71 protein-coding genes (2 of these 71 only partly in view) are annotated in these 56080 nt (G+C 33.2%); 61 read left to right on the top strand and 10 right to left on the bottom strand.

Going from position 1 to position 56080, the window contains the following annotated elements; translation table 11 throughout:
• From LQ615_RS08760 to LQ615_RS13535, 4 genes are all read left to right on the top strand, one after another.
• On the top strand, positions 1-278 hold the 3' portion of the coding sequence (locus LQ615_RS08760) for a FadR/GntR family transcriptional regulator (RefSeq protein WP_017000349.1). The gene continues 370 nt to the left of window position 1, outside the view; the window shows 278 of its 648 coding nt (coding positions 371-648); its start codon lies off the left edge, out of view; the stop codon is at positions 276-278.
• Between the two features lies 1 nt (position 279).
• Positions 280-1137, top strand: a complete 858-nt coding sequence (locus LQ615_RS08755) for an ROK family protein (protein WP_103268745.1) — start codon at positions 280-282, stop codon at positions 1135-1137.
• Positions 1138-1210: 73 nt separating this feature from the next.
• Positions 1211-1762, top strand: a complete 552-nt coding sequence (locus LQ615_RS08750) for a biotin transporter BioY (protein ID WP_064204596.1) — start codon at positions 1211-1213, stop codon at positions 1760-1762.
• A 13-nt stretch (positions 1763-1775) separates the two neighbouring features.
• The gene (locus tag LQ615_RS13535; RefSeq protein ID WP_182094073.1) at positions 1776-2528 is read left to right on the top strand and encodes a GNAT family N-acetyltransferase; all 753 of its coding nucleotides are present in this window, start codon (positions 1776-1778) and stop codon (positions 2526-2528) included.
• A gap of 73 nt (positions 2529-2601) precedes the next feature.
• Here the strand turns inward: LQ615_RS13535 and fdhD are convergent, their stop codons facing one another.
• A complete protein-coding gene (gene fdhD / locus LQ615_RS08740; RefSeq protein WP_182094072.1) occupies positions 2602-3393 on the bottom strand; it encodes a formate dehydrogenase accessory sulfurtransferase FdhD in 792 nt (263 codons plus the stop codon).
• Positions 3394-3677: 284 nt separating this feature from the next.
• On the opposite strand from fdhD, the gene modA reads away from it, so the two are divergent.
• From modA to LQ615_RS08675, 13 genes are all read left to right on the top strand, one after another.
• Complete coding sequence (gene modA, locus LQ615_RS08735) at positions 3678-4445, top strand: molybdate ABC transporter substrate-binding protein (protein ID WP_026023691.1); 768 nt, start codon at positions 3678-3680, stop codon at positions 4443-4445.
• 10 nt (positions 4446-4455) lie between these two features.
• On the top strand, positions 4456-5124 hold the full coding sequence (gene modB / locus LQ615_RS08730; RefSeq protein WP_017000343.1) for a molybdate ABC transporter permease subunit: 669 nt from the start codon (positions 4456-4458) through the stop codon (positions 5122-5124).
• A gap of 6 nt (positions 5125-5130) precedes the next feature.
• A complete protein-coding gene (locus tag LQ615_RS08725; RefSeq protein ID WP_481817008.1) occupies positions 5131-5730 on the top strand; it encodes an ATP-binding cassette domain-containing protein in 600 nt (199 codons plus the stop codon).
• A 168-nt stretch (positions 5731-5898) separates the two neighbouring features.
• A complete protein-coding gene (locus LQ615_RS08720; RefSeq protein WP_218688320.1) occupies positions 5899-9570 on the top strand; it encodes a nitrate reductase subunit alpha in 3672 nt (1223 codons plus the stop codon).
• Positions 9560-11116 (top strand): nitrate reductase subunit beta, encoded by a 1557-nt coding sequence (narH, locus tag LQ615_RS08715; RefSeq protein ID WP_017000340.1) that lies wholly within the window; start codon positions 9560-9562, stop codon positions 11114-11116. Before LQ615_RS08720 ends, narH begins: the two co-directional genes overlap by 11 nt.
• Positions 11109-11684 carry a nitrate reductase molybdenum cofactor assembly chaperone gene (narJ, locus tag LQ615_RS08710; RefSeq protein WP_017000339.1) on the top strand — a complete coding sequence of 192 codons (576 nt, stop codon included), beginning with the start codon at positions 11109-11111 and terminating at the stop codon, positions 11682-11684. The genes narH and narJ overlap by 8 nt, the downstream gene beginning before the upstream one ends.
• Positions 11677-12357, top strand: a complete 681-nt coding sequence (narI, locus tag LQ615_RS08705) for a respiratory nitrate reductase subunit gamma (protein ID WP_017000338.1) — start codon at positions 11677-11679, stop codon at positions 12355-12357. Before narJ ends, narI begins: the two co-directional genes overlap by 8 nt.
• A gap of 34 nt (positions 12358-12391) precedes the next feature.
• The gene (nreA, locus tag LQ615_RS08700) at positions 12392-12835 is read left to right on the top strand and encodes a nitrate respiration regulation accessory nitrate sensor NreA (RefSeq protein ID WP_017000337.1); all 444 of its coding nucleotides are present in this window, start codon (positions 12392-12394) and stop codon (positions 12833-12835) included.
• Entirely contained in the window at positions 12832-13866 is a 1035-nt protein-coding gene (locus LQ615_RS08695; protein WP_239703982.1) for a sensor histidine kinase, read from the top strand. The genes nreA and LQ615_RS08695 overlap by 4 nt, the downstream gene beginning before the upstream one ends.
• Before the next feature lie 16 nt (positions 13867-13882).
• Positions 13883-14536, top strand: a complete 654-nt coding sequence (gene nreC, locus LQ615_RS08690; RefSeq protein ID WP_017000335.1) for a nitrate respiration regulation response regulator NreC — start codon at positions 13883-13885, stop codon at positions 14534-14536.
• A 543-nt stretch (positions 14537-15079) separates the two neighbouring features.
• Entirely contained in the window at positions 15080-16240 is a 1161-nt protein-coding gene (locus tag LQ615_RS08685; protein WP_016998773.1) for a nitrate/nitrite transporter, read from the top strand.
• Between the two features lie 192 nt (positions 16241-16432).
• Positions 16433-17434 (top strand): ThiF family adenylyltransferase, encoded by a 1002-nt coding sequence (locus LQ615_RS08680; protein WP_103268752.1) that lies wholly within the window; start codon positions 16433-16435, stop codon positions 17432-17434.
• Between the two features lie 11 nt (positions 17435-17445).
• Positions 17446-17946, top strand: a complete 501-nt coding sequence (locus LQ615_RS08675) for a MogA/MoaB family molybdenum cofactor biosynthesis protein (RefSeq protein ID WP_016998775.1) — start codon at positions 17446-17448, stop codon at positions 17944-17946.
• Position 17947: 1 nt separating this feature from the next.
• Here the strand turns inward: LQ615_RS08675 and moaC are convergent, their stop codons facing one another.
• Positions 17948-18427 carry a cyclic pyranopterin monophosphate synthase MoaC gene (moaC, locus tag LQ615_RS08670; RefSeq protein ID WP_016998776.1) on the bottom strand — a complete coding sequence of 160 codons (480 nt, stop codon included), beginning with the start codon at positions 18425-18427 and terminating at the stop codon, positions 17948-17950.
• Positions 18428-18496: 69 nt separating this feature from the next.
• Between moaC and LQ615_RS08665 the strand changes: the two genes are divergently transcribed.
• The 6 genes from LQ615_RS08665 to moaA are packed head-to-tail and all read left to right on the top strand — an operon-like array spanning position 18497 to position 22555.
• Positions 18497-19756 carry a molybdopterin molybdotransferase MoeA gene (locus LQ615_RS08665; protein ID WP_239703981.1) on the top strand — a complete coding sequence of 420 codons (1260 nt, stop codon included), beginning with the start codon at positions 18497-18499 and terminating at the stop codon, positions 19754-19756.
• Positions 19753-20217, top strand: coding sequence for a molybdopterin-guanine dinucleotide biosynthesis protein B (mobB, locus tag LQ615_RS08660; protein ID WP_239703980.1), 465 nt, complete (start codon positions 19753-19755; stop codon positions 20215-20217). The genes LQ615_RS08665 and mobB overlap by 4 nt, the downstream gene beginning before the upstream one ends.
• Before the next feature lie 8 nt (positions 20218-20225).
• Complete coding sequence (locus tag LQ615_RS08655; protein WP_016998779.1) at positions 20226-20672, top strand: molybdenum cofactor biosynthesis protein MoaE; 447 nt, start codon at positions 20226-20228, stop codon at positions 20670-20672.
• A gap of 2 nt (positions 20673-20674) precedes the next feature.
• A complete protein-coding gene (gene moaD, locus LQ615_RS08650) occupies positions 20675-20908 on the top strand; it encodes a molybdopterin converting factor subunit 1 (RefSeq protein WP_016998780.1) in 234 nt (77 codons plus the stop codon).
• 7 nt (positions 20909-20915) lie between these two features.
• Positions 20916-21506 carry a molybdenum cofactor guanylyltransferase MobA gene (gene mobA, locus LQ615_RS08645; protein WP_016998781.1) on the top strand — a complete coding sequence of 197 codons (591 nt, stop codon included), beginning with the start codon at positions 20916-20918 and terminating at the stop codon, positions 21504-21506.
• 26 nt (positions 21507-21532) lie between these two features.
• Positions 21533-22555, top strand: a complete 1023-nt coding sequence (gene moaA, locus LQ615_RS08640) for a GTP 3',8-cyclase MoaA (RefSeq protein WP_016998782.1) — start codon at positions 21533-21535, stop codon at positions 22553-22555.
• A gap of 68 nt (positions 22556-22623) precedes the next feature.
• On the opposite strand, the gene LQ615_RS08635 is transcribed toward moaA, so the two are convergent.
• On the bottom strand, positions 22624-23664 hold the full coding sequence (locus LQ615_RS08635) for an SDR family oxidoreductase (RefSeq protein WP_135031143.1): 1041 nt from the start codon (positions 23662-23664) through the stop codon (positions 22624-22626).
• A 150-nt stretch (positions 23665-23814) separates the two neighbouring features.
• On the opposite strand from LQ615_RS08635, the gene LQ615_RS08630 reads away from it, so the two are divergent.
• Positions 23815-25014, top strand: a complete 1200-nt coding sequence (locus tag LQ615_RS08630; protein ID WP_016998784.1) for a putative multidrug effflux MFS transporter TcaB — start codon at positions 23815-23817, stop codon at positions 25012-25014.
• A 91-nt stretch (positions 25015-25105) separates the two neighbouring features.
• Here the strand turns inward: LQ615_RS08630 and LQ615_RS08625 are convergent, their stop codons facing one another.
• Positions 25106-25363: a hypothetical protein gene (locus LQ615_RS08625; protein ID WP_016998785.1), complete on the bottom strand. Its 258-nt coding sequence runs from the start codon at positions 25361-25363 to the stop codon at positions 25106-25108.
• A 129-nt stretch (positions 25364-25492) separates the two neighbouring features.
• On the opposite strand from LQ615_RS08625, the gene LQ615_RS08620 reads away from it, so the two are divergent.
• From LQ615_RS08620 to LQ615_RS08610, 3 genes are all read left to right on the top strand, one after another.
• Positions 25493-26743 (top strand): lipid II:glycine glycyltransferase FemX, encoded by a 1251-nt coding sequence (locus tag LQ615_RS08620; RefSeq protein WP_026023597.1) that lies wholly within the window; start codon positions 25493-25495, stop codon positions 26741-26743.
• Between the two features lie 116 nt (positions 26744-26859).
• The gene (locus LQ615_RS08615) at positions 26860-30033 is read left to right on the top strand and encodes an efflux RND transporter permease subunit (protein ID WP_070044896.1); all 3174 of its coding nucleotides are present in this window, start codon (positions 26860-26862) and stop codon (positions 30031-30033) included.
• 195 nt (positions 30034-30228) lie between these two features.
• Positions 30229-31386: an aminotransferase class I/II-fold pyridoxal phosphate-dependent enzyme gene (locus LQ615_RS08610; protein WP_016998788.1), complete on the top strand. Its 1158-nt coding sequence runs from the start codon at positions 30229-30231 to the stop codon at positions 31384-31386.
• A gap of 51 nt (positions 31387-31437) precedes the next feature.
• Here the strand turns inward: LQ615_RS08610 and mspA are convergent, their stop codons facing one another.
• Together mspA and LQ615_RS08600 are read right to left on the bottom strand one after the other, a co-directional pair.
• Positions 31438-31758, bottom strand: coding sequence for a membrane stabilizing protein MspA (mspA, locus tag LQ615_RS08605; RefSeq protein WP_016998789.1), 321 nt, complete (start codon positions 31756-31758; stop codon positions 31438-31440).
• Between the two features lie 15 nt (positions 31759-31773).
• Positions 31774-31941, bottom strand: coding sequence for an SE1832 family protein (locus LQ615_RS08600; protein WP_016998790.1), 168 nt, complete (start codon positions 31939-31941; stop codon positions 31774-31776).
• A gap of 50 nt (positions 31942-31991) precedes the next feature.
• Between LQ615_RS08600 and ybaK the strand changes: the two genes are divergently transcribed.
• Together ybaK and LQ615_RS08590 are read left to right on the top strand one after the other, a co-directional pair.
• Entirely contained in the window at positions 31992-32474 is a 483-nt protein-coding gene (gene ybaK / locus LQ615_RS08595) for a Cys-tRNA(Pro) deacylase (protein ID WP_016998791.1), read from the top strand.
• Between the two features lie 103 nt (positions 32475-32577).
• Complete coding sequence (locus LQ615_RS08590; RefSeq protein ID WP_016998792.1) at positions 32578-33489, top strand: AEC family transporter; 912 nt, start codon at positions 32578-32580, stop codon at positions 33487-33489.
• Positions 33490-33576: 87 nt separating this feature from the next.
• Here LQ615_RS08590 and LQ615_RS08585 read toward each other — a convergent pair whose 3' ends face one another.
• The 3 genes from LQ615_RS08585 to LQ615_RS08575 form a co-directional block, all read right to left on the bottom strand.
• Positions 33577-34362 (bottom strand): glucose 1-dehydrogenase, encoded by a 786-nt coding sequence (locus LQ615_RS08585; protein WP_016998793.1) that lies wholly within the window; start codon positions 34360-34362, stop codon positions 33577-33579.
• A 27-nt stretch (positions 34363-34389) separates the two neighbouring features.
• Positions 34390-35247: a GRP family sugar transporter gene (locus LQ615_RS08580; protein ID WP_016998794.1), complete on the bottom strand. Its 858-nt coding sequence runs from the start codon at positions 35245-35247 to the stop codon at positions 34390-34392.
• Between the two features lie 220 nt (positions 35248-35467).
• On the bottom strand, positions 35468-36334 hold the full coding sequence (locus tag LQ615_RS08575) for a GNAT family N-acetyltransferase (protein ID WP_239703979.1): 867 nt from the start codon (positions 36332-36334) through the stop codon (positions 35468-35470).
• A 143-nt stretch (positions 36335-36477) separates the two neighbouring features.
• On the opposite strand from LQ615_RS08575, the gene LQ615_RS08570 reads away from it, so the two are divergent.
• Together LQ615_RS08570 and LQ615_RS08565 are read left to right on the top strand one after the other, a co-directional pair.
• Positions 36478-38613 carry a DNA topoisomerase III gene (locus tag LQ615_RS08570; protein WP_239703978.1) on the top strand — a complete coding sequence of 712 codons (2136 nt, stop codon included), beginning with the start codon at positions 36478-36480 and terminating at the stop codon, positions 38611-38613.
• Between the two features lie 206 nt (positions 38614-38819).
• Positions 38820-40154 (top strand): NCS2 family permease, encoded by a 1335-nt coding sequence (locus tag LQ615_RS08565; protein WP_218688327.1) that lies wholly within the window; start codon positions 38820-38822, stop codon positions 40152-40154.
• Positions 40155-40186: 32 nt separating this feature from the next.
• Here LQ615_RS08565 and LQ615_RS08560 read toward each other — a convergent pair whose 3' ends face one another.
• Complete coding sequence (locus LQ615_RS08560) at positions 40187-40555, bottom strand: hypothetical protein (protein ID WP_016998798.1); 369 nt, start codon at positions 40553-40555, stop codon at positions 40187-40189.
• 313 nt (positions 40556-40868) lie between these two features.
• On the opposite strand from LQ615_RS08560, the gene rpsJ reads away from it, so the two are divergent.
• From rpsJ to LQ615_RS08410, 30 genes are all read left to right on the top strand, one after another.
• Positions 40869-41177: a 30S ribosomal protein S10 gene (gene rpsJ / locus LQ615_RS08555; protein WP_016998799.1), complete on the top strand. Its 309-nt coding sequence runs from the start codon at positions 40869-40871 to the stop codon at positions 41175-41177.
• A gap of 32 nt (positions 41178-41209) precedes the next feature.
• On the top strand, positions 41210-41872 hold the full coding sequence (gene rplC, locus LQ615_RS08550; protein ID WP_016998800.1) for a 50S ribosomal protein L3: 663 nt from the start codon (positions 41210-41212) through the stop codon (positions 41870-41872).
• Positions 41873-41901: 29 nt separating this feature from the next.
• Positions 41902-42525, top strand: a complete 624-nt coding sequence (rplD, locus tag LQ615_RS08545) for a 50S ribosomal protein L4 (RefSeq protein ID WP_064204194.1) — start codon at positions 41902-41904, stop codon at positions 42523-42525.
• Entirely contained in the window at positions 42525-42803 is a 279-nt protein-coding gene (gene rplW / locus LQ615_RS08540; protein ID WP_103268767.1) for a 50S ribosomal protein L23, read from the top strand. The genes rplD and rplW overlap by 1 nt, the downstream gene beginning before the upstream one ends.
• 32 nt (positions 42804-42835) lie before the next feature.
• Positions 42836-43669 (top strand): 50S ribosomal protein L2, encoded by an 834-nt coding sequence (gene rplB, locus LQ615_RS08535; protein ID WP_016998803.1) that lies wholly within the window; start codon positions 42836-42838, stop codon positions 43667-43669.
• A gap of 63 nt (positions 43670-43732) precedes the next feature.
• On the top strand, positions 43733-44011 hold the full coding sequence (rpsS, locus tag LQ615_RS08530; protein WP_016998804.1) for a 30S ribosomal protein S19: 279 nt from the start codon (positions 43733-43735) through the stop codon (positions 44009-44011).
• Positions 44012-44036: 25 nt separating this feature from the next.
• Positions 44037-44402, top strand: a complete 366-nt coding sequence (rplV, locus tag LQ615_RS08525) for a 50S ribosomal protein L22 (RefSeq protein ID WP_016998805.1) — start codon at positions 44037-44039, stop codon at positions 44400-44402.
• A 28-nt stretch (positions 44403-44430) separates the two neighbouring features.
• Complete coding sequence (gene rpsC / locus LQ615_RS08520; RefSeq protein WP_016998806.1) at positions 44431-45084, top strand: 30S ribosomal protein S3; 654 nt, start codon at positions 44431-44433, stop codon at positions 45082-45084.
• A 2-nt stretch (positions 45085-45086) separates the two neighbouring features.
• Positions 45087-45521, top strand: coding sequence for a 50S ribosomal protein L16 (rplP, locus tag LQ615_RS08515; RefSeq protein ID WP_070044890.1), 435 nt, complete (start codon positions 45087-45089; stop codon positions 45519-45521).
• Positions 45511-45726: a 50S ribosomal protein L29 gene (gene rpmC / locus LQ615_RS08510; RefSeq protein ID WP_016998808.1), complete on the top strand. Its 216-nt coding sequence runs from the start codon at positions 45511-45513 to the stop codon at positions 45724-45726. The genes rplP and rpmC overlap by 11 nt, the downstream gene beginning before the upstream one ends.
• Before the next feature lie 23 nt (positions 45727-45749).
• The gene (gene rpsQ, locus LQ615_RS08505; RefSeq protein ID WP_103268771.1) at positions 45750-46013 is read left to right on the top strand and encodes a 30S ribosomal protein S17; all 264 of its coding nucleotides are present in this window, start codon (positions 45750-45752) and stop codon (positions 46011-46013) included.
• A 33-nt stretch (positions 46014-46046) separates the two neighbouring features.
• Complete coding sequence (rplN, locus tag LQ615_RS08500) at positions 46047-46415, top strand: 50S ribosomal protein L14 (protein WP_016998810.1); 369 nt, start codon at positions 46047-46049, stop codon at positions 46413-46415.
• 43 nt (positions 46416-46458) lie between these two features.
• The gene (gene rplX, locus LQ615_RS08495; protein ID WP_064204193.1) at positions 46459-46779 is read left to right on the top strand and encodes a 50S ribosomal protein L24; all 321 of its coding nucleotides are present in this window, start codon (positions 46459-46461) and stop codon (positions 46777-46779) included.
• 25 nt (positions 46780-46804) lie between these two features.
• Complete coding sequence (gene rplE, locus LQ615_RS08490; RefSeq protein ID WP_016998811.1) at positions 46805-47344, top strand: 50S ribosomal protein L5; 540 nt, start codon at positions 46805-46807, stop codon at positions 47342-47344.
• A gap of 27 nt (positions 47345-47371) precedes the next feature.
• The gene (locus LQ615_RS08485; RefSeq protein ID WP_016998812.1) at positions 47372-47557 is read left to right on the top strand and encodes a type Z 30S ribosomal protein S14; all 186 of its coding nucleotides are present in this window, start codon (positions 47372-47374) and stop codon (positions 47555-47557) included.
• Positions 47558-47587: 30 nt separating this feature from the next.
• Complete coding sequence (gene rpsH, locus LQ615_RS08480; protein ID WP_016998813.1) at positions 47588-47986, top strand: 30S ribosomal protein S8; 399 nt, start codon at positions 47588-47590, stop codon at positions 47984-47986.
• A gap of 29 nt (positions 47987-48015) precedes the next feature.
• Complete coding sequence (rplF, locus tag LQ615_RS08475) at positions 48016-48552, top strand: 50S ribosomal protein L6 (RefSeq protein WP_016998814.1); 537 nt, start codon at positions 48016-48018, stop codon at positions 48550-48552.
• A gap of 27 nt (positions 48553-48579) precedes the next feature.
• Complete coding sequence (rplR, locus tag LQ615_RS08470) at positions 48580-48942, top strand: 50S ribosomal protein L18 (RefSeq protein ID WP_016998815.1); 363 nt, start codon at positions 48580-48582, stop codon at positions 48940-48942.
• Positions 48943-48960: 18 nt separating this feature from the next.
• Entirely contained in the window at positions 48961-49461 is a 501-nt protein-coding gene (gene rpsE, locus LQ615_RS08465) for a 30S ribosomal protein S5 (RefSeq protein ID WP_016998816.1), read from the top strand.
• A 16-nt stretch (positions 49462-49477) separates the two neighbouring features.
• The gene (rpmD, locus tag LQ615_RS08460; protein ID WP_016998817.1) at positions 49478-49657 is read left to right on the top strand and encodes a 50S ribosomal protein L30; all 180 of its coding nucleotides are present in this window, start codon (positions 49478-49480) and stop codon (positions 49655-49657) included.
• 30 nt (positions 49658-49687) lie between these two features.
• Positions 49688-50128 (top strand): 50S ribosomal protein L15, encoded by a 441-nt coding sequence (rplO, locus tag LQ615_RS08455; protein WP_016998818.1) that lies wholly within the window; start codon positions 49688-49690, stop codon positions 50126-50128.
• Positions 50128-51429, top strand: a complete 1302-nt coding sequence (secY, locus tag LQ615_RS08450) for a preprotein translocase subunit SecY (RefSeq protein ID WP_016998819.1) — start codon at positions 50128-50130, stop codon at positions 51427-51429. The genes rplO and secY overlap by 1 nt, the downstream gene beginning before the upstream one ends.
• Before the next feature lie 18 nt (positions 51430-51447).
• Complete coding sequence (locus LQ615_RS08445) at positions 51448-52098, top strand: adenylate kinase (protein WP_016998820.1); 651 nt, start codon at positions 51448-51450, stop codon at positions 52096-52098.
• Positions 52099-52404: 306 nt separating this feature from the next.
• Complete coding sequence (gene infA / locus LQ615_RS08440) at positions 52405-52623, top strand: translation initiation factor IF-1 (RefSeq protein ID WP_001118443.1); 219 nt, start codon at positions 52405-52407, stop codon at positions 52621-52623.
• A 32-nt stretch (positions 52624-52655) separates the two neighbouring features.
• Positions 52656-52769, top strand: a complete 114-nt coding sequence (gene rpmJ, locus LQ615_RS08435; RefSeq protein ID WP_003156543.1) for a 50S ribosomal protein L36 — start codon at positions 52656-52658, stop codon at positions 52767-52769.
• Positions 52770-52789: 20 nt separating this feature from the next.
• Positions 52790-53155 carry a 30S ribosomal protein S13 gene (gene rpsM, locus LQ615_RS08430; protein WP_016998821.1) on the top strand — a complete coding sequence of 122 codons (366 nt, stop codon included), beginning with the start codon at positions 52790-52792 and terminating at the stop codon, positions 53153-53155.
• 22 nt (positions 53156-53177) lie between these two features.
• Entirely contained in the window at positions 53178-53567 is a 390-nt protein-coding gene (gene rpsK / locus LQ615_RS08425) for a 30S ribosomal protein S11 (RefSeq protein ID WP_016998822.1), read from the top strand.
• A gap of 83 nt (positions 53568-53650) precedes the next feature.
• Positions 53651-54595, top strand: coding sequence for a DNA-directed RNA polymerase subunit alpha (locus tag LQ615_RS08420; RefSeq protein ID WP_064204192.1), 945 nt, complete (start codon positions 53651-53653; stop codon positions 54593-54595).
• Between the two features lie 16 nt (positions 54596-54611).
• Complete coding sequence (gene rplQ, locus LQ615_RS08415; protein WP_016998824.1) at positions 54612-54977, top strand: 50S ribosomal protein L17; 366 nt, start codon at positions 54612-54614, stop codon at positions 54975-54977.
• Between the two features lie 366 nt (positions 54978-55343).
• Positions 55344-56080, top strand: partial view of an energy-coupling factor transporter ATPase gene (locus LQ615_RS08410; RefSeq protein WP_016998825.1) — the 5' portion only. Its footprint extends 70 nt past the window's final position; 737 of the gene's 807 nt are visible here — the first part of the coding sequence; its start codon is at positions 55344-55346; the stop codon falls past the right edge of the window.

Here is a 56080-nt window from a genome sequence, read left to right as displayed (position 1 = left end):
AATTATTGTCTCAAATAGTAAATGAGGATGTAAAGAATCATTATGAGAATGATCGTAAATTCCATCAAGCAATTTTACATTCGACTGGTAACGCACTATTTGAACAGTTGAGTACAGTCGTACAATCATACTTTTATCATATTGAAAATCAACAGCAAGAAATTGACTATAAAGAAACATCTCAAACACATAAACGTATAGTAGAAGCAATCCATAATAAAGACATCACAACTGCAAAAGAATTAATGACTAAGCATTTATCACTTAAGGAGGGCTAACATGAAAATAGCTATAGATATAGGTGGAACTTATATAAAATCTGGAGTAATAGATGAAGCACAAAAACTTCATGGTTATCAAAAAGTCAAAACACCGGAAAATATTCAAAACGAAATACTTAATGAAGTTAAAAATATTATAGAAATGTATGTGAAGGACTTCGAGTTGAATAATCCCAAAGTAGGTATTTCAACAGCAGGAGTGGTTGACTCTGAAAAAGGTGTGATTACTTATGCAGGCCCGACAATACCTGGATATAATGGAACAAACTTTAAAGAGTCATTGGCATATATCACTCATAATGTTGAGATTCACAATGATGTGTCTTGTGCGTTGTTAGGGGAATTATCTGAGCATGATGGTAATACTCAATCATTATTTTTAATGACAATTGGTACTGGAATAGGAGGCGCTTATTACGAAGATAAATTATTAGAAGGTGCGAATTATAAAGCATGTGAAATTGGTTATTTATTATATGATGAAGAGACAAATACAACGTATGAAGACCGTGCTTCAACAAATGCTTTAAAATCAATAATTAATAAGCAATATAGAGAACCTGTTTCTGTAGAACAGTTATTTGAGTTGGCATATAGCGATGATGAAAAAGCAATGACTATATTAAAGAACTGGGCTAAAAAAGTCGCAGAAGGAATTGCACAAGTTCAAATAGTATTTGATCCTGAGATTATACTTATTGGTGGAGGTATCTCTAAACAAGAGGAGAAGCTGATTGATTTAATTGAACCATATATAAATCAATATTTACCAGAAGATTATGGGCATGCACGTATTGAAACAACTTCAAAAGGTAATGACTCTGCTTTATATGGGGCTGTAGCACTTTTTAATTGATTGTTAACTTAATATTTATTTTGGTTAACAATGTGATATAATATATCTTATCTTATTAATAGGAGTGAAAATTTTGAAGACAAAAGATATCGTTATTATCGCAATGTTTACCGCATTTATAGCTATGCTAGCATTTATACCACCAATTCCGTTACCCTTTATGCCGGTTCCAATAGCTTTTCAAAATACAGGCATCATGCTGGCTGGGTGTCTATTAGGGTATAAAAGAGGTACGCTTAGTGTAGTTATATTTTTATTATTAGTGGCAGTCGGACTACCTATTTTAACTGGAGGAAGAGGCGGATTAGGTGTATTTTTCGGTCCATCAGCAGGCTACATATTAGGATACCCACTTATTACATTTCTTATTGGTTACTTTATCGATATAAAATGGAAGAAGTTAACATTTGTTTACGTACTTATCATTAATATAGTAATAGGTGTACTATTATTGAATTTAATCGGTGGATTTGTCATGGGGGAATTCATGAATATCTCTATTTCTAAGAGATATATTTTCGCAGCTACATTCTTGCCAGGAGATATCGTTAAAGCTATTTTAACAACTATGTTATTATTTAGTTTAAAACATATACCTGAAATTAAAAGGATAAGAAATAGTTAAGAGGTGAAGTAATGTGATATCGTTTAAAGATATAATTACTGACGGCGATATTTTAGAAACTACAAATCGATATATTCACTATCAAACTTTGCATAAAAGAATACAATATGATTCAAATAAAATAGTTTATAAAATTATGCCTGATTTACATACCTTTAAAAAAGATGAACAAATGTTAAAAGCATTACATGATCAACATAAGCAACCATTTTTAAAATTTGTATTCCCAGAAAATGAGCGACTTGAGGAACCATTAAGTTCATATTTAACTTATAGAGGTTATGAGTATAGTTGGATAGAATTATATGTAGTTACACCTCAAAAATTATTAAAAGAACCACATGATGATATAGAAGTAATGCATACAGATGAAGATAATATTGTAGATTTTTTAAATATTTCTTATGAATTTGATAAAAAGTTTGGAACAGACTATGCAGAATTGAAAGTAGAAGATAATAAAAAGCAATTTAATTCGGACAATCCTATACAAGTTATTTCTTATTATAAAGGGAAACCAGCTGGGATTTTACTAATATGGGATAATGAAGCATATGTCGAACTAGATAGCTTTACTGTTAGAGAACCAATGAGAAGACTAGGTATAGGATCACAAATGCAATCGTTTGTAGCGAATTATGCGAAAGGGAAATCCGTAATACTCGTTGCAGATGGTGAAGATACTGCAAAAGATATGTATAAAGCACAAGGTTATCAATATGGTGGATTCCAATATGAAGCTTTAAAAGAATTTACAGTAGAATAAAAAGTACAAAATGCTCTTTCTTTAAAATGCAGTTATGCATTTTTGAAAGAGCATTATTCATGTAAACTAGTAGTTAATCTATTTCTAGTCGTTCTGGGTGAGAATATACGTTAAAGCTACCATCTCTTATAAAACCTATAGCTGTTATGTTAAGATCATTAGCTATTTCAATAGCTAAATTAGTTGGTGCTGATTTGGAAAGTATAACACCAACGCCAATCTTTGCTGCTTTTATTAATATTTCCGAGGAAATACGACCGCTAAAAATAAGCACTTTATTTCTTACAGGTATATCTTCTTGGATGCAGTATCCATATAATTTATCTAGCGCATTGTGTCGACCAATGTCAGCTCGATGTTCATAAAACATGTCGCCATCACTAATAGCAGCGTTATGCAATCCACCTGTTTGTTGGAAAATTTTACTTTCTGTTTGAAGTTGGTCCATCATACTAAGAATTTGATTCGGCTTTATTTTTATTTTTGAATTCGATATTTTAGCAGTTAAAGCATCATTGTTAAAATAAAAAGAGCGACTTTTACCACAACAAGATGAAATCATACGTTGTGTGAATTTATTATCTTTAAGATTTATTTTTTTATTTAGTTCTACATGAGCAAAACCTTTCGAATCATCTATTGAAATTTGCATTAAATCACTTTTTTTGAATATAACGCCTTCTGAAGCTAAAAATCCTAGAACAAGTTCTTTGAGGTTTTTCGGTGAGCAAATTATTGTAGCAAATTCTTCACCATTAACCATAATGGTAATTGGGAATTCAGTGACATAATCATCTGTAGTTTCTTTTAATTCTTGATGTTCATATCTTAAAATGGGTTGGTTAAAAGTCATATTCTGCTCCATATATATTCCTCACTTTAATTATCGATTTATTTATGATTACTATTTTACTGTGAAGAATGAACTTTTAAAAGAAGAAAGCTTTTACATAACTTACGTTATATTCTAAAAATTAAATTAATTTAGGTAAGGTAAAGCCCTAAATTGTCAATCATATTACCCTGAAAATTAATTTGATTATTCTATTTAATACATATTTGTGAAAAAATATATAAGGAACTTTCATTAATCGATTGAAAGGTGTAAATTAAGTTTATACATATTTTGAAACGGAGATGAATGAGAAAATGAAGAAGGCCTTACTATTGATTCTGACATTACTACTTGTCTTAGCTGGATGTAGTTCAGAATCAAATCAGGACAAAGCTAGAAAAGAAAATGCTGACAAAACATTTACTGTTGCAGCAGCAGCGAGTTTAACAGATGTTACAAAAGCATTAGAAAAAGAATTTAAGAAAGAACATCCTAAAACAAAAATTAAATTTAACTATGGTGGGTCAGGTAGTCTTCGTAAACAAGTTGAAGCTGGCGCAGATGTCGATGTCATGATGTCAGCTAATACTTCTGATATCGATAAATTAAAAGATGAAGATAAAGTTTCTGAAGTTTATGATTATGCTGAAAATAAATTAATCATTATAAAATATAAAAACTCTCCAATTAAAAATTTAAAAGATATCAGTTCACCCAAAAAAATATCTCTTGGTGAAGAAAAAAGTGTACCAGCAGGTCAGTATGCAATTGAATATATGAAAAAAGAAGATATATATAATGGCATGACGAGTACTTTTGTATTTGCAAAAGATGTTAAACAAGTACTAAATTATGTACAAAATGAAAATGCAGAAGCAGGCTTTGTTTATGCTACAGATATTTATAAAGGTAAAAATGAAAAAGTGAAAAATATTGAAAAATTATCTGATGCACCTTTAGACAGACCTATTGTTTATAGAGCAGGTCTTGTAACGGATAATAAAGAAGCAAAAGAATGGTTTGAATTCTTAAAAACAAAAGAAGCCAAACAAATATTTAAAGATTATCACTTTGAAGAATAGGAGATAAATTATGCCAGATTTAACACCACTTTGGATATCAATTAAAGTATCGTTAATCAGTACTATTATTGTATGCATATTAGGGATTTTTCTGGCGAAATTAATGCATAGATATAAAGGTAAAATGCGTCCTATTATTGAAAGTATTATTATGTTACCAATCGTTTTGCCACCTACTGTGATGGGGTTTATATTATTGATTATATTTTCTAAAAACAAATTGTTTGGTGGCATTTTAGATGAAGTCTTTCATGTTCAAATTATATTTACATGGGTTGGAGCTGTCATAGCAGCTGTTATCGTAAGTTTGCCTTTAATGTATCAACACGTAATAAATGGATTTCAATCTATCAATCCTAAAATGTTAAACTCTGCGAGAACAATGGGAGCTAGCGAAAGTAAGATTTTTAGACAGATTATTTTACCATTATCAAAGCGAGCAATATTTTCAGGTATTGTAATGAGCTTTGCAAGAGCATTAGGTGAATTTGGTGCAACTTTAATGATCGCTGGCTATATACCTGGATTAACGAATACATTACCTTTAGAAATATATTTCTTAGTTCAAGCAGGAGAAGAACATAAAGCCTGGATATGGGTGCTTGTATTGATTGCATTTGCTATTTGCGTTATTAGCACTATTAACATATTGAACCAAAAGAATCATAAATGGGAGTAGATATTAGTGATTGATATTCAAATTAAAAAGCATTTTAAAACGCGAACGATTGAAATGAACGTTCAATCTAATGAACCTAAAATATACGCAATAGTAGGTAAGTCGGGAATAGGTAAAACGACGATGTTAAATATAATAGCAGGTTTGAATGAAGCGGATGACTGTAAGATTAAAGTTAACCACAATTTATTAAGTGATCATCACCATTTAGTAAAAGTACAAGATAGAAATATAGGTTATTTATTCCAAGATTATCAACTTTTTCCCCATATGACGGTAAATGAAAACATTCATTTTATGACAAGTCAAAATGAAAATACAAAACAATTAATTAAACATTTGCGAATTGAACATTGCTTAAAGCAATATCCTTCAACATTATCGGGTGGAGAATCACAACGCGTTGCACTTTGTAGAGTTTTAAGTGTGAAGCCTAATTTATTATTGCTAGATGAACCATTTTCTAGTCTTGATGATGAAACTAAAGAAGAAGGGATGAGCCTTATTAAATATATATTTAATACATGGCATATTCCTATCATTCTCGTAACACATTCTAAAAAAGAAGTTCAACGATTAGCACATGAAATAATAGAGATTAAATGAATATTTAACTTAATAATATTTGTAAGCTGAGGCATTTATCGATGTCTCAGCTTTTTTATCTTTAGTTAGGGATTTCGAGAAGCGGTATAGGTAATCCCCTAATACATATACTTTGTGAAAAAATGTACAATTTTATTAATAAAGGGCAAATATTAGGAGGTTCTATATATGGCTAAACTCGGTTTGAAATTCTTTAAACCAACAGAAAAATTTAATGGAAATTGGTCAATTTTAGAAGAGAAGAGTAGAGAATGGGAAAAAATGTACAGAGAAAGATGGAGCCATGACAAAGTTGTTAGAACAACACACGGTGTAAACTGTACAGGTTCTTGTTCATGGAAAGTCTTTGTAAAAAACGGTGTTATTACATGGGAAAATCAACAAATTGATTATCCTTCATGTGGTCCCGATATGCCTGAATTTGAACCAAGAGGCTGTCCAAGAGGAGCTTCTTTCTCTTGGTATGAATATAGTCCGTTACGTATTAAATTTCCATATGTAAGAGGGAAGCTATGGAAATTATGGAAAGCAGCATTGAATGAATTTGGAGATCCAGTAGTAGCTTGGGCATCAATTGTAGAAGATGATGTAAAAGCTGAATCATATAAAAGTGCTCGTGGTAAAGGCGGGCACGTACGTGTTAATTGGCGAGATGTTACTCAATTAATAGCAGCTCAAATTATTTATACTGTTAAGAAATATGGACCAGATAGAATAGCTGGCTTTACACCAATACCAGCAATGTCGATGATTAGTTATGCTTCTGGTGCACGTTTTATATCTCTATTAGGTGGAGAAATGTTAAGTTTTTATGATTGGTATGCAGACTTACCACCAGCATCACCACAAATTTGGGGAGAACAAACCGACGTTCCAGAATCGAGTGATTGGTATAACGCAGGATACATTATTATGTGGGGGTCGAATGTACCTTTAACGAGAACACCGGACGCTCATTTTATGACAGAAGTACGATATAAAGGAACTAAAGTCGTTTCGGTAGCTCCAGACTATGCAGAAAATGTGAAATTTGCGGACAATTGGCTTGCACCTAATCCAGGTACAGATGCGGCTTTAGCTCAAGCTATGACACATGTTATTTTGCAAGAATATTATGAAGATAAAAAAGAAGAAATGTTTATTAATTATGCTAAACAATATACTGATATGCCATTTATTATTCAATTAGAACCCCATGGAGAAGGCTATAAAGCAGGAAGATTTTTACGTTCAAGTGATTTAGGTATAAAGACTGAACATGCTGAATGGAAACCTGTTGTATATGATCAAAATTCTAAACAACTCGTAGTTCCGAATGGCACAATGGGTCAACGTTATGAAAAAGATGTGAAATGGAATTTAAAATTAGAAAATGAAGATGGCACTGTCATTGATCCAGCTTTAACTTTTAAAGACGCCGATGCATCAATTATGACCATTCAATTTCCTTATTTTGATAACGAAGGAAATGGTATTTTTGAAAGACCTATATTAGTAAAAGAAATTGAAAATCAAAATGGAGAAAAAATTTACGTATCAACTATTTATGATTTAATGGCTAGTCAATACGGAATAAGACGCTTTAATCATCCATTAGAAGCTACAGGGTATGATGATGAAAACTCTCTATATTCACCAAAATGGCAAGAAAAAATAACAGGTGTAAAATCATCAGTTGTTGTTCAAATCGCAAGGGAGTTTGCTCAAAATGCAATCGATACAGAAGGACGCTCGATGATTATTATGGGGGCAGGTATCAATCATTGGTTTAACTCAGATACGATTTATCGAGCTATTTTAAACTTAGTTATTTTATGTGGATGTCAAGGCGTAAACGGTGGTGGTTGGGCTCACTATGTTGGTCAAGAAAAATGTAGACCGATAGAAGGATGGTCAACAATCGCTTTTGCAAAAGACTGGCAAGGACCACCAAGATTACAAAATGCTACAAGTTGGTTCTATTTTGCTACAGATCAATGGAAATACGAAGAATCAGGTGTAGATAAATTACAGTCACCATTATCTAATGAGCTTAAACACCAACACCCGGCAGATTATAACGTTTTAGCTGCACGATTAGGCTGGCTACCTTCATATCCGCAATTTGATTGCAATAGTTTATTGTTTGGAGAAGAAGCTAAAGAATCAGGAGATGATTCCAATGAAGCAATTGTTAAAAGAGCAGTTGATGCAGTTAAATCTAAAAAAACAAAATTTGCAATTGAAGATCCTGATGCTAAAAAGAATCATCCTAAAACATTATTTGTATGGCGCTCTAATTTAATTTCGAGTTCTGCTAAAGGTCAAGAATACTTTATGAAACACTTATTAGGTACTAAAGATGGATTATTAGCAAATCCAAATGAAACGGAAAAACCAGAAGAAATTGTATGGCGTGAAGAAACTAACGGTAAATTAGATTTGTTAGTAGCTTTAGATTTTAGAATGACGACCACACCTTTATATGCTGATGTCGTTTTACCAGCAGCAACATGGTATGAAAAACACGATATATCATCAACAGACATGCATCCATTTATACATCCATTTAACCCAGCAGTCGATCCATTATGGGAATCAAAATCAGACTGGGATATTTATAAAACCATAGCAAAATCAGTATCAGAATTAGCTAAAACACATATGAAAGGCGTGTTTAAAGATGTTGTAACAACACCGTTAGCACATGATACACAACAAGAAATAGCCACACCATTGGGCTTAGTAAAAGATTGGTCTAAAGGTGAAATTGAAGCAATACCTGGTAAAACAATGCCTGGATTTGCAGTTGTAGAAAGAGATTATACTCAAATTTATGACAAATATATATCAGTCGGACCTTTATTAGAAAAAGGTAAAATAGGTGCTCATGGTGTTAGCTTTTCTGTGAAAGAACAATATGACGAATTGAAGTTAATGCTTGATACGTGGGAAGATGGCACGGTTAAAAATGGCTTGCCTAGGATGGATACTGCTAGAAAAGTTGCAGATGTCATATTAAATGTATCATCTGCATCAAACGGTAAAGTATCACAAAAATCATACGAAGATTTAGAGCAACAAACAGGAATGGAACTTAAAGATATTTCTGCAGAAAGAGCATCTGAAAAAATTACATTCCCTAATATTACTGCTCAACCTCGAGAAGTTATACCGACAGCAGTGTTCCCAGGCTCTAACAAGTTAGGAAGAAGATATTCACCATTTACAACTAACATTGAACGTCTTGTACCATTTAGAACATTAACAGGTAGACAAAGTTACTATATTGACCATGAGGTGTTTCTACAATTTGGGGAGAACTTACCAATTTATAAACCGACATTACCACCTATGGTATTTGGTACGAAGGATAAACAGATTAAAGGTGGCGTTGATACACTTGTATTACGTTATTTAACACCACATGGTAAATGGAATATCCACTCAACTTATCAAGATAATCTACACATGCTAACTCTCTTCAGAGGAGGGCCGACAGTTTGGATTTCTAAAGAAGATGCACAATCTAATGATATTAATGATAATGATTGGTTAGAAGTTTACAACAGAAATGGGCTAGTAACAGCAAGAGCAGTAGTGTCTCATAGAATGCCTAGAGGCACGATGTTTATGTATCATGCTCAAGATAAACATATTGAAACACCAGGGTCAGAAATTACAGATACTCGTGGAGGTTCACATAATGCTCCAACACGTATTCATTTAAAACCAACGCAATTAGTCGGTGGATACGCACAAATTAGCTATGGATTTAATTATTACGGTCCAATCGGTAACCAAAGAGATGTATATGTAGCCATTAGAAAAATGAAGGAGGTAGATTGGCTTGAAGATTAAAGCGCAAGTAGCTATGGTTATGAACTTAGATAAATGTATAGGATGTCATACTTGTAGTGTTACGTGTAAGAGTACATGGACAAATAGAGAAGGTGCTGAATATATATGGTTCAATAACGTTGAAACTAAACCAGGGATAGGATATCCAAAAAGATGGGAAGACCAAGAAACTTATAAAGGTGGATGGGTGCTAAATAAAAAAGGTAAATTAGAATTAAAATCAGGTAGTAAACTATCAAAAATTGCACTAGGTAAAATATTCTTCAACCCTGATATGCCAGAAATGAAAGATTACTATGAACCATGGACGTATAATTACAAGCATTTAACGACAGCTAAAGAAAGTAAACATTCACCTGTTGCAAAAGCAGAATCCGTTATTTCAGGAAAAAAGCTAGATATAAAATGGGGACCGAACTGGGAGGACGATCTTGCAGGTGCACACGTTACAGGTCCGACAGATCCAAACATTCAAAAGATTGAAGAAGAAATTAAATTTAATTTTGACCAAACATTTATGATGTATTTACCTAGGTTATGTGAACACTGCTTAAATCCTAGTTGTGTAGCTTCTTGTCCATCAGGCGCTATGTATAAAAGAGATGAAGACGGTATTGTACTTGTAGACCAAGACGCTTGTCGTGGATGGCGTTACTGCATGACGGGGTGTCCATATAAAAAAGTTTACTTCAACTGGAAAACAAATAAAGCAGAAAAATGTACGTTTTGTTTCCCTAGAATTGAAGCTGGATTACCAACTGTTTGTTCTGAAACTTGCACAGGACGTATGCGTTATTTAGGTGTACTACTATATGATGCTGATAAAGTACAAGAAGCAGCTTCAACAGAAAATGAGCAAGATTTATACGAAAAACAATTAGATTTATTTTTAGATCCATACGATGAAGATGTTATTCAACAAGCTGAAAAAGACGGAATCACTCAAGATTGGATTGAAGCGGCTCAAAATTCACCTGTTTATAAATTAGCTATAGAGTATAAGCTTGCGTTTCCACTACATCCTGAATACCGTACTTTACCTATGGTTTGGTATTGTCCGCCACTTAGTCCAATTATGAATTATTTTGAAGGTAAAGATTCGATTAGAAATCCGGATATGATTTTCCCAGCTATAGAAGAAATGAGACTACCAGTACAGTATTTAGCTAACATGCTTACAGCTGGTGATACTAGAACTGTTAAATTAGCATTGCAAAGAATGGCTATGATGCGTAGCTATATGAGAGCAAAATCTAGTAACAAAGAATTTGATTTATCTAGATTAGACAGAGTAGGCCTATCAGAAAGACAAACTAAAGATATGTATAGATTATTAGCTATAGCGAAACATGAAGATCGATTCGTAGTACCAACATCTCATAAAGAAGGATACATGGATACTTATAGAGCACAAGGTAGCCAAGGATTTGGTGGAGAAATGTTTGGCTCGAATTGTGACGGATGTGGCGTACAAAGTATATCAAATGGTAAATCAGGGCAAGAGATTTATAATGAGAACTTCTATGGAGGGATTTTCCGTGATTAATTTAGAAGCTTTGAATCAATATAAAAAGAGTTTTGGTTTTTTTAGTAATCAACTTACGTATCCTGAAAAATTAGATTTTCATCCAAAAGCTTTTGAATCAGCGTTTGATGAAAAACATCCAGCTTATGATTCTATACAACAATACTGGGATAATATGTACGAAATATCACTAGATGACATTCAAGAAGTTTATACAGAGACATTTGATTTTGAAAAGAAAACAACTTTGTATATGACTTATAATAAGTTAACTGAACAAAAAGAAAGAGGACAAATGTTAGCAAGGTTAAAAGTTTTATATGAAATGTTTGGTTTAGAAATGCCTAAAAGTGAATTATCGGATTTTTTACCATTAATGCTAGAATTTTTATATGCAGCTGAATGGATAGGAGATAGTCGAGCACAAGAAAGTTTAACGCTCGTTGTGATGGTTATCGAAGACGGAACATATGAATTAATGAAAGTTTTAGCTCAGAAAAATAGTCCGTACTTCCATCTTATTAAAGCATTACGTGAAACATTAAAATCATGTGTAATTGAACAAGAGAAGGTGGCGAGTCATGATTAATCAATTTGTTTGGGTCATTTTTCCTTATTTATGTGTAGCCATATTTATAGTTGGGCATATATTTAGATTTAAATATGATCAGTTTTCATGGACCGCAAAATCAAGTGAATTCATTGAGAAAAAGCAATTAATGTGGGGGAGTATTTTATTCCATTTAGGTATTATTCCAGTTATTTTTGGGCATATTGTTGGTTTAGGTATACCTGCTGAATGGCTAAGTGCTATAGGTGTAAGCAATCATTTATACCATATAGGAGCGGTTTATATCGGAAGTATATTTGGTATAGTTACATTAATCGGTATGTTTTTATTAACAGCTCGTAGAATTACTAAACACAATGTAAGAAGAATGAGTTCATTTTCCGATATTTTAGTTAATATATTATTATTAGCGATTGTATTTATGGGATGTGTAGCTACTTTATGGACGAATGCAACGGTACCAGATTTTGATTATAGACAAACAATTTCTGTGTGGTTTAGAGGTTTGTTGATTTTTAGACCTAATGCGGAATTAATGACTACTGTTCCGTGGACATTTAAGACGCATATTATTTTAGGGTTATTGATAACAAGTATGTGGCCATTCACTCGATTAGTACATGTGTGGAGCGTGCCATTAACTTACTTTAGTAGAAGTTATATTATTTACAGAAAGCATAAAACGAATTAAACTAAAGGTGAAAAATGAGTTGAGGTGCTGAAAAATGTCTGATGATTTTAATTTTCAAGAAAAACTTGATCAAATTAGAAATAAGTATGATTTTGATTTTGCTGGTATCGCTATGGCTTTGGACACAAATTTGTCTAGTCACATAAAATGGCAGTATGTATCTGGAAATTTGAATCATAGATATAAAAACATCATTTTAAGAAACGGCAGGGGTATAGCAGGAATTGTAATTAAGAGTGGTAAAGAAATGATTCTTCATAATATTAAAGACAGCATTTACAATGACCAAGTCTTTAATTATCCGATTATTCAAAGTGAGGAATTAACTGCTCTTATTGCATTTCCATTATGGATTAAAAATAGAGTGAAGGGTGTTCTATTGTTAGGACAAAGAAACGATAAACGATTACCAAATTTAGAACAATTGCATTTTTCTAGTTTTGGCCCTTTTCAAAGAGAGGATATGATTAATTCATGAGTGTAGATAACGCTTCAAAATTAAACAATATTTTAAAGCAGTATTATGAAAAAACAAGTGAAATGATCGTCTTTTTAAATAGTAAAGGACAAATTATTGATATGAATAAAGCGGCTAGAAAAATCATTTCAGAAGATAATCAAGAACCTTTGACACATGCTATATGTAGTAGGTGTGAAGGTTATTCAAATGAATACGCACTACAATCGTGTAGAGATTGTTTCTTAGAATCAAGGAACATTGGTAATACAAGCTTCCAAGTATTTATGCAAACAAACAGTGGATCAGTAGAACCTTTCACTGCGACTTATCAAACGATTAGCCAAGAAGAAGATATCATGGTGTACACGCTACAAAATGTGTCCCCACAAATTGAAAGACAACAAAAATTACATCAACAAACAATGATGCAAAAGATCATTTCAGCACAAGAAAATGAAAGAAAAAGAATTTCAAGAGAACTACATGACGGTGTTGTTCAAGAATTATTAAATGTCAGTGTAGAGTTGAGATTACTTAAATACCAAGATGATATAGATCAATTGAAAACTCAGTCACAAGATATAGAAAGTATAATGTCTAGATTAATAGATGATATTCGCAATTTATCTTTAGAGTTAAGACCATCTTCATTAGATGACTTAGGTTTAAATGCTGCATTTAAATCATATTTCAAACAATTGGAGAAGAACTTTGGATTTATAGTTCATTATCACTTTGATTCTGTTGAGCTTAGATTTAATCCAGAAATTGAAACGGTTGTTTACCGAATTGTCCAAGAAGCGGTATTTAATTCTTTAAAATATGCTAATGTAGATAGTGTTGATGTACACATGTTATTTGAAGACAATATGATTCAAGTAGAAGTGGCTGATCAAGGTGCCGGTTTTGTTATTGGAAGTCAACCTAAAGGGTCAGGGCTAGGTCTGTATGGCATGCAAGAGCGTGCAGAAATAGTAGGTGGTAGCGTTAATATTGAAAGCAAAATAGGTAAAGGTACTAACATTAAATTAAAAGTACCAATAGCATAAACGTGGAGGAAGACAAATGAAACTCGTAATTGCAGATGATCATGCAGTTGTTAGAACAGGTTTTTCTATGATATTAAACTATCAAGAAGATATGGAAGTAGTGGCAACTGCCGCAGATGGAATAGAAGCATATCAAATGGTTGCTAAACATAAGCCTGATGTATTGATTATGGATTTAAGTATGCCGCCAGGTGAATCTGGATTAATTGCGACGGGTAAAATTTCAGAAGATTTTAAGGAAACTAAAATACTTATATTAACGATGTTTGACGATGAAGAATATCTGTTTCATGTTTTAAGAAATGGAGCTAAAGGTTATATCTTGAAAAATGCGCCTGATGAAGAATTAATTCATGCAGTAAGAACAGTTTATAAAGATGAAATGTATATTGATTCGAAAGTTACGAGTGCACTTGTTAATGAGCTTGTTAACCCAAGTAACCAATCAGATACTAACTCGAATGATCCATTTAAAATTTTATCTCAAAGAGAATTAGAGATACTTCCTTTAATCGCAAAAGGGTACGGAAATAAAGACATAGCTGAAAAGTTATTTGTTTCAGTAAAAACAATCGAAGCACATAAAGCACGAATTATGGATAAACTTAATTTAAAATCTCGTCCAGAATTAGTTGAATATGCTATGAAGAAAAAATTATTAGATTTTTAAATGGTTAATCACCATATCGTAAATCAATAGGATATAAAGTTGTAACGTGCAAGGACATCGAGCCTTGTACGTTATTTTTTGTTGATACGACTTAGAGTGGCGAGAGATGACTTGCTTGTTGGATTAAGTATGACAATAATCCAAGTAGAACACCTTTTGTTGGATTAACTAAGGCAATAATCCAAGTAGAACACCTTTTGTTGGATTAATTAAGCCGAAAATCCAATAAGAGCTCAATTTATTAGATTAACTATCAATTTAGCTTTGAATTTCACTTGAACGAATTTGTAAAGTGCTGACGCCCAAGGGAATAGTATGCGCGAGAGACTACAGGCTCGAGCCATACTCTAGACAACCATGCACTTTCAAATCAGCAGATTAGGAGAATTATTTTGAGTTAAGTACTTCTACCTCACACCATTATTTTATAGGGAAATTACTGAAGGAGGTAAGGGGAATTCCTTATGTGCAGTTTTTCACAAATAACCTAAAATGTAGTTGAAAAGAGTTTTAAATTATCTACAAATAAAAAGGGTGAAAGTCATGAAAAACAACACAGGTAAAGTCCAATTACCGTTACAAACCTTAAGCTTAATGGCAGGATTTATGGTGTGGAGTATTTTAGCTCCTTTAATGCCATACATATCACAAGATTTTAACGTACCAGAAAGTCAGAAAGCTATTATTTTAGCGATACCTGTTATTCTAGGTTCAATTCTAAGAATTCCTATTGGTTATTACACAAACTTAATTGGATCTAGACTTGTCTTTTTAATTAGTTTTATTATTTTAATTTTTCCAGTATTTTATTTAAGTCAAGCAACTTCAACTACAGGACTAATGATAGCTGGATTCTTTATTGGTTTAGGTGGTGCGGTGTTTTCAGTTGGTGTTACATCGATTCCTAAATATTATCCGAAAGAAAAACATGGTTTTGCTAATGGTATATACGGTATGGGTAATTTAGGTACAGCTGTTTCATCATTTTTAGCTCCACCAATAGCAGGGGCTATCGGTTGGCAACATACTGTTCAATTATATGTACTAGTAATGGCGTTATTTGCTATTTTGATGTTTGTTTTTGGAGATAAACAAGAACCTAAAGTTAAAGTACCTATGTTAAAACAAACTAAACAAGTAGCAAACAACTATAAACTTTACTATTTCAGTTTTTGGTATTTCATCACATTTGGTGCATTCGTAGCTTTCGGATTATTTTTACCAAACTTTTTAGTAGGACACTTTGAAATCGACAAAGTAGATGCAGGGATACGAACTGGTGTGTTTATCGCAATAGCTACAATATTAAGACCAATTGGTGGTATGTTAGGCGATAAATTTAATGCATTAAATATGTTGAAAATATTCTTTGGCATTATGATAGCTGGTGCTTTAATACTAGCATTATCAAATCATATCATGTTATTTACAATTGGTTGCTTAACAATCAGTGTGTCTGCAGGTATTGGAAATGGGCTAATTTTCAAACTTGTTCCTACTTATTTCAGCAAAGAAGCTGGTGTAGTAAACGGAATCGTATCAATGATGGGCGGTTTAGGAGGATTTTTCCCACCACTTATTATTACTATGGTCACAGCCTTAACAGGTTCAAACCATTTAGCATTTTTCTTGTTAGCGATATTTGGTTTAGTAGCTTTAATCTCGATGATGCATATGACAAAAGTAGAAAAGAAAACAATTTAATGTTCTTAGGGAGTGGAACATAATCAATGTCTCAAACTCGTTAGTTATAGTAGCACTATAAAATCTTTTTAAAATTAGGATTTCTGTACCGCTCCCTAAATTATTATATTTCTGTTCAATTCCCTCTATTGATTGAGGATATTGCAATTTCAATCTATAATGGAGATAAAGAGTCGTGAAAGGTTGGTATAAATGAACGAACGATATTCTCGTCAAATTTTATTTGATAAAATTGGTGAAAAAGGACAAGAAAATATAGCAAAAAGTAATGTGACAATAGTAGGGATGGGTGCACTTGGAACGCATGTTGCGGAACAGTTAACACGCTCAGGGATAGCGCGATTAAATATTATAGATCGTGATTATGTAGAAGTATCAAACTTGCAAAGACAAACGTTATTTACTGAAAGTGATATAAAAGAAATGCTTCCAAAAGTAGTCGCTGCAGAAAAACATTTAAGAAAAATTAGAGAAGATATAACAATAAAAACTTATATCGCACAATGTGACGCTAAATTATTACAAGAAGTTGCACGATATTCTGATGTCATCATTGATGCTACAGATAATTTTAATACGAGATTATTAATAAATGATTTTGCATATAAAATGAATATTCCATGGATTTATGGTGCTTGCTTAGAATCTACATATGTTCAAGCTACATTTATCCCAGAAAAAACACCGTGCTTTAATTGTTTATTGCCAGAAATCCCGGCTATAAATCGCACTTGTGATACTGTTGGTGTCATTAATCCAGCAGTTACTATGGCGACAAGCTTACAAGTAACAGATGCGCTTAAAATTTTATCTGGAGAAGAGTTTACGCCGAAGTTAACATTCGGTGATGTATGGGAAGGTGACCATCAATCATTTGGTTTTACACAAATGAAACGAGATGAATGTGAAACATGCGGAGAAAATCCAACTTATCCTCATTTATCATCATCAAGTCAAATGATTACTGAGCTGTGTGGTCGCGATACAATTCAATATATTAATGAAAAGTTAAATCGCCCAGCTATTGAAAAGTTTATAGCTCAAAATGGTTTGTTGCATAAATCAAATGCTTATATGATTCAATATTTATATGATGATCACCGAGTTGTTGCTTTTAATAACGGAAGATTATTAATTCACGATATCGGATCTGTAGAAGAGGGTAAACAATTTGTAGAAAATATGTTTGGCTAGGAGGTTAAATAATGAGTGTGATTGATAAAATTGATAGAAATATAAACATTGCAGTTTTAACAGTTAGTGATACTAGAAATAAAGAAACTGATAAAGGTGGGCAACTTGTTCTATCTTATTTAAATGGTATGAATGTGTCGGTAAAAGAAGAGCATTATAAAATAGTTAGAGATGATGCATCTTTTATACGAGAAGCTATTCAAACATGGCTATCTCAAGATATTGACGCCATTATAACAACAGGTGGGACAGGTATAAGTCCACGAGATGTTACAATCGAAGCAATTACACCGTTATTTGACAAAGAAATAGAGGGCTTTGGAGAAATATTTAGATATTTGAGCTATACAGAAGATGTAGGTTCTCGTGCAATTTTATCTAGAGCAGTCGCTGGAACAGTAGGTAAGCAAATTATAATGTCTATACCAGGGTCAACTGGCGCTGTGAAATTGGCAATGGAAAAGCTCATAACTAAAGAATTAAATCATTTAGTGTATGAGCTTAATAAGTAAATTATTGACGATTGAAGTCTCCATTAACGCCTCCGGATTTATGAGATAAATAAGTCTCACCAATAATCATGCCTTTGTCTACAGCTTTACACATATCATAAATTGTTAAAGCTGATACACTGGCAGCCGTTAATGCTTCCATTTCAACGCCAGTTTGGCCTTTAGTCTTAACTGTTGCAGTTATATTTAAGTTATTCAAATCTTCAACATCCCAGTTAAATTCGATATCAATACCTGTAAGTTGTAAAGGATGACACATAGGAATAAGCTGACTCGTGTTTTTCGCAGCCATAATACCTGCAATTTGAGCAGTTCCTAGTACGTCACCTTTTTTGTTTTTACCATTTTGAATTTGGTTATAAATTTTTTCATTAACTTGAATACTTGAATGAGCGACAGCAATTCTTGTACTTGTTTCTTTATTTGAAACGTCTACCATTTTCGCTCGACCTTGTTCATTAAAATGTGTGAAATCTGACATGTATAATCATCCTTTCTTAAGTTTATTATAACATGTGAACATAGTTAAATTATGAATGGAGTGCATATTATGACAGTTGAAATTAGAAAACCAATACCAGTTGATGATGCGATAAAACGTGTTATTGAAGTTGTTGAGAATAAAGATCCTATAACAGTACATATTGATGATGCTCTGGATTATATATTGGCGGAAGATGTTATAGCTACATATGATATTCCTAGATTTAATAAATCACCATTCGATGGCTTTGCTGTCAATAGTAAAGATTCAGAAGGGGCAGAAAGTAATAACCGAATACAATTCGACGTAGTTGATCACATTGGAGCAGGAACACCATCTAAAGTGCGTATTAAAGGTTACGAAGCGGTTCGTATTATGACTGGAGCTCCTATACCTGAAGGTGCAGATGCAGTCGTTATGTTTGAACAAACGACAGAAAATGAAAAAGGATTTACAATTAGAAAACCTTTTAAAACTGGAGAAAATATTGCATTTAAAGGTGAAGAATGTACGGAAGATGATGTTGTATTAGAAAAAGGTCAATTGGTTAACAGTGGTGTTATAGCTGTGTTAGCTACTTTTGGTTATGAAAAAGTAAAAGTATTTAAAAGACCGACAGTAGCTATTATTGCAACAGGTAGTGAGTTAGTAGGACCTAATGAACCATTAGAACCAGGTAAAATCAGAAATTCAAATGGCCCAATGATTAAAGCGTTATGTGACCAAATGAATATTCAATCCAAAACTTATAAAATACAAGAGGATAACTTACAAGGATGTACTGAAAGTGTAAATAAAGCACTGGCAGAAAATGATATTGTCATTACAACAGGTGGCGTATCAGTAGGGGACTTTGATTATTTACCACAAGTATATAAAGAAATTGATGCAGAAGTATTATTCAATAAAGTACAAATGAGACCTGGTAGTGTTACAACAGTAGCTTATAAAAATGACAAACTATTATTTGGGTTATCAGGTAACCCTTCTGCATGTTATTCGGGTTTTCATTTATTCACAAAGCCAACTATTCTAAGAATGATGGCAAGCAAAGATATATATCCAGTTATTATAAATGCTAAATTAGGTGAAGACTTTAAAAAACCTAATCCTTTTACTAGATTCATTCGAGGTAAACTCTCATTTACAAACGACGGGATAATTGCTGTTCCATCAGGTTTTAATAAATCAAACGCTGTGGTTGCAATAGCAAAAAGCAACGGAATGATCATATTGCCGAGTGGTACTAGAGGTTACAGTAAAGGTGATGAAGTAAAGGTATTACTTACTGATCATCAATCATACGAAAGTAATTTAAATATATGAAAATCATGCAAATTGTAGGTTATAAAAATAGTGGTAAAACAACTTTGATTAATGACTTAATTAAAATATGCCAAGAATACCAGTTATCTGTTTCGACGATTAAACACCATGGGCATGGAACACAAGATATATCTTTAAATCATAAAGAAGTAGATAGTCTTTCATTTATTAATAATGGTGCAGAAGAAAGTATCGTTTTGGGACATGAATTAATTGAACGTGTCACAAAAGTACATCGTTCATTAACAGAAATTATTAACAAAGATTTATCCATACAACCAGATATTTTATTGATTGAAGGATTCAAATCTGAAGATTACCCTAAAGTAGTATTGGGTGAAAATACAGATGGTCTAAAAGATAAATTAAGCAATGTAGTCTATAACTTTAATGCATACAATCAAGATGAAAGAAAACTATTTCTTGATTGGTTTAAAAAATGGTTATTCCAAAAAGAGTAGGTGCAATTATGAAACAATTTGAAATTGTCTCTGAACCAATAAATCCAGAAAAATATAGAGAATGGACATTAAACTCACGACAAGGAGCTATTGTAGTATTTACAGGACATGTGAGAGAATGGACAAAAGGCATCAAGACAGAATATTTAGCATATGAAGCTTATAAGCCTATGGCTGAGAAAAAAATGGCTCAAATAGGCGAAGAAATTGAAAAAAAGTGGCCAGGTACAATTATTGCAATTGCCCATAGAATTGGTGAGTTACAAATTTCTGATATTGCAGTTGTTATTAGTGTTTCTTCACCTCATAGGCACGATGCATATGCGGCAAATGAATATGCTATAGAGCGTATAAAAGAAATTGTACCAATATGGAAAAAAGAGATATGGGAAGATGGTGAAGAATGGCAAGGTTCCCAAAAACAATACCATTCTTCAATTAAAATGGAGGACTGATTATGAAAGTATTGTATTTTGCTCATTTAAAAGAATTATTAAACAAAAAAGAAGAGCAAATTACGCTCAATAAAACATACTCTGTGTTAGAATTTAAGCAATATTTATTTGAAAATTATCCGGAATTAAAAGGAGAAATTTTTCAAATAGCTGTTAATGAGGAGTTTGTGCAAGATGATGACACAATAACTAGTGATGCTACAGTTGCACTTATTCCACCAGTTAGTGGAGGGTAAAAGAAAAATGATAGCAATAATTCTAGCTGGAGGACAATCCAGTCGTTTTGGTTCACCAAAAGCTTTTGCAACAATTGAAGGAGAAGTATTCTATAAAAAAATTATTAAAACTTTGAATCAAACCAACTTGTTCGAGAGAATTGTAATAAGTACAAATGAAACTTTAAAAGATTCATTTGATTATAGTGATGTTGTAGTAGATGAACCAGTATATGCAAATAACGGTCCATTAAGCGGTATATACAGTGTAATGGAATCATACGATACCGAATGTTATTTTGTGATTGCATGTGATACACCGATGGTAACTGAAAAATCTATCAGTTATTTATATCAATTTTTTATATCTCGAGTAATGGAGGAACAGCTAGATATTGCTGGATATGAAGCGAATGGTTTTAAAATGCCAACATTAGCATTTTATAGTCATCGTGTTAAAAGTGAGATTAAACAATCTTTAGATCAAGGTCAATATAGAATGAAAGAAATATATGAAAATAGACCTGCACAATGGTTAGATGTGGATGAAATAAATAATCAACATAATTGGTATAAAAATATTAACTATCAAGAGGATTTGAAAGAAATAGAGCATTAACTGTTGTAGGTAGAGGGGGCGTTACGATGAATCAAGCAATCAAGGATAAATTAGGACGACCAATTAGAGATTTAAGAATATCTGTTACGGATCGTTGTAATTTTCGATGTGATTATTGTATGCCAAAAGAAATATTTGGCGATGACTTTGTATTTTTACCTAAACAAGAACTGCTCAGTTTTGACGAAATCATCCGTTTAGCTCGATTATACAGTAGCCTTGGTGTTGAAAAAGTAAGAATTACAGGAGGAGAACCTCTTTTAAGACGTGATTTGTATAAATTAATCCAAGGTATTAATGAAATTGAAGGTATTAATGATATTGGTTTAACAACGAATGGTTTGTTGCTAAAAAAACACGGCCAAAATCTATACGATGCAGGATTAAGAAGGATTAATGTCAGCATAGATGCATTAGATAATGAACTATTTAAATCGATTAACAACCGTAATATCTCTGCTTCACAAATACTTGAACAAATTGATTACGCTAAGAAAATAGGTTTTAAAGTAAAAGTAAACGTAGTTATACAAAAAGGTATTAACGATCAAGAAATTATACCTTTAGTAGAATACTTTAAAAATAACAATATTGTCGTAAGATTTATAGAATTTATGGATGTAGGAAATGATAATGGTTGGAATTTTGATAAAGTAGTCACGAAAAAAGAAATGCTAGAACAAATCGGTCAACATTTTGAAATCGAACCAGTAGAATCAAGTTATTTTGGCGAGGTCGCGACTTATTACCGACATAAAGATAATGGTGCTCAATTTGGATTAATTACAAGTGTATCTGCATCATTTTGTTCTTCATGTACAAGAGCAAGAATCTCCTCAGATGGAAAATTTTATGGTTGTCTTTTTGCTGAGAAAAATGGTTATGATATAAAAACTGAATTGCGAGATGGAAAGACAGATAATGAAATATTAACAACACTCAAACATTTATGGAATATTCGAGATGATAAATATTCAGATGAAAGAACGGAAGCAACAGTGGCGAGACGTAAGAAAAACAAAATCAACATGAATTATATTGGTGGTTAAACGTAAAAAAACAGCAACCTGTTAATTTTAAAATAACGGGTTGCTGTTTCATTTGTATAAAGAAACCTTTATTTTTCAAAATATACACGAATAATCATATCTAGTGCATCATGACTCAATTGTAAAGTGTCTTTACCTGCTTGATTCATCATATATGCTGTATTTTCATCGTTAAAGTTAATGGATTTTGAAAAATAAGGTGCAAATACATCTATAAAACTATTAAGCACTCTTTCTTCATCTGTAATGGTATTAATTTCAGATATAGGTGCGACTTCTAATTGATGAAAATCTAAATGTTTTTTTATTGTTTCAAAAATAAAATCATTTGAAGGCGGATAATTATTTGTTGCATGATAAATTTTTTGATTTTCTGCATAATCACAAGCCACCGTCAAAACATCTACAACATAATCAACAGGTACAAAATTAGAAGTATGTGTGCTATCTCCAAATAATCTGTATACAGTTTCAATGTTTTTATTAGTGATTCTTCGTTTAAAAACTTTTAAAGCTTTCATAAATCCATATAATGTAAATTTAGAATCTGCTTCTCCAGTTACTGAATCTCCTATAATGATAGCTGGTCTTATGATAGATGTTGCCATATCTTTTTCCTGAGCGACTAAATGTTCAGCTTGTACTTTAGAAGCTTCATATGGGTTGTTTGTTGGCGCATCTATCGGGTGAAGTTCTTCATAGGCTAATTCTTTTTCACCTATTGTGTAAGCAGTGGATACGTAAAGGAAATGTTTACTATTCAGCTTTTTCGCTAATTCTATTGCATGCTGAGTACCCGTATAATTAATTTGGAACAATTCATCAGCTAATTCAAAATTAAACTTCACTAAAGCAGCTAAATGATAAAATTTATCTATTTGTGGTATGTCTTTAATTTGATTTTCACTAACGTTACAATTTTCATTCGTAATATCACCATAAATAAAATGCATTCTTTCATGATATGATTCTTCCACTTTATTTAATAGCATTAATTTCTTTTGTTCAGATCTGTATAAAATGTAAAAATTCTTGTGCGCATCTTTAGCAAGTGATTTTATTAATTCAGCACCTACAAAGCCTGTTGCACCGGTTAAAAATATATTCATTATTTCACTCCGTTACTTTGTTTCTGACTATATTTTGAATGATGGTTTCGTGAAAGTAAAGCGTTTATATATCGTAATAAAATATAATATTGATATTTGAAATTTAAAAAGCATATAATAGAAAGTATTATACATAAAGGAGCATGTCTTATGATCGAACAAAAGAAGGCTAAACCTTCGTTATTTTTAATTATTATATTAGGCTTATTAACTGCTTTTGGTCCATTCTCTATTGATATGTATTTACCTGCATTACCTGAGATAAGTAATGATTTTAATACAAGCACATCGAATACACAGCTTACTTTAACATTATTTATGATAGGTTTAGCAATAGGACAAGTATTTGTAGGACCACTGTCAGATTTTATTGGTCGTAAGAAACCTTTAATGGTTGCGTTGGTTGTCTACACTATCGCTTCGATATTATGTGTGTTTGCTCCAAATATATATGTCGTGATGGCTTTAAGATTTGTTCAAGGTTTTACCGGCGGAGCAGGTGCAGTTATTTCCCGGGCAATGTCGAGTGATTTATATTCCGGAAAGGCTTTAACTAAATTTTTAGCTGTATTAATGCTCGTTAACGGTGTCGCGCCTATATTAGCACCTGTGCTAGGGGGGATAATACTTGAATTCTCTACTTGGAAAACTGTCTTTTTAGTACTGACAGCTTTTGGAGCGATAATGTTCTGCTTATCATTTTATAAATTAACAGAATCATTACCTGAAAATAATCGTTCTTCGGGTAGAATAAGCGAAATTTTAGGAGACTTTAAAGAATTATTAAAAAATCCAAAATTCTTATTACCATTATTTATACAAGGTAGTACTTTTGCATTACTGTTTAGTTATATTTCAGCATCACCATTTATCGTACAATCAGTATATGGCGTTTCCTCTTTTGCTTTTAGTTGGATGTTTGCTTTTAATGGACTTGGTTTAATATTTTCAGGACAGTTGGTTAATAAATTGGTTGATCGTTTTGATGAACATACATTGATGAAAGTATTCGCTTTTGTACAAATTATAGGCGTTATTATAGTATCTCTAACGTTGTTAAATAGTTGGTCAATTTGGATACTTATGATTGGTTTCTTTATTTTAGTAAGTCCTGTTTCTGCAATTGGTACTACAGGATTTTCAATAGCTATGGCAAACAATAAACGTGGTGCTGGAAGTGCTTCTAGTTTATTAGGATTATCACAATTTGCATTTGGAGGACTTGTAACACCACTTGTCGGGATAAAAGGAGAACACGATGTTATACCATATGTATTAACAATTGTCATAGTTTCACTCATTTTAATCATTTTATTCATGATTAATAGAAAAGTGTTTAAAGTTAATTAAACTTAATAGATATAATTAAATTCTCCCAGTCCAGTGGATTGGGAGAATTATGCTGAGCAGAGGTTAGCACCAAAACTCAAGATGTTTGAATTTAATTAGAATATACATTAAGGTATACATTCTGAATAATTATTGATAAATGACCTAAAGCAACAAGTGCACTTAAAATTGCTAAAGTTAGTGTGGATTTATTAGCATTTTCAAGGATGAATACTATGCTCAATAAAAAGCTGAATGCAACAAGTATAACGCGGTAACTTAAAAAATTGATTTCAATATCAACGTTTAAACTTGTAACAATCATGATAGTATTGAGTATAATGAACAACACAAGTAATAATTGTCTCATTTATTTCAATCCTAACTTTATGGTTTTGTTTATTAAGTATAACAAATGTTAGGCTAATACGTGAAATTAATGAACGTTTCATTGTATAATTAAGAAACGAATTGATAAAAAGGAGATTTATAAATGGCGATTAAAAAAATGAATATCACTCATGAGCAACATGATGAATTTGTAAAGCAACATCCAAATGGTGATATGTTGCAACTTACAAAGTGGGCAGAATCCAAAAAGCTTACAGGTTGGTATTCTCGTCGTATTGCTGTAGGTGACGGTGAAACACTTACTGGTGTAGCGCAAATGTTATTTAAAAAAGTACCAAAATTACCTTACACATTGTGTTACATATCAAGAGGTTTTGTAGTAGATTACAAAGATGAAAAATCTGTAAAAATGCTTTTGGAACTCTCGAAAGAATTAGCTAGAAATGAAAAAAGTTATGCGATTAAAATTGACCCTGATATTGAAGTAGAAGAGTCAGAAGGTGTATTAGAATTTTTAACTTCTTTAGGATTCAAACATAAAGGTTTTGAAGATGGTTTAAGTAAATCATATATTCAACCACGAATGACGATGATTACTAAAGTAGATCAATCTGAAGAAGATTTAATGCAAAGTTTTGATAAGCGTAATCGTTCACGTGTGAGAAACTCGTTAAAACGAGGAACTGATTTAATTATAGGAAATAGAGACGATTTAAAAATCTTTGCGCAAATCATGGAAGAAACTGGCGAACGTGATAATTTCTTAACTAGAGATTTGTCATACTTTGAAAACATCTATGACCATTTACATCCAGATGGAGATTGTGAGTTATTCTTAGTCAAAGTTGTTCCAGATAAAGTTCTTAAAGATTTATTTAAAGAACGTGACGCTTTATTAGAAGAAAAAGAAAAACTAGAAAATAAACGTCAAAATAAGAAAGTTGTAAACCAACTAAAAGATGCAGAAGAAAAGCTAGGAAATTATGAAAAACGCATTCAAGAAATGGAAGAACTTAAAGAGAAAAAACCAGATGGCGTTTATTTATCAGGTGGTATTCTTATATTTAGTGGTAAAAAATCATATTATTTATATGGTGCTTCTTCAAACGAGTATCGTGAATTTTTACCGAACCATCGTATGATTATCGAAATGATGCGTTTTGCTAAAGAAAAAGGTGCAACTAAGTTTGACTTTGGTGGCACTGACAATAACCCAGACCAAGATCATGAACATTATGGTTTATGGGCATTTAAACGTGTTTGGGGAACATACTTAAGCGAAAAAATTGGTGAATTTGATTATGTATTAAATAAACCAATTTATACAGCAATAGAAAAGGTTAAACCGGCTGTTACAACTTATAAGAGAAAAATAGAGAAAAAAATAAAGAGAAATTAAGATTAATAAAGCACTAAAAATTAAAAATTTTTAGTGCTTTATTCTCTGTTAGTTGTATGAATAGTGACCGTTATATTATAGAATGAGTTAAGAAAAGATAAATAGGGGGAAAACGAGTGGTTCAAAAAATGATAAAGTTCTCACTCAATAATAAATTTGCCATTTTGTTAATGACAATTATTATATTATTGGGTGGCGTATATTCAGCTTTTAAAATGAAACTTGAGTTATTACCGGATGTAACAACACCCGTTATTACAGTCACAACGCCATATCCTGGTGCTACACCCGAAAGTGTACTTGATAATGTAACAGAACCTGTAGAAAAACAAGTACAAAACTTAGAAGGTGTAGAAAATGTAACGAGTCAATCGTTAGAAAATGCATCTGCCATCACATTAGAATATACATACCAAACAGACATGGATGAAGCAGAAACAGAATTAAGAAAGAAATTAGAGGAACTTGATTTACCTGAAGGCGTTCAAGACCCAGACATGAGTAGAATGTCTATGTACTCATTCCCTGTAGTCAGTTATTCAATTTCTGATAAAAATGATAATTTAGAAAAAGTTACAAAACAAATGGAATCAGATTTAATTCCTAAGCTTGAAAAAGTTGATGGAGTTGAAAGTGTGTCTTTATCAGGACAAACATTGGAAGAAGTTAACTTAGAATTTAATCAAAATGAACTTACTAAACGAGGTTTGTCAGAAGATGAAGTTCTTCAATATATCGATGGTGCTACAAAAGAATCGCCATTAGGGTTATATACTTTCGGAGATGACTTGAAATCTATAGTAGTCGATGGTCGTTTCACATCAATTAAAGCATTAAAAGATTTAGAAATTCCAATGACTGGTGGCGCTTCGAGTGGTGGAGACCAGCAAGCTAGTCAAGGAGGCGCTAGTCAAGCAGAACAGGCAAGTCAAGCACAGCAAGCAGCGCAAGGCGATGAAGAAAGTTCTGAAGCATCGCAAAGTATTCCAACAGTAAAACTGTCAGACATTGCTGATGTAAAAAAAGAAAAGAAACGAGATTCAATTTCAAAAACTAACGGCAAAAATGCCCTTGCGTTACAAGTTACAAAAGCTACGGATGCCAATTTAGTGGATGTAGTAGATAATGTAGATAAAGAAGTTGAAGCTTATAAGAAAGATCATAAAAATATTGAATCAGTACAATTAATGGAAACAGCTTCAACTATTAAAGACTCTGTATCTACAATGGTTGAAAAAGCGTTGATAGGTTCAATTGTAGCCGTAATCATCATACTCTTCTTCTTAAGAGACTTGAAATCAACAATTATAGCAATGGTATCAATACCAATGTCATTACTAATGGCTTTAATAGGGTTAAAGGCGTTAGATGTTTCACTTAATATTTTAACATTAGGTGCCTTAACAGTAGCGATAGGTCGTGTAATTGACGATTCGATTGTCGTTATAGAGAATATTTATCGACGGATGACGGATAGCGCTGAAAAGTTAACTGGTGGAAAATTAATCACGAGTGCAACTAAAGAAATGTTTATTCCGATTATGTCATCTACTATCGTTACAATAGTCGTATTCTTACCATTAGCATTTGTAACTGGTCAAATCGGTGAGATGTTTAGACCATTTGCTTTAGCAGTAGCATTTAGTTTACTTGCTTCATTACTAATCGCGTTAACGATAGTACCAGTGTTATCACACATATTCTTTAAAAATGGTATTAAAAAACGCAAAAAAGAAAAAGGCAATTGGTTAGCTGGTAAATATAAAAATGTATTAAAATGGAACTTAAATCATAAGTGGCTTGTTATATTACTAAGTCTTATACTTGTCGTAGCGAGTATCGTTTTAGTATTTACTCCGTATATTGGGAAATCATTTATAGATACTGGTGAAGACAAGATGTTAGCACTAACTTATAAACCTTCACCTGGTGAAAAAGAAGAACAAGTTGTTAAAAATGGTGAGCAGGCAGAAAAGTATTTATCAAAAGATAAAAATGTAGACTTTGTTCAATATAGCGTCGGTGGAGAAAATCCATTCAATCCGTCAGCTCAAAATGATATGGCTTTAATGGTGAAATATGATAAAGATACTCCAAATTGGGACAATGTTGGTAAAAAAGTAATGGATCACATTGGAACATTTGATCATAAAGGAGAATGGAAACAACAAGACTTTTCTACAGGCGGTACAGCAAACGAAGTATCTGTTAAAGTTTCTGGACCATCAACTGAAGCAATAGAAGATACAGTTAAAAGTGTAGAAAAAGAAATTGCTAAAGTAAGTGGAGTTGAAAACGTAAGTTCAAACCTTTCTGAATCATATGAACAGTATGATATTGAAGTAGACCAAAATAAAGCAACGAAACTCGGCTTATCAGCTGGTCAAATTGCAATGACACTTAATCAAACAACACAAGATAAAGTCGTTACAAAATTAAATGACGATGGTAAATCTATAGATGTGAAATTGACTAAGGATGAAAAAACAGACTGGTCAGAAGACAAATTAAAAAATACAAAATTAACGACACCATTAGGTAAAGACGTTAAATTGAGTGAGATAGCATCACTTAAGAAAACAACTTCACCTGATACAATTACGAGAGAAAATGATAAAATATCCGTTTCAGTAGATGCAAAAATTACTGCAGACGATGTTGCCAAAGTAACATCTGATGTTAATCAAAAAGTATCTAAATTGGATAAACCTAATGATGTAGATGTAAACGTAGGTGGTACCAATGATGATATTAATGAAGCAATAGAACAATTAGTGTTGGCAATGGCAGCTGCGATATTAATCGTTTACTTAGTTATTGTCTTAACATTTAAAGGTGGATTAGCACCATTTGCGATACTATTCTCATTACCAGTATCTATTATTGGTGTAGTAGCTGGATTGTTAATTACGCAAGAAACAATTTCAGTTCCAAGTATGATTGGTATGTTAATGCTTATTGGTATCGTTGTAACCAATGCGATTGTATTAATAGATAGAGTTATTAATATGGAACAAAGCGGTATGTCAACACGAGAAGCTTTAATTGAAGCAGCAGGAACACGTTTACGTCCGATATTAATGACAGCCATTGCTACAATTGGTGCTTTAGTACCGTTGTTATTCGGTGGTGGAAGTTCTGTACTGATATCTAAAGCATTAGCTATAACTGTTATAGGTGGACTTGTTTCATCTACGATATTAACATTATTAGTTGTACCAATTTCATATGAAATCATTATGAAATTTAAAAAGAAAATATTTAAAAACCCAAGTGAAAGGGTAGAATAAATATTTTATATAGTCATTAGAAATTAATCAGAGGTAATTCTTATTATTAAGAGTTTTCCTCTGATTTTTTAATTTTTAAATAAAATGATATAATTCTTAGTAAATTAATCAGCTAAAGCTTGTGTGATATATATACTCTGATAGAATATATTCATATAGTATTTATTCGAATTTATTTGATAAGGAGTCGTTATAATGGGAACATCTCGATTATTGTCTCAAATACCTGATAGTTACTTTGGTAAGACGATGGGGCGCAAAGTTGAACACGGACCGTTACCACTTGTTAACATGGCAGTAGGTATTCCAGATGGGGAAACGCCTAAAGTGATTGTTGACGAATTTATTAATGCGATTCAAAAACCTGAAAATCAAAAATATGGAGCTTTTCACGGGAAATCGACATTTAAACAAGCAATAGTAGATTTTTATAAGAGGCATTACGATGTTGAATTAGATCCAGAAGATGAAGTGTGTATATTATACGGTACTAAAAATGGTTTAGTCTCATTACCAACTTGCGTAGTAGAACCTGATGAAAATGTCCTATTACCCGATCCAGGATATACAGACTATTTAGCTGGTGTTTTATTAGCGAGAGCCAATCCTTATCCGCTTGAGTTAAAGCCTGAACATCATTACTTACCTAAATGGGATGAAGTAAATCAAGACGTTTTAAAAAATACAACATTAATTTATTTAACTTATCCAAACAATCCCACTGGTTCAGTAGCAACGACTTCATTCTTTGATGAAACAATTCAAAGATTTAAAGATACGTCCACTCAAATTGTGCATGATTTTGCTTACAGTGCTTTTGGATTTGATGAAAAGAATCCGAGCATTTTGCAATCTAAAGATGCTAAAGAAACTGCAATTGAAATATATTCACTATCTAAAGGTTATAATATGTCTGGTTATAGAGTAGGTTTTGCAGTGGGTAATAAAGAGATGATAGCAGCGCTAAAAAAATATCAAACTCACACACATGCTGGTATGTTTGGTGCATTACAAGATGCAAGCACATTGGCATTAAATGAATGTGATGACTTTTTAAATGAACAAAACGAAATATTTAAAGAAAGAAGAACAAAGTTTGAAGCTGCTTTAAATGAAGTGAATATACCATTTGAGCCGATGAAAGGTGGTATATTTTTATGGTTAAAAGTTCCACCGAAGTTTGATGGTGAATCTTTTGTAGAATATTTACTTAAAGAACAATCGATTTTAGTAGCACCTGGCATTCCATTTGGAGAAAATGGTAAATATCATGTAAGAATATCATTAGCCTTGGATGATGAACAATTATATGAAGGTGCGAAAAGATTACAAAGCTTAGCAGATTTATATTAATAAAAAAGAGTCCAGAACAATTATTTATGGCCCGGACTCTTTCGACATTAATTAAAAAATAATAAATATTAAAATAACATAAATAATGAGAATGAAAATTGTCATTAAATTAAGTAATTGAATACCTTTTTTATCTTTCACACGATATTTAAATGCTGTAATTTCTATATTTAAAACTAAGCATAGCAATACAGCTAGTAACCACCAGTATTGAAGTGGAAAAGTAAATATCATACTTCCTAAAAAGACTAATAACATAAGTCCCATGATAAAACGTAAAGCTTGAGTTAACATCGTATGAAGTTGATAAATACTTAAATAGCTTATGATAAGATAAATAAGTGTGAATAATAAAAGAATTAAAATTAACATGGTTGCTTCCTTTCGTTAATCTTGATTTAATTGAGCACGTACTTTACTAATTTCATCCTCAATTTGTTCGAGTTGCTTTTCTAACATTTGAGTTGCTTGACCTGTAGATTCTCGCTTTTCTAAATCATTTTGAATACGAATATAATCATATTTAAGTTCAGACAATTGTTGGTTTAAATCCATAATTGAAACACTCCTTTATATTATTGAATGAATTAAAGTTGGTGACAAAGATGAAAAAATTAAAAACGAATGCTATGCGTATACTTGATCAACACAATATATTTTATCATATCCACGAATTTAAAATAGGGAAAGAACATATTGAAGGGGATCAAGTTGCAAAACTTATACAAAAACCAGTAGAGCAAGTGTATAAAACATTAGTTCTAATGAATGATAAAAATGAGCATTATATTTTTGTAATACCAGTAGTTGAACATTTAGATATTAAGAAAGCAAGTAAGTCTGTTGGACAGAAAAAGCTTGAATTACTACCACTTGATCAACTTACAAAAGTAACAGGGTATGTAAGAGGCGGTTGTTCTCCAATTGGTATGAAAAAATCTTTCAAAACAATTATTGATGACAGTGCTCAGTCTTTATCAAGTTTTATTATAAGTGCTGGTAAGAGAGGGTATCAAGTTGAAATAGACCCAAATGACTTAGCAAGTATAATTGATATTGAGTTTCATGATATATTAAAACATAACTAAATTAATTTTAGTATAATTAAAAAGAATTTCAAACAAAAAGTGTGCATAAAAATTAAACAATGTTAACATATAAAAATGTGAGTTTTACGAGAGAAGTGATAAAATGACTGAAAATTTCATAATGATAATCTTATTGATTACATTAGGGTACATACTTAAAAAGTTGAAATTCTTTAAAGCTTCAGATGGTAATGTATTAGCTACACTAGTACTAAACGTAACTTTACCATCATTAGTTATCGTCAATTTGAACGGTTCAGACTTGGACTTATCTTTAGGTTGGCTACCTATATTAATGATTTTATACGGTGTTTTAGCTAAATTACTTATTATATGGTTATTCAAGAAAAAATATAATAATCAAATAAGAGGTACAGTAGGGATGATGGCCGCTTCTGTAAATATCGGCTTATTTGCTTATCCGTTGGTGGCACAAATATGGCCTAAAACAGGGTTATTATATTTTGGTATGCTAGATATCGGTACGGCGATTATTATGTTTGGAGTAACTTATTTTGTAGGCAGTTACTTTAATGATGGTGGAGACCAATTTGATTTCAAACAAATGGGCGTAAAATTATTAAAAACTGTGCCTCTAATGACTTATATTATTATGTTCATTTTAAACATATTAAACATACAAATACCAGGAAAAGCGATAAACTTCTTTGAAATTATATCCAACGCTAATATGCCATTGTCTATGATATTATTAGGCTTATTCCTTAACTTCAAAATTGAAAAGGCATATTTACCAATCGTTGTTAAATATTTATTATTCCATTATGGGTTCGGTCTATTAATGGGACTACTTGTCCATTTCTTCTTACCAGTTTCTGATCCAATGATTAAAACAACATTATTAATTGGCTGGTTGTTGCCGATAGGTGTATCAGTGCTTTCATACGCTATTACTTTCAAATATAAAACGTTGCCTATTGTCGGCATGGCCACTAATCTAAGTATTATTATTTCAATTGTGATTTTATATATGTATCAGTTATTATTTGTATAGAAAAAGCGTATGAGACATAAATAATTCAAGAAAAAAATGCTCCTAATTCGTTAATTAAAAATCTAACGAGTTAGGAGCATTTATATATTAACCTTTACCACCCATAAATGCTGGGTAGTTAGTCATTCCGCCATCTACATAAATAGTTGTACCGTGTACATAGCTTGCTTGTTCAGATGCTAAGAATGCATTAATGTTGGCTACTTGATATGCTTCACCAATTTCATTTAATGGTATCATTTCTAATGTTTCATCTCTTGTAGTAGGATCTGAGAATTTTTCACGTGTATGTTCTGTAACAATAGCACCTGGTGAAACGTTATTAATTCTAATACCGTATTTACCGTATTCCATTGACATTGTTTCCATCATTAATTTTAAACCGCCTTTACTTGCAGCGTAGTTAACGTAGTTTGGCCATGGAATTTTATCATGAACACTTGCTGTGTTAATAATTTGTCCTTTAATATCATGTTCTAAATAATATTTGACCGCTTCTCTACTACCTAAGAAAGCACCAGTTAAGTTGATATCTATTACTTTAGACCATTCTTCTGTACTCATTTCGTGTGTTGGTATAGGCTTTTCAAAACCAGCATTATTTATCATAACATCTATTCGGCCAAATTCTTCGTGAGCTTTTTGTATTAAGTTTTTAATATCTTCTTCTTTAGATACATCACCTTGAACAGCAATTGCTTTGCTGCCTGAATCTTGAATAGTTTTTACAACTTCTTCCGCTTCTTCTGAATTGTTAAGATAGTTAATAACGACATTAGCGCCTTCTTTTCCAAAACGTTCTGAAGTTGCTTTACCTATACCGCTATTACCTCCTGTAATGATAACGACTTTATCTTTTAAATCATTATACATATTAAACACTCCTTCTCTTTAATTTAATTATCCTTTAGCAAAACCTATAATAAATGCTGCGATAATTATGAGAACTATACCAATCCAAATGAAAGTCATTTGGCGTTTTGTTTTTTGTTCGCCTAATAAGAATATACCCCCTAAAGTGGAGACGATAACTAACATTTGTGAGAATGAGAAACTTGTTCCAACCCCAACTTTTGGTTGAGAGATAAATAGGAACATGTTACCTAATGCCCATACTATACCTGGTAATAAATTAAAAGTTGTATATTTAACGGATGGCTTATGTTTAAATGATAAAATCACACCACCGATAACCATACCTATAGATTGAGGGAATAAAGCATCCCATCCTTCTACGCCAAATACTTGGCCGATTACAACGTAAACTACATAACCAACAGTTGAAATAAGTAAAATCGGTATTGCTTGGCCGAATTTTTTAGAATTACCACTGCTAGTTGAACCTTTCTTCTGCACAGAAGTAAAAATAACACCGATGATTAAAAGAACTAATCCTGTTAATCCAAGTGCAACTTGTGTGCCAGTATCCCATTCACCTAAGAATGCGGCACTAAATAATGTTGTACCCAATAGTTGTAAACCTGTAGATATTGGCATTGTTAAAGAAACACCAATTAAATCAACACTCCGCAATTGGAATCCTTGTCCTAAAGCCCAGAAGGCACCGGAAATCATCCCTATAATAATAGTACGGAATGTAAATTCTACATCTCCAAAAATGAAGAGTAATATACCTATAATAAATGCACCGATAGTCGTACCTAAAATTTGATTATAAGGTCCGCCACCGACTTTCACATTAATTAATACAACGCTCCCCCAGAACAATGCTGGTAACAGAGCTATAAGATAATCCATATGGACAACTCGCTTTCTATAATTGAATTCATCTTCCATTTTACCCATTATTAAATATGCAAAACAATTAATAAACTTAATAAATCGCTTACAATGTTAAATTACAATAAAAAGTCTGGAACATAGATTATGTTCCAGACTTTTTTTATATTGGCAGTACCTGACTAGGATTGAAAATACGCTTATATCAAGCTTTTTTCAAACTTAGTCATCCCGCTTCCTAAGAGAGGCGAACGTACTTGAAATGATGCACTTCGTTTGTAATTTTAAATCCAACTTTCTCATATAGAAGCTGTATTTGTTCGTGGTTTTTACTGTCAACATGAATGCGTACTGTTTCAACTTCATTATGATTGAAAGCTTGAGTTGTAGCATAATGAATCATTTGAAAAGCGATGCCTTGTTTTCTGTAATCTCTATGTGAAGCAAGATAAGGAATAGTTGCCAAGTGTTTTGGTATATCTATTGAAAGATAAATGTATCCTTTTACGAGACCTTCCGCCATAAATAAATATAAAGCGTGGTCATCATCTAAAGAATCTATTATATCTTCAGAAGTTACTTCACTATCTATGAAACTTTTAGAATGAAGTTTATCGAACGAATAAAAATATGGTTTACTGTAATGAATCATTTGATGTTGTTCCTCTATTTCGTGAGGGGGCTGGTGTATTTCAAGTGTATATTGTGTTTCAACATAGCCTGCTCGCAATGCTTTTAACTTACTATTGTTGAGTATGTGGTTTTTATGTAAAGATATGTGACAATATTTAACTTCTGGATGATTATTTAAAAGCATATCCCAAGCTTCTTTTAATGATTGTAAAGTTTTTTCAGAAGTGTCATTTACGATAGGGCCCCATACATTTACAGTTTCTTTATCTACTTTTTCGAAACCTAGAATCCCGGTTATTTCTTCATTATTGTAAAGATAGAAAAAAGATTGTTCATCAAATTTGTTATTTAAAGATGACTTAATACTATCAATACAATCTGGAATATATTGTACATGATTTTCATCTTGAATGTTTTTCTCTTGTATATACTGGGCGACAGGATCGATTTGCTTAAGTGGAAGTATTTTCATGAAAGTCACTCCTTTAATGGACATCGATTATTTATAATCTATTATACGATTAATTGTCTTGTTATAAAAGTTTTTGATAACTTTAGATGGATAATCATCCGTGTTATACTAATAAGAATGAAAAAAGAATGGGTGAAATAATTATGAAAGCATTAATTCTTGCTGAAAAACCATCTGTTGGTCGTGACATTGCTAAAGCAATGGGCGTGAATGATCAAAAGAAAGGTTATTTCGAGAACAAACAATATATTGTGACATGGGCGTTAGGTCATTTAGTTACGAATGCAACACCAGAGGAATATGATAAGAAATTTAAAGAATGGAAATTAAGTGAACTTCCTATTATCCCTGATTATATGAAACATGTTGTTATTAAAAAGACGCGCAGTCAGTTTAATACTGTACAACATTTAATGAAACGTGATGACGTTCAATCAATAATCATTGCAACTGACGCGGGGCGAGAAGGTGAGTTAGTAGCAAGATTGATTATCGAAAAAGCTAAAATAAAGAAACCAATAAAAAGATTATGGATTAGCTCAGTTACTGAAAAGGCAATTAGAGAAGGATTCAAGAATTTAAAACCTGGTAAAGCATATGACAATTTATATAAAGCAGCATTATGTAGAAGTGAAGCGGACTGGATTGTTGGAATAAACGCAACACGAGCACTAACTACTAAATACGATGCACAATTATCTTGTGGTAGAGTGCAAACACCAACATTGAATCTTGTTAAGATGAGACAAGACGAAATACAGTCATTTAAACCTGAAAGATATTATCAGATGAACGTTGAAGTGGACGGTTATAAATTCAAATGGCTTACACAAAATAGTGACCGTATTTTTGATAAAGAAAAAATCGAAAGCTTGAAAAATAAATTACAAAATAAAAAAGGCGAAATTAAAAAAGTTAATAAAAAGAAGAAAACTAAATACCCTCAAAAATTATACGATTTAACTAGCCTTCAACAAACAGCTTACCAACGCTATAAGATGAGCGCTAAGGAAACGTTAAATACTATGCAAACTTTATACGAACAACATAAAGTTTTAACTTATCCAAGAACAGACTCAAACTATTTAACAAGTGATATGGTTTCATCATTAAAAGATAGGGTGTCTACTTTAACTGCTACACCATTAAAATCATATACTGTACCGTTAATTAAAAAAGAAATACGCGCAGGGAAACATTTTGTTGATAATACAAAAGTATCGGATCATCACGCAATTGTTCCAACAGAAGTTAGAGCAAATATGGATCAATTATCACCGAGAGAACAAAAAATATATATGCTAGTAGCTGAGCGATTTTTAGAAGTATTACTTCCACCATATCAATATGAAGAAACAACTGTTGATTTAACTGTAGAAGGTGAGACTTTTAAATTGGTTCAAGAAGTAGCAATTGATTTAGGTTTTAAAGCAATTCATCAAGAAGAAGCGGTTGTTAAAGCATTACCATTTAAGGAACACGAACAAGTGGTCATCCAAAAAGTAAATGTCATTGGAAAAGACACAGAGCCACCAGCTTACTTTAATGAAGGAACATTATTAAAAGCTATGGAATCACCACAATTATTCTTTAACTTGAATGATAAGAAAATGTCTAAAACATTAAATGAAACTGGTGGAATAGGTACTGTAGCTACACGAGCAGATATTATCGAAAAGTTATATAGTTCTAATGTTATAGAAGCTGTGCAAGGTAAAATTAAAATAACACCTAAAGGCAAACAATTATTAAACTTAGCACCTGAGCAACTAACATCTCCGGCATTAACTGCTGAATGGGAAATGAAACTTACACAAATTGAAAAAGGTCAGTATCAGAAAGAAGCTTTTATGAAAGAGATGAGAAGTTTTACGAAAGAGATTATTTCTGATATAAAAAATAGCGATGACAAATTTAAGCATGATAATTTAACGGCTACAGAATGTCCTACGTGCGGGAAATTCATGTTAAAAGTTAAAACGAAAAATGGCCAAATGTTAGTTTGCCAGGACCCTACTTGTAAAACGAAGAAAAATCAACAAAGAGTTACAAATGCTAGATGTCCAAACTGTAAGAAGAAACTTACGTTATATGGTACAGGGAAAACGGCAGTGTATCGTTGTGTATGTGGACATACTGAATCGCAAGAACACATGGATAAAAGACTTAAAAATAAAAAGACAGGTAAAATCAGTAAAAAAGAAATGAACAAATATATGAAAAATGAAGAAGTTGAAAATAATCCATTTAAAGATGCCTTAAAAGATTTAAAATTATAAAATTAAACATCAACAATGTTACGTACGAAATGTCATTGTTGATGTTTTTTATTTATATATAATGAAGGAATTACGATTCAAATTGCTTTGTAGTTACAAATACGAACATAATGTGAATGTTTTTAATCAATGTTCGTAAAGGTATTGATTTTTAAACATTACAGTAATACAATGTACAGTGTTGAAATTAATAAAGGAGTCTTGAAATGAAACGATACTTTAAATTTGATGAGCTAGGCACAAGTTATAAGCGAGAGATACTAGGTGGGCTAACAACATTTCTATCAATGGCATACATATTAGCAGTTAACCCTTCAATGTTAAGTTTAGCTAGTGTTGAAAATATACCTGATTCTATGAGAATGGATCAAGGTGCAGTATTCGTAGCGACAGCATTAGCAGCGTTAGTTGGTTGTTTATTCATGGGAATTATAGCTAAATACCCAATTGGTTTAGCACCAGGTATGGGATTAAATGCATTTTTTGCGTTTACAGTAGTATTAACTATGGGTATTCCATGGCAAACAGGATTAACGGGTGTACTATTTTCAGGTGTGATATTTGCTTTTCTAACAATGAGTGGGTTAAGGGAAGTTATCATTAATGCTATACCGTTTGAACTTAAGATGGCAGTTTCAGCAGGTATAGGTTTATTTATAACATTTGTAGGTTTACAAGGAGCAGGTATTGTTCAAAAAGAAGATTCTACTTTAGTAACTTTAGGTACAATGCACAATCCAGAAGTATTATTAGCAGTATTCGGGATTATCATCACTATTATATTGATGGCGAAAAAAATTCCAGGATCTATTTTTATTGGTATGGTATTAACGGCAGTTGGTGGATTAATAACAGGCTTAATCGACATGCCAAGTAGCGTGGTAGGTAAAGTACCAAGTGTTGCACCAACATTCGGTGCAGCATTTGAAGCTTTTGGAGATTTATCTACTATATTTAATGTGCAATTCTTAATCGTTGTATTAACTTTCTTATTTATTGATTTCTTTGATACAGCAGGTACATTAGTTGCAGTAGCAAACCAAGCAGGTTTAATGAAAGATAATAAGTTACCTAGAGCTGGAAAAGCACTATTCTCAGATTCATTAGCTACTATAGTAGGGGCTATTTTCGGTACATCTACAACTACAAGCTATATCGAATCAAGCGCAGGTGTTGCTGTAGGTGCAAGAACAGGTTTTGCAAGCGTAGTAACCGGTCTTTGTTTCTTAGCCGCGTTATTATTCTCTCCATTAATGTCAGTTGTTACAAGTGCTGTAACAGCACCGGCATTAGTTATTGTTGGTGTGTTAATGGTAAGCAACCTAGGTAAAATTGATTGGCAGAAATTCGAAATAGCAGTACCGGCATTTTTAACTATGATTATGATGCCATTAACTTATTCAATTGCGACAGGTATAGCATGCGGATTTATTTTCTATCCTATTACTATGATCGTTGCAAAGAGACACAAAGAAATACATCCTATAATGTATGGTTTATTCTTTGTATTCGTAGCATATTTCATGTTTGTTCATTCATAAAAAAAAGTCACGTGCATAAGCGCGTGACTTTTTTAATCTTTATAAGTAGTTTTGAACGATTTAGATGGAATGTACACAGGGGCTATTATAATTGTAAATAAGAAAATAACCATTAATACGACCATTAATATGTGTAATAACCATCCAACAACGGGAATGATAGAAATAAAACTCGCAATTAATCCTATTAAAGGTATGACAAAAATAGCTTTGACAGAATTTTGATTATCTATTAACAATATCAATGTAGATATGAAATATAAAGAACCATTAAATACAAGGGCATTATAACCAGTTGAAAGAACAATGCTCCCACCTATAAAAGGAATAGCTAATAAAAGTTCAGAAATTACTAATATAATAGAAAGAACAAGTAATACTGACTTGATTCCTCTTTTCATGTTTTCACCACCTGTTAAAATACTTTTTACATTATAACATTTAGATTACAAATTATCTATTTTAAATTATCTATTGAAAAGGTAAAAGAATTCCGTTATAATACATGGGTATGTGCTAGATAAAACTTAGAGAAATATATGATTATCTATTGATTAATGGATGCAAATCATGTATCATATCTAATGTTGGACTTTAAGAAGCGATGAAGCGAGAGGTTACTGACACACCCGGCCGCTTTGCCATGGCGGTGTGTAAGAGAGTTTTCGTGGAGAAGTCTATCACTATAAAGTAGACGAACAAGGAGGGAAAATTATGGCAAAACAAAAAATTCGTATCCGTTTAAAAGCGTATGATCACCGCATGATCGATCAATCAGCAGAGAAAATTGTTGAAACTGCTAAACGTTCAGGAGCTCAAGTGTCTGGTCCGATTCCGTTACCAACTGAAAAATCAGTTTATACAGTAATCCGTGCCGTTCACAAATACAAAGATTCACGTGAGCAATTCGAACAACGTACGCATAAACGTTTAATCGACATTCTTAACCCTACACCTAAAACAGTTGATGCTCTTATGGGCTTAAACTTACCATCTGGTGTAGACATCGAAATCAAATTATAATTCATTCAAAATAACAGGAGGTGCGACTTTCGATGACCAAAGGAATCTTAGGAAGAAAAATTGGAATGACTCAAGTATTCGCAGAAAATGGTGAATTAATACCAGTAACTGTAGTAGAAGCTAGTCAAAACGTTGTATTACAAAAGAAAACTGAAGAAGTAGATGGCTATAACGCTCTACAAATCGGTTTTGAAGACAAACAAGCATATAAAAAAGATCGTAAATCTAATAAATATGCTACTAAAGCTGCTGAAGGACATGCTAAAAAAGCTGGTTCAGCACCTAAGCGCTTCACTCGTGAATTCAGAAACATAGATGTTTCAGCATACGAGGTAGGTCAAGAAGTCACTGTAGATACATTCCAAGCAGGAGACATTATTGATGCAACAGGCGTTTCTAAAGGTAAAGGTTTCCAAGGCTCAATTAAACGCCATAACTTCGCACGTGGACCAATGAGTCACGGTTCTCATTTCCACAGAAGCCCTGGTTCAATGGGTATGGCTTCAGATGCTTCTAAAGTATTCAAAGGTAAAGGATTACCTGGCCGTATGGGAGCAAACACAGTAACTATGCAAAACTTAGAAATCGTTAAAGTAGATGCAGAGAACAATGTAGTCCTTGTAAAAGGAAATGTTCCAGGTCCTAAAAAAGGCTTAGTAAAACTTACAACTTCAATCAAAAAAGGTAATAAATAATTATTTAGGTGAAAGGAGGAAACAACATTATGGCTAATTTTGATGTATTAAAAGTAGATGGTTCTAAATCAGGATCTATCGAATTAAATGATAGTGTATTTGGTATCGAACCAAACCAACACGTATTATTTGAAGCAGTTAACTTACAACGCGCTTCATTACGCCAAGGTACTCATGCAGTTAAAAATCGTTCAGCAGTTCGTGGTGGTGGACGTAAACCTTGGAAACAAAAAGGTACAGGACGTGCTCGTCAAGGTACAATTCGTGCGCCACAATGGCGTGGTGGTGGTATCGTATTCGGACCAACACCAAGAAGCTATTCTTACAAAATGCCTAAGAAAATGCGTCGTTTAGCATTACGTTCTGCATTATCTGCAAAAGCAAATGATAACGAATTAGCAGTATTAGAAGCATTCAATTTTGATGCTCCTAAAACTAAAGAATTAAAAAATGTAATGAGCAACTTAGAACTTTCTAAAAAAGTATTATTCATCGTTGATGCTTTAGATAACAATGTTGAATTATCAGCTCGTAACATTCCAAGTGTAAAAGTTATTGACGCTCAAAGTTTAAACGTCTTAGATATTTTAGACGCTAACAAAGTCGTAATAACAAAAGCAGCTGTGGATAAAGTAGAGGAGGTGCTCGGATAATGGAAGCAAGAGATGTTATTAAGCGCCCCGTAATCACAGAGAAATCTTCATCAGATATGGGATTAGACAAATACACATTTGATGTAGATACTCGTGCAAATAAGACACAAGTTAAAATCGCAATCGAAGAAATTTTCGACGTTAAAGTAGACTCAGTTAACATCATGAACATTAAAGCGAAAGCTAAACGTGTTGGTCGTTACAATGGTTTCACTAACAAACGTCGTAAAGCAATCGTAACTCTAAAAGACGGTTCATCAATCGACTTTTTCAACTAATAAATAATTACCATTAAGGAGGTAAAACGACAATGGCTCTTAAAAAGTATAAGCCAATTACAAATGGTCGTCGTAATATGACTTCTTCAGATTTCGCTGAAATCACATCAACGACTCCTGAAAAATCATTATTACAACCGCTTCCGAGAAAAGCGGGACGTAACAACCAAGGTAAATTGACAGTTCGTCACAGAGGTGGCGGTCATAAACGTCAATACCGTGTAATTGATTTCAAACGTAACAAAGATGGAATTCCAGCTAAAGTAACAACAGTTGAATATGATCCAAACCGTTCTGCTAATATTGCATTAGTAGTATACGCAGATGGTGAGAAAAGATATATCCTTGCTCCTAAAGGTTTAAAAGTAGGACAAGAAATTTTCAATGGTCCAGAAGCAGATATCAAATTAGGTAACGCATTAGCATTACAAGATATCCCAGTTGGTACTACAATTCACAATATCGAATTAAAACCAGGTAAAGGTGGACAATTAGTTCGTTCTGCTGGTACAAGTGCTCAAGTACTTGGTAAAGAAGGTAAATACGTACTAGTTCGTCTTAAATCAGGTGAGGTTCGTATGATTTTATCTACTTGCCGTGCTACAATCGGACAAGTTGGTAACATTGCTCACGAATTAATCACAGTTGGTAAAGCCGGCCGTACTAGATGGATGGGTAAACGTCCTACAGTTCGTGGTTCTGTAATGAACCCTAACGATCACCCACACGGTGGTGGTGAAGGTCGTACACCAATCGGTCTTGATTCACCAATGTCTCCATGGGGCAAACCAACACTTGGTAAGAAAACTCGTAAGAAAAGCCAACGTTCATCTAAATTTATCGTTCGTGGTCGTAAGAAAAAATAATAATACCTTATTTACGTGTGCGGCTTAAATGCCGCGCGCAATAATAAGAAGGGAGGCGCCATAATGGCTCGTAGTCTTAAAAAAGGACCTTTCGTTGATGATCATTTAATGAAAAAAGTTGAAGCTCAAAACGAAGGTGAAAAAAAATCAGTTATTAAAACATGGTCTCGTCGTTCAACAGTATTCCCTAATTTTATAGGACATACAATTGCAGTATATGATGGTCGTAAACACGTACCAGTTTTCATTACTGAAGACATGGTTGGTCATAAATTAGGAGAGTTTGCTCCTACACGTACTTATAAAGGGCACGCTGCAGACGACAGAAAGACTAAACGCTAATTTCTAAAAAGAGGAGGAAGTCACAATGGAAGCAAAAGCGGTTGCTAGAACAATAAGAATCGCACCTCGTAAAGTGAGATTAGTTTTAGATCTTATTAGAGGTAAAGAAGTGGCAGAAGCAATTGCCATCTTAAAATTAACGAATAAAGCAACATCACCTGTTGTTGAAAAATTATTAATGTCAGCATTAGCAAATGCAGAACATAACTATGATTTAAATCCTGATACTTTAGTAGTAAGAGAAGCTTACGCTAATGAAGGACCTACATTAAAACGTTTCCGTCCACGTGCACAAGGTCGTGCAAGTGCGATTAACAAACGTACTAGCCACATCACAATCGTAGTTGGCGAAAAAGAAGTTAAAGAAGCTAAAGAAGTTAAAGAAGCATAATTAACCAAATCATTAAGGAGGGAATATAGTGGGTCAAAAAATTAATCCAATCGGACTTCGTGTCGGTGTAATTCGTGACTGGGAAGCAAAGTGGTATGCAGATAAAGACTTCGCAACACTTTTACATGAAGACTTAAAAGTTCGTAAATATATCGCAGAAGCATTAAAAGAAGCTTCAGTTTCAAGTGTTGAAATTGAACGTGCAGCAAACCGCATCAATATTGCAATCCACACTGGTAAGCCAGGAATGGTTATTGGTAAAGGCGGTTCAGAAATAGAAAAATTACGTAATAAATTAAACGCATTGACTAACAAAAAAGTACACATCAACGTTATCGAAATCAAAAAAGTTGATTTAGATGCTACATTAGTTGCGGGTAACATTGCTCGTCAATTAGAAAATCGTGTATCTTTCCGTCGTGCTCAAAAACAAGCAATCCAACGTGCAATGAAATTGGGTGCTAAAGGTATCAAAACACAAGTATCTGGTCGTCTAGGTGGCGCGGATATCGCTCGTGTAGAACAATATTCAGAAGGAACTGTTCCACTTCATACACTACGTGCAGACATTGATTTCGCACATGAAGAAGCCGACACTACGTACGGTAAACTAGGTGTTAAAGTATGGATCTACCGTGGAGAAGTTCTTCCTACAAAGAAGTCTAGTGAAGGAGGAAAATAATAATGTTATTACCAAAACGTGTTAAATTCCGTCGTCAACATCGTCCTAAAACAACTGGTCGTTCAAAAGGCGGAAATGAAGTAACATTTGGTGAGTATGGCTTACAAGCTCAATCAGCAGCTTGGATTACATCTCGTCAAATTGAATCAGCTCGTATCGCAATGACACGTTATATGAAACGTGGCGGAAAAGTATGGATCAAAATATTCCCACATACACCTTACACTAAAAAACCTTTAGAAGTACGTATGGGTTCTGGTAAAGGTGCAGTTGAAGGTTGGGTAGCAGTAGTTAAACCAGGACGTATCTTGTTCGAAGTTGCAGGTGTTCAAGAAGAAGTAGCACGTGAAGCATTACGTCTTGCTGCACACAAACTTCCAGTTAAATCTAAGTTTGTAAAACGTGAAGAATTGGGTGGTGACACAAATGAAAGCTAAGGATATCAGAAATTTAACCACTACTGAAATTGAAAAAGAAATTAAAGAAGCTAAAGAACAATTATTCAACTTACGCTTTCAGTTAGCAACTGGTCAACTTGAAGAGACTGCTAACATTCGAAAAGTTAAAAAAACGATTGCACGTTTGAAAACAATCGTTCGCGAAAGAGAAATCGAAGAAGAGAAAGCAGCAGATAATAAATAATCAAGTAAAGGAGGTTCATTACTGTGAGCGAAAGAAATGACCGCAAAGTTTACGTTGGTAAAGTAGTTTCAGATAAAATGGATAAAACTATTACAGTAGTTGTAGAAACTTACAAAACTCATAAATTATATGGTAAACGAATCAAATATTCAAAAAAATATAAAACTCATGATGAAAATAATTCAGCAAAAATGGGCGATATCGTTAAGATTGCAGAAACACGTCCTTTATCATCAACTAAGCATTTCCGTCTAGTTGAAATCGTTGAAGAATCAGTAATTATTTAATAGAAGTATAAAGATAAGGGAGGTCAAACAAAGATGATCCAACAAGAAACACGTTTAAAAGTGGCAGACAACTCTGGTGCTCGTGAAGTATTAACAATCAAAGTTTTAGGCGGAACTGGTCGTAAAACAGCAAACATTGGTGACGTTATCGTTGTTACTGTTAAAAATGCTACACCAGGCGGCGTTGTTAAAAAAGGTGAAGTCGTTAAAGCTGTTGTTGTTCGTACTAAAACAGGTGTACGCCGTGAAGATGGTTCATACATCAAATTTGACGAAAATGCATGTGTAATCATTCGTGATGACAAAGGTCCACGTGGTACACGTATATTCGGTCCTGTAGCGCGTGAATTACGTGAAGGTAACTTCATGAAGATAGTTTCTCTAGCGCCAGAGGTACTTTAATCTATAATGATAAAAAACAAAATTCCTAAGGAGGTGCCTACACATGCACGTACGTAAAGGTGACAACGTAATCGTTATCTCAGGTAAAGATAAAGGTAAAACTGGTAAAGTTTTAGAAGCATTACCTAAGAAAGAACGCGTAGTTGTAGAAGGTGTGAACGTTATTAAAAAACACCAGAAACCAACTCAGTTCAATCCAGAAGGTGGTATCTTAGAAACAGAAGGTACTATCCATGTATCAAACGTTCAATTACTAGATCCTAAGACAAACGAACCAACTCGTGTTGGATTCAAAGTAGTAGATGGTAAAAAAGTTCGTATCGCTAAAAAATCAGGCGAAGAAATTAAATCATCAAAAGAATAATTATTAAGTGAAAGGAGGATCCACTTTGACACGTTTAAAAGAAAAGTTTAATAATGAAATTTCATCTGAATTAGTTAAGAAATTTAACTACAGCTCAGTAATGGAAGTACCAAAAATCGAAAAAATCGTAGTAAATATGGGTATCGGTGATGCGGTTCAAAACTCTAAAGTTTTAGATTCAGCTGTTGAAGAATTGCAATCAATCACTGGTCAAAAACCAGTAGTAACTAAAGCAAAAAAATCAATTGCGACTTTCCGTCTTCGTGAAGGTATGCCAATCGGTGCAAAAGTAACATTACGTGGAGAAAGAATGTATGAATTCTTTGATAAATTAATCTCAGTTTCATTACCACGTGTACGTGACTTCCGCGGTATCTCTAAAAAAGCATTTGACGGTCGCGGTAACTACACATTAGGTGTTAAAGAACAATTAATTTTCCCTGAAATCGACTATGATAAAGTAAGTAAAGTACGCGGAATGGATATCGTTATCGTAACAACTGCTAACACTGACGAGGAAGCTCGTGAATTGTTAACACAATTCGGTATGCCATTTCAAAAGTAATCTCTAATTATAAAGGAGGCTAATTAAGTGGCTAAAAAATCAATGATCGCTAAACAACAACGTAAACAAAAATTCGGAGTTCGTGAATATACGCGTTGTGAACGTTGTGGACGTCCACATTCAGTATACCGTAAATTCAAACTTTGTCGTATTTGTTTCCGTGAACTAGCGTACAAAGGCCAAATCCCTGGCGTACGTAAAGCTAGTTGGTAAAACTCAAAAGAATGAAAGGAGGATACACAAATGACAATGTCAGATCCAATTGCAGATATGTTAACTCGCGTACGTAACGCAAACATGGTACGTCACGAAAAATTAGAGTTACCTGCATCAAACATTAAAAAAGAAATCGCTGAAATCCTTAAAAACGAAGGATTCGTAAAAAGCGTAGAATATATCGAAGATGATAAGCAAGGTGTTATCCGTATGTTCCTAAAATATGGTCAAAACAACGAGCGTGTTATCACAGGTTTAAAACGTATTTCTAAACCAGGTTTACGTGTTTATGCTAAAGCTGACGAGATTCCAAGAGTTCTTAACGGTTTAGGTATTGCACTTGTCTCTACATCTGAAGGTGTTGTAACTGATAAAGTTGCTAGACAACGTGGAATCGGTGGAGAAGTATTAGCTTATATCTGGTAATTATAAAATTATAAGGAGGTGCCCACATAATGAGCCGTGTTGGAAAGAAAATTATTGAGATTCCTTCAGACGTAACTGTTGCTATCGAAGGTAACACGATTACAGTAAAAGGATCTAAAGGTGAATTAACTAGTACTTTTAATGAAGAAATGACATATAAACAAGAGGAGAACACTTTAGAAGTTGTTCGTCCATCTGACTCTATAGAACACAAAACAGTACATGGCACAACTCGTGCATTGATCGCTAACATGATCGAAGGTGTATCTAAAGGTTTTGAGAAAAACTTAGAACTTATCGGTGTAGGTTACCGTGCTCAAATGCAAGGTAATAACATCATCCTTAACGTAGGATATTCTCACCCAGTTGAAATTACTGCTGAAGATGGTATCACATTATCAGTAGATAAAAACACTAAAATTAAAGTAGAAGGTATTTCTAAGGAACGTGTTGGTGCTGTTGCATCTTACATCCGTTCAATCCGTCCACCAGAACCTTATAAAGGTAAAGGTATTCGTTACGAAGGCGAATATGTTCGTCAAAAAGAAGGTAAAACTGGTAAGTAATCACTAAGATAAGAAAGGAGCACTAACATGATCGCTAAAATCGACAAAAATAAAGTTCGTTTGAAAAGACATGCTCGCGTGCGTTCTAAATTAGCTGGAACAAGCGAAAAACCACGTTTAAATGTTTATCGTTCAAACAAACATATTTATGCTCAAGTTATTGATGACGTAAACGGTGTTACAATCGCTCAATCATCAAGTTTAGATAAAGACTTAAATATAGAGCAATCAGGTAATGTAGAAGCTGCAGCTAAAGTTGGCGAAAGCGTTGCAAAACGTGCGTCAGAAAAAGGCGTTGAAGCTGTAGTATTTGACCGTGGAGGATATTTATATCACGGACGTATTCAAGCATTAGCTGATGCAGCTCGCGAAAACGGACTTCAATTTTAATTTAAAGGAGGGACACTCATGCGTCGTAAAGAACAAGAAGTTAAAGAATTTGAAGAGCGCGTAGTTACGATTAACCGTGTAGCTAAAGTAGTTAAAGGTGGTCGTCGTTTCCGTTTCACAGCTTTAGTAGTTGTTGGAGACAAAAATGGTCGCGTAGGTTTCGGTACAGGTAAAGCACAAGAAGTACCTGAAGCTATTAAAAAAGCAGTAGAAGCTGCTAAAAAAGATTTAGTAACAGTTCCACGTGTTGAAGGAACGACTCCTCACCAAGTTATTGGACGTTTTGGTGCAGGTAATGTTTTAATTAAACCAGCAGCACCTGGTACAGGTGTTATTGCAGGTGGACCAGTTCGTGCGGTATTAGAACTTGCTGGTATCACTGATATCTTAAGTAAATCATTAGGTTCAAACACACCAATCAATATGGTTCGTGCTACAATTGAAGGACTTAAAGAACTTAAAAATGCCGAACAAGTAGCTAGTCTACGCGGTAAATCAGTAGAAGAATTATTAAATTAAGGAGGGAAAAAACACTATGGCTAAATTAGAAATTACCCTCACTCGTAGCATTATAGGTCGCCCTGAAACTCAACGTAAGACAGTTCAAGCGTTAGGACTAAAAAAGACAAACTCAACTGTTATAGTTGAAGACAATCCTGCGATTCGTGGGCAAATCGAGAAAATTAATCACTTAATCAAAGTTACTGAACAATAATAATAATCAAAGTATTAAGGAGGTGCCAAAATGAAATTACATGAATTGAAACCAGTTGAAGGTGCTCGTAAAGAGCGTAACCGTGTTGGTCGTGGTATGGCAACAGGTAACGGTAAAACAAGTGGACGTGGACATAAAGGTCAAAAAGCACGTTCAGGTGGCGGTACTCGTTTAGGTTTCGAGGGTGGTCAATTACCATTATTCCGTCGTTTACCAAAACGTGGATTCTCTAACATCAACCGTAAAGATTATGCAATTGTTAATTTAGACCAATTAAATCGTTTCGAAGATGGAACTGAAATCACACCTGCATTATTAGTTGAATCAGGTGTAGTGAAATCTGAGAAATCAGGTATCAAAGTATTAGGAAACGGTTCATTAGAAAAGAAATTAACAATACAAGCTCATAAATTCTCAGCTTCAGCAATTGAAGCAATCGAAGGTAAGGGCGGAACGCATGAGGTGATCTAATGTTTGAAACGATCGTTAGTTTTTTGAAGACTAAAGACATTCGTAACAAGATATTATTCACACTAGCAATGCTCGTTATATTCAAAGTTGGGACTTATATTCCAGCTCCTGGCGTTAATCCAGATGCTTTTAATCAAAATAAAGGTTCGCAAGGTATTACCGATTTGTTTAATACATTCGGTGGAGGTGCCTTGCAGAACTTCTCAATTTTAGCTATGGGTATTATGCCTTATATTACTGCTTCAATTGTAATGCAGTTATTACAAATGGATGTTGTGCCTAAATTCACTGAGTGGGCTAAACAAGGTGAGGTAGGACGTAAAAAGATTAATCAATTTACGCGTTATTTCACGATTGTTTTAGCTTTCGTTCAAGGTTTAGGTATGTCATATTCATTTAATAATATGCTTGGCGGTAATTTAATTCAAAATACTTCAGTTTTAAATTATGTTTTAATTGCACTCGTATTAACAGCTGGAACAGCTTTCTTAATGTGGTTAGGTGAGCAGATAACACAATTCGGTGTAGGTAATGGTATTTCAATTATTATCTTTGCCGGTATATTATCTTCATTACCAAACTCATTAATACAATTTTACCAACAAAGCTTTGTTGGTGCAGATGATACTACAATGGCTTGGTTAAAAGCGATTGGTTTATTTGTTGGTATGGTTTTACTTACAGTTGGTGCAGTATATGTACTACAAGCTATTCGTAAAATTCCAATTCAATATGCTAAACGTCAACAACAAGGTTCAGGTGCAGGATTATCTGCAAAAGCAACATATTTACCTTTAAAAGTTAATGCAGCTGGTGTTATACCTGTAATTTTTGCAATGGCATTTTTCATGTTGCCAAAAACCTTAACATTGTTCTTCCCAGAACAAGATTGGGCGCAAACAGTTACTAGATATGCAGATCCATCTCATAATATTGGAATGATAGTCTATGTTATTTTAATTATAGCTTTCGCCTACTTTTATGCATTTGTTCAAGTTAATCCTGAAAAAATGGCAGAAAACTTACAAAAACAAGGTAGTTATGTACCGGGTATTAGACCTGGCGAACAAACTAAAAAATATATCACTAGAGTGCTCTATCGTTTAACATTTGTTGGTTCAATTTTCTTAGCTGTAATTTCTATAATTCCAATTTTAGCTATTAAGTTAATGAACTTACCACAAGCTATACAAGTTGGTGGTACAAGCTTACTAATCGTTATCGGTGTTGCTATTGAAACAATGAAAACTTTAGAAGCTCAACTTAATCAACGAGAGTATAGAGGCTTTAGAAGACGATAAACAAGTAGGAGGGCATTTATGAACATCATTTTAATGGGTTTACCTGGTGCAGGTAAAGGAACTCAAGCGAGTGAAATTGTTAAGAAATACCCTATTCCCCATATCTCAACTGGTGATATGTTCCGTAAAGCGATTAAAGAAGAGACTGACCTTGGTAAACAAGCGAAATCTTATATGGATCGTGGGGAACTTGTTCCAGATGAAGTGACTATAGGTATCGTTAGAGAAAGACTTGCTGAAGAAGATGCGAAAAAAGGATTCTTACTAGATGGTTTTCCTCGTACAGTAGAACAAGCTGATGCATTAAATGATATATTAAGTAGCTTAGGTCGTGAAGTTGATGCAGTAATTAACATCCAAGTGCCTGAAGAAGAACTTATGAATCGTTTAACTGGCAGACGTATTTGTGAAGTATGTGGAACAACTTATCATTTAGTATTTAATCCACCAAAAGTTGAAGGCATCTGTGATCTTGATGGCGGTAAACTATACCAACGTGAAGATGATAATCCTGAGACAGTAGCAAATCGTTTAAGTGTTAATGTTAAACAAACAAAACCACTTTTAGATTTCTATGAAAATCAAGGTGTTTTGAAAAACATCGATGGTTCTCGTGAAATTGAAAATGTTACTGAAGATGTTATTCAAATTCTTGAAACATTAAAGTAATGACGCTTTCACCCCGAATTCGCCTAGCTTTAGGTGGTTCTTGAACGCGTGTTAGCGTTCAATTTTAAGGATCAAGACAGTATTTAGGTTTTTGAAATACAATCGGAGTGATTACTAAAAGCGATAAGTATTTGAAGTGTTGTCGAATGCAAATCTTAAGTATTAAAATCATCCCAATTTTATAAACCTGTGCTTATTCTATGTGATTTAATCACCTAAAGTATGTCTCGTATTTTGGACCAGGTTTTAAAACATGAAATACAATTAGTATTTCACGATAATGAATAGAAAAAGGGGGAAATGATCATGGCTAAACAAGATGTAATCGAATTAGAAGGTACTGTATTAGATACTTTACCAAACGCTATGTTTAAAGTAGAATTAGAAAATGGACATGAAATTTTGGCACACGTGAGTGGTAAAATTCGAATGAATTATATTAGAATTCTACCTGGCGACAAAGTAACAGTTGAAATGTCTCCGTATGACCTAACACGCGGAAGAATCACTTATCGTTATAAATAATCGTCACTCCAAATACAAGGAGGTATACAAAGATGAAAGTAAGACCATCAGTAAAACCAATTTGCGAAAAATGTAAAGTTATTCGTCGTAAAGGTAAAGTAATGGTGATTTGTGAAAATCCAAAACACAAACAAAAACAAGGCTAATAAAAGAGAGGTGTAAATAAATGGCTCGTATTGCAGGTATTGACGTACCACGTGAGAAACGCATAGTAATTTCGTTAACTTACGTATATGGTATCGGAAAAACAACAGCACAACAAATTCTTAAAGAAGCAAACGTATCTGAAGACACACGTGTTCGTGATTTAACAGATGACGAATTAGGTCGTATCCGTGAAGTTGTAGATAACTACAAAGTTGAAGGTGACCTTCGTCGTGAAACAAACTTAAACATTAAACGTTTAATGGAAATAGCTTCATATCGTGGTATCCGCCATCGTCGTGGTTTACCAGTTCGTGGTCAAAAAACTAAGAACAATGCGCGTACGCGTAAAGGACCAGTTAAAACAGTAGCGAACAAGAAAAAATAATAAGTAAAGGAGGCACATATAAATGGCACGTAAACAAGTATCTCGTAAACGTAGAGTGAAAAAGAATATCGAAAGTGGTGTTGCTCACATTCGCTCAACATTCAACAATACAATCGTAACGATCACTGATGATTTCGGTAATGCATTATCATGGTCTTCAGCTGGTGCGTTAGGATTCAAAGGTTCAAAAAAATCAACTCCATTCGCAGCACAAATGGCTTCAGAAACAGCTTCAAAAACTGCTATGGAACATGGTTTAAAAACTGTAGAAGTTACAGTTAAAGGTCCTGGCCCAGGTCGTGAATCAGCGATCCGTGCGTTACAATCAGCTGGATTAGAAATTACAGCTATTAGAGACGTTACACCAGTACCTCATAACGGATGTCGTCCACCAAAACGTCGTCGTGTATAATTTTTGTTAGTTCATAAGTTCAAAAGTCACTGGATAGAAATTAATAAAATTTAATCGACGTTTATAAGGAGGATATATTTATAATGATTGAAATCGAAAAACCTAGAATTGAAACAATAGAAGTTAGTGATGATTCTACATTCGGTAAGTTCGTTGTTGAACCGCTAGAACGTGGTTATGGTACAACACTAGGCAACTCCTTACGTCGTATCCTATTATCTTCATTACCAGGTGCGGCAGTTAAAAATATCGAAATTGAAGGTGTTCTTCACGAATTCTCAGCAGTCGAAAATGTAGTTGAAGACGTTACGACTATCATTATGAACATCAAGAAATTAGCACTTAAAATTTATTCTGAAGAAGATAAAACACTTGAAATCGATATTAAAGATGAAGGTGAAGTTACTGCGAAAGATATTATGCATGATAGTGATGTTGAAATCTTAAACCCAGAGTTAAAGATTGCAACTGTATCTAAAGGTGGTCACCTTAAAATACGTCTAATTGCTAATACTGGTCGCGGATACGCTTTAGCGGAAAAAAATAACACAAGTGATTTGCCAATTGGTGTCATTCCAATCGACTCACTTTATTCTCCAGTAAATCGTGTTAATTACACTGTTGAAAACACACGTGTAGGGCAAAGTAGTGATTATGATAAATTAACTTTAGATGTTTGGACAGATGGTTCTTTATCTCCTCAAGAAGCAGTTTCTTTAGGCGCTAAAATCATGACTGAACACTTAAACATTTTTGTTAATTTAACAGATGAAGCACAAAATGCTGAAATTATGATTGAAAAAGAAGAAGATCAAAAAGAGAAAGTACTAGAAATGTCTATAGAAGAATTAGACCTATCAGTGCGTTCATACAACTGTTTAAAACGTGCAGGAATTAACTCTGTACAAGAATTAGCAGATAAATCTGAGGCAGATATGATGAAAGTGAGAAACTTAGGTCGTAAGTCTCTAGAAGAAGTTAAATATAAATTAGAAGATCTTGGTCTTGGTTTAAGAAAAGAAGACTAATAAAGGAGGTTAATTCATGGGTTACAGAAAATTAGGTCGTACTTCGGATCAACGTAAAGCAATGTTACGTGACTTAGCTACTCAACTTATCGTTTCTGAGCGCATCGAGACTACAGAAGCTCGTGCTAAAGAACTACGTAAAGTTGTCGATAACTTAATTACTTTAGGTAAAAAAGGTGATCTAGCTTCACGTCGTAGAGCTGCTCAAACATTACGTGATGTTAAAATCCTAGAAGATGACAAAACAATTACTGTTTTACAAAAATTATTCAATGATGTTGCGCCTCGTTACGAAGAGCGTCAAGGTGGATACACTCGTATTATGAAAGTGGGACCACGTCGCGGTGACGGAGCAGAGTCAGTAATTATTGAATTAGTATAATTTATTCTTTATTGGAGTGACGCAAGTCACTTCAATCATTCTTTATAAATACAGTTTATTTCACACACACACAAAGCAAATGAGTGCAATGATAATGTTTACCACACATAGATATTGTCTAGCTCAGAGTACTCCATCACATTTGAATGACTTATCGCGTGAACTCGTCTATGGTGGAGTGCGCGCTTTTTTATTTTAAATCCGTTTATACGGATTTTTTTTATGGAAAAAATTAAAAGATAATCAAACATTAATTTTTATATTTGAACTTAAGTAATTAAAAGTATTTTAAAGCAATATATGATTACTTTTCTTTCGTGATGCTGTAAAATAGAGAGACAATTAATTTTCGAAGGATGAATATAGATGGTGCAGAACGAAATTATTAGGTTCTCGAATGTTACATTTAAATACGATGAAGATGAACCTACTGCATTGGAAAATGTTACATTTAATATAAAACGCGGTAAATGGACATCAATCGTTGGCCATAATGGTTCAGGTAAGTCTACAATTGCTAAATTGCTCATGGGTATCAACAATAATTATGAAGGAGATATTATTGTAAAAGATATTAAAGTATCTGAAGAAAATATCGACGAAGTTAGAAAACATATCGGTATCGTTTTTCAAAATCCTGATAATCAGTTTATAGGCTCTACTGTAGAGTATGATGTTGCGTTTGGAATGGAGAACCAAGGCATAGAATATAGTCTTATGCATACAATTGTAGATCAAGTATTAACTGAAGTAGGTATGTTAGAAATGAAGACATTCGAGCCATCTCATTTGTCAGGCGGTCAAAAACAGCGCGTTGCAATTGCAGGTATTTTAGCTATGTCCCCAGATGTCATTATTTTAGATGAAGCAACAGCAATGTTAGACCCTGAAGGAAAAGAAAGCATCATGAATTTAATTAAAACTATACAAGATGAACGTCACTTAACAGTCATTTCAATTACACACGATTTAGAAGAAGCAGTAGAAGCTGATGAAATTATCGTTATGAATAAAGGTAAAGTTTATAAACAAGATGTCCCAGAAGAAATATTTAAAGAAGGGGCATATTTAACTGAAATAGGATTAGATTTACCTTTCGCAAT

This window comes from Mammaliicoccus sp. C-M13 (assembly GCF_022386845.1).
GTDB lineage: Bacteria > Bacillota > Bacilli > Staphylococcales > Staphylococcaceae > Mammaliicoccus > Mammaliicoccus lentus.
This window is presented reverse-complemented; position numbering and strand designations above follow the sequence as displayed.

Excerpts from the sequence above, each read along its gene's own strand:
- LQ615_RS08755 (WP_103268745.1), top strand. The coding sequence starts at position 280 with ATGAAAATAGCTATAGATATAGGTGGAACTTATATAAAATCTGGAGTA.
- fdhD (WP_182094072.1), bottom strand. The coding sequence starts at position 3,393 with ATGGAGCAGAATATGACTTTTAACCAACCCATTTTAAGATATGAACAT.
- modA (WP_026023691.1), top strand. The coding sequence starts at position 3,678 with ATGAAGAAGGCCTTACTATTGATTCTGACATTACTACTTGTCTTAGCT.
- modB (WP_017000343.1), top strand. The coding sequence starts at position 4,456 with ATGCCAGATTTAACACCACTTTGGATATCAATTAAAGTATCGTTAATC.
- LQ615_RS08720 (WP_218688320.1), top strand. The coding sequence starts at position 5,899 with ATGGCTAAACTCGGTTTGAAATTCTTTAAACCAACAGAAAAATTTAAT.
- narI (WP_017000338.1), top strand. The coding sequence starts at position 11,677 with ATGATTAATCAATTTGTTTGGGTCATTTTTCCTTATTTATGTGTAGCC.
- nreA (WP_017000337.1), top strand. The coding sequence starts at position 12,392 with ATGTCTGATGATTTTAATTTTCAAGAAAAACTTGATCAAATTAGAAAT.
- LQ615_RS08695 (WP_239703982.1), top strand. The coding sequence starts at position 12,832 with ATGAGTGTAGATAACGCTTCAAAATTAAACAATATTTTAAAGCAGTAT.
- nreC (WP_017000335.1), top strand. The coding sequence starts at position 13,883 with ATGAAACTCGTAATTGCAGATGATCATGCAGTTGTTAGAACAGGTTTT.
- LQ615_RS08685 (WP_016998773.1), top strand. The coding sequence starts at position 15,080 with ATGAAAAACAACACAGGTAAAGTCCAATTACCGTTACAAACCTTAAGC.
- LQ615_RS08680 (WP_103268752.1), top strand. The coding sequence starts at position 16,433 with ATGAACGAACGATATTCTCGTCAAATTTTATTTGATAAAATTGGTGAA.
- LQ615_RS08675 (WP_016998775.1), top strand. The coding sequence starts at position 17,446 with ATGAGTGTGATTGATAAAATTGATAGAAATATAAACATTGCAGTTTTA.
- moaC (WP_016998776.1), bottom strand. The coding sequence starts at position 18,427 with ATGTCAGATTTCACACATTTTAATGAACAAGGTCGAGCGAAAATGGTA.
- LQ615_RS08665 (WP_239703981.1), top strand. The coding sequence starts at position 18,497 with ATGACAGTTGAAATTAGAAAACCAATACCAGTTGATGATGCGATAAAA.
- mobB (WP_239703980.1), top strand. The coding sequence starts at position 19,753 with ATGAAAATCATGCAAATTGTAGGTTATAAAAATAGTGGTAAAACAACT.
- LQ615_RS08655 (WP_016998779.1), top strand. The coding sequence starts at position 20,226 with ATGAAACAATTTGAAATTGTCTCTGAACCAATAAATCCAGAAAAATAT.
- moaD (WP_016998780.1), top strand. The coding sequence starts at position 20,675 with ATGAAAGTATTGTATTTTGCTCATTTAAAAGAATTATTAAACAAAAAA.
- mobA (WP_016998781.1), top strand. The coding sequence starts at position 20,916 with ATGATAGCAATAATTCTAGCTGGAGGACAATCCAGTCGTTTTGGTTCA.
- moaA (WP_016998782.1), top strand. The coding sequence starts at position 21,533 with ATGAATCAAGCAATCAAGGATAAATTAGGACGACCAATTAGAGATTTA.
- LQ615_RS08635 (WP_135031143.1), bottom strand. The coding sequence starts at position 23,664 with ATGAATATATTTTTAACCGGTGCAACAGGCTTTGTAGGTGCTGAATTA.
- LQ615_RS08630 (WP_016998784.1), top strand. The coding sequence starts at position 23,815 with ATGATCGAACAAAAGAAGGCTAAACCTTCGTTATTTTTAATTATTATA.
- LQ615_RS08625 (WP_016998785.1), bottom strand. The coding sequence starts at position 25,363 with ATGAGACAATTATTACTTGTGTTGTTCATTATACTCAATACTATCATG.
- LQ615_RS08610 (WP_016998788.1), top strand. The coding sequence starts at position 30,229 with ATGGGAACATCTCGATTATTGTCTCAAATACCTGATAGTTACTTTGGT.
- mspA (WP_016998789.1), bottom strand. The coding sequence starts at position 31,758 with ATGTTAATTTTAATTCTTTTATTATTCACACTTATTTATCTTATCATA.
- LQ615_RS08600 (WP_016998790.1), bottom strand. The coding sequence starts at position 31,941 with ATGGATTTAAACCAACAATTGTCTGAACTTAAATATGATTATATTCGT.
- ybaK (WP_016998791.1), top strand. The coding sequence starts at position 31,992 with ATGAAAAAATTAAAAACGAATGCTATGCGTATACTTGATCAACACAAT.
- LQ615_RS08590 (WP_016998792.1), top strand. The coding sequence starts at position 32,578 with ATGACTGAAAATTTCATAATGATAATCTTATTGATTACATTAGGGTAC.
- LQ615_RS08585 (WP_016998793.1), bottom strand. The coding sequence starts at position 34,362 with ATGTATAATGATTTAAAAGATAAAGTCGTTATCATTACAGGAGGTAAT.
- LQ615_RS08580 (WP_016998794.1), bottom strand. The coding sequence starts at position 35,247 with ATGGATTATCTTATAGCTCTGTTACCAGCATTGTTCTGGGGGAGCGTT.
- LQ615_RS08575 (WP_239703979.1), bottom strand. The coding sequence starts at position 36,334 with ATGAAAATACTTCCACTTAAGCAAATCGATCCTGTCGCCCAGTATATA.
- LQ615_RS08570 (WP_239703978.1), top strand. The coding sequence starts at position 36,478 with ATGAAAGCATTAATTCTTGCTGAAAAACCATCTGTTGGTCGTGACATT.
- LQ615_RS08565 (WP_218688327.1), top strand. The coding sequence starts at position 38,820 with ATGAAACGATACTTTAAATTTGATGAGCTAGGCACAAGTTATAAGCGA.
- LQ615_RS08560 (WP_016998798.1), bottom strand. The coding sequence starts at position 40,555 with ATGAAAAGAGGAATCAAGTCAGTATTACTTGTTCTTTCTATTATATTA.
- rpsJ (WP_016998799.1), top strand. The coding sequence starts at position 40,869 with ATGGCAAAACAAAAAATTCGTATCCGTTTAAAAGCGTATGATCACCGC.
- rplC (WP_016998800.1), top strand. The coding sequence starts at position 41,210 with ATGACCAAAGGAATCTTAGGAAGAAAAATTGGAATGACTCAAGTATTC.
- rplD (WP_064204194.1), top strand. The coding sequence starts at position 41,902 with ATGGCTAATTTTGATGTATTAAAAGTAGATGGTTCTAAATCAGGATCT.
- rplW (WP_103268767.1), top strand. The coding sequence starts at position 42,525 with ATGGAAGCAAGAGATGTTATTAAGCGCCCCGTAATCACAGAGAAATCT.
- rplB (WP_016998803.1), top strand. The coding sequence starts at position 42,836 with ATGGCTCTTAAAAAGTATAAGCCAATTACAAATGGTCGTCGTAATATG.
- rpsS (WP_016998804.1), top strand. The coding sequence starts at position 43,733 with ATGGCTCGTAGTCTTAAAAAAGGACCTTTCGTTGATGATCATTTAATG.
- rplV (WP_016998805.1), top strand. The coding sequence starts at position 44,037 with ATGGAAGCAAAAGCGGTTGCTAGAACAATAAGAATCGCACCTCGTAAA.
- rplP (WP_070044890.1), top strand. The coding sequence starts at position 45,087 with ATGTTATTACCAAAACGTGTTAAATTCCGTCGTCAACATCGTCCTAAA.
- rpmC (WP_016998808.1), top strand. The coding sequence starts at position 45,511 with ATGAAAGCTAAGGATATCAGAAATTTAACCACTACTGAAATTGAAAAA.
- rplN (WP_016998810.1), top strand. The coding sequence starts at position 46,047 with ATGATCCAACAAGAAACACGTTTAAAAGTGGCAGACAACTCTGGTGCT.
- rplX (WP_064204193.1), top strand. The coding sequence starts at position 46,459 with ATGCACGTACGTAAAGGTGACAACGTAATCGTTATCTCAGGTAAAGAT.
- rpsH (WP_016998813.1), top strand. The coding sequence starts at position 47,588 with ATGACAATGTCAGATCCAATTGCAGATATGTTAACTCGCGTACGTAAC.
- rplF (WP_016998814.1), top strand. The coding sequence starts at position 48,016 with ATGAGCCGTGTTGGAAAGAAAATTATTGAGATTCCTTCAGACGTAACT.
- rplR (WP_016998815.1), top strand. The coding sequence starts at position 48,580 with ATGATCGCTAAAATCGACAAAAATAAAGTTCGTTTGAAAAGACATGCT.
- rpsE (WP_016998816.1), top strand. The coding sequence starts at position 48,961 with ATGCGTCGTAAAGAACAAGAAGTTAAAGAATTTGAAGAGCGCGTAGTT.
- rpmD (WP_016998817.1), top strand. The coding sequence starts at position 49,478 with ATGGCTAAATTAGAAATTACCCTCACTCGTAGCATTATAGGTCGCCCT.
- rplO (WP_016998818.1), top strand. The coding sequence starts at position 49,688 with ATGAAATTACATGAATTGAAACCAGTTGAAGGTGCTCGTAAAGAGCGT.
- secY (WP_016998819.1), top strand. The coding sequence starts at position 50,128 with ATGTTTGAAACGATCGTTAGTTTTTTGAAGACTAAAGACATTCGTAAC.
- LQ615_RS08445 (WP_016998820.1), top strand. The coding sequence starts at position 51,448 with ATGAACATCATTTTAATGGGTTTACCTGGTGCAGGTAAAGGAACTCAA.
- infA (WP_001118443.1), top strand. The coding sequence starts at position 52,405 with ATGGCTAAACAAGATGTAATCGAATTAGAAGGTACTGTATTAGATACT.
- rpmJ (WP_003156543.1), top strand. The coding sequence starts at position 52,656 with ATGAAAGTAAGACCATCAGTAAAACCAATTTGCGAAAAATGTAAAGTT.
- rpsM (WP_016998821.1), top strand. The coding sequence starts at position 52,790 with ATGGCTCGTATTGCAGGTATTGACGTACCACGTGAGAAACGCATAGTA.
- rpsK (WP_016998822.1), top strand. The coding sequence starts at position 53,178 with ATGGCACGTAAACAAGTATCTCGTAAACGTAGAGTGAAAAAGAATATC.
- LQ615_RS08420 (WP_064204192.1), top strand. The coding sequence starts at position 53,651 with ATGATTGAAATCGAAAAACCTAGAATTGAAACAATAGAAGTTAGTGAT.
- rplQ (WP_016998824.1), top strand. The coding sequence starts at position 54,612 with ATGGGTTACAGAAAATTAGGTCGTACTTCGGATCAACGTAAAGCAATG.